Origin of the sequence: Vibrio tapetis subsp. quintayensis, from assembly GCF_030409945.1 — a bacterium.
Taxonomy (GTDB): Bacteria; Pseudomonadota; Gammaproteobacteria; order Enterobacterales; family Vibrionaceae; genus Vibrio; species Vibrio quintayensis.
Map to the genome: position 1 here is coordinate 115,343 of NZ_JAUFQV010000036.1, position 57,671 is coordinate 173,013.

The window sequence follows — 57,671 nt, forward strand, 5'->3', positions numbered from 1 at the left end:
ACGCCGCTTGGTGTTGAAGCGAATACACCGGAAGCGGCAAAATTAGCACTTGGTGCAACCATGTTCCACTGGGGTCTACACCCATGGGCAATCTACGGTGTTGTAGCGCTTTCTCTTGCATTCTTTACTTATAATAAAGGCATGCCACTGTCTATTCGTTCTATTTTTTACCCGATTTTGGGCGATAGAGCTTGGGGCTGGCCTGGTCATATTGTTGATATTCTTGCGGTACTGGCAACGCTATTTGGCTTAGCAACATCGCTTGGCCTAGGTGCGCAACAAGCAGCTAGTGGTATCAATCATGTATTTGGTATCGATGGCGGCATGGGGCTACAGGTAGCCGTTATCCTTGTGGTGACGTTATTGGCCGTTGTTTCGGTAATCCGTGGTATTGATGGTGGTGTGAAAATCATCAGTAACATTAATATTCTTATTGCGCTTGTTTTGCTTGTCTTCGTTGGCCTTGTTGGTTGGGCGGTATCTTTAGGTTCTATCCCTACAACGTTCATGGCTTACGTCGAGAACATCATTCCTTTGAGTAATCCTCATGGTCGTAATGATGAAGCATGGTTCCAAGGCTGGACGGTATTCTACTGGGCTTGGTGGATTTCATGGTCTCCGTTCGTAGGTATGTTTATCGCTCGTGTTTCTCGTGGCCGTACTGTGCGTGAGTTTCTAACAGCGGTACTTATTGTCCCTACGTTAGTGACGTTACTTTGGATGTCAGTATTTGGTGGTCTTGCGATTGACCAAGTGATCAATGAAGTGGGCGTGTTAGGTGCAAATGGCCTACGTGAAGTACCACTGGCGATGTTTGAAATGTTTGAAGCTCTGCCATTTGGTACGGTTCTTTCATTAATTGCTATCTTATTGGTTTTAGTCTTCTTCATTACCTCTTCGGATTCAGGTTCATTGGTTATCGACAGCATTACTGCTGGTGGTAAAGTGGATGCTCCTGTCGTTCAGCGTGTGTTCTGGGCAATGATGGAAGGTGCTATTGCTGCTGCACTATTATGGGTTGGTGGTACTGAGGCAATCCAAGCGCTACAAGCGGGCGCAATTTCTACCGCACTGCCGTTTACCTTTATCTTACTTGCCATGTGTGTAAGTTTGCTAATGGGTATGCGCACGGAGCGTGGCTACCGCTAAGTTTGATTAGCTGTAACTGAAAATAAAAAAAGAGGCGAACTTAGTTCGCCTCTTTTTTTATCTACTTGGAATTGGAATTTCGCACTTAGCTGCAATTAGCGAGTACCGCCTACAGCCATATCTCTTTAATGGGCGTGTCGGCTGAGTAATGATGCATTAACTGAGCCTGCAGTAGTTCAGCCGTCGCTAGGGCATCGGTTAACGCATGGTGCGGCGTATAAGCAGGTAATCCATAGCGAGTCCGACTTGAGCCTAAACGAATGGATTGTGGCTTGACGCCTTTTAATCGATTCATCAAACCGCCAGCCCATTTATCTTGAACTCTAGCTTCGATTTCCATGGTATCCATCACGGGAAATACAATCCCTTCACCAATACGCTCTTTTAGCGCACTGTCCATAAATTCTCGTTCGATCTTGCGGTAATGGACAACCACTATTTTTCCAGCTAGGGCGTCCAATACTTCGTCAAGAATACGCCTTAGATCCGGCGCATCGACGATATCGTTATGGGTGATGCCGTGAATAACCACCGACTCCTCCGCCAGTGGGGTGGTTGGGTTGACTATCCAGTGCCTAGCTTGATTACAGTAAATACGGTTGAGTGAAAACGGCACTAGACCTATGCTTACTATGTCGTCGTTTTGTGCGTCTAACCCTGTTGTTTCGAAATCAAGCGCGACAAAGGGAACTTGCGATAACGGCGTGTCTTCAGATACAACCCCCGTTTCATAAAAGCTCTTTAAGCGCTCATCTCGTACTGAGCTGGCCTTTTCAGCAAATACCTTTGTCCAATTATTCTTATCTTTACCAAATATCTTATTCAACATGTGCTTTCTGGGCCCTATTTGAAGCTATTAGCTTGATAGCGGAACTTAAGAAAGTTTTGAGCATTACTTAAAATCTGGAAAGCATCTTTTAGGTTTCTTCGCTCAAAGTCGGACAGGTTGTCTGGCTCTATGTTGTTATCAGGGTCAATCTTTAATTCAACATCAATCGCTTGGTGTCTGATCCTTACCGTGGAGATAAACTCCATAGCATCACGTAAATCTTGGGCTCTGCCTTGAGGCAATATACCGGCATCGATAATGTCATCTAATCGCTCAAATGAGTTTTGTGAGCGAGAGCCAACGGCAAGTGCATGCACGCGGATAAGATCAGCAAGAGGTGCGGTACCCCGACGTTTAAGGTTGATGGAGTTCTTATGCTGGCCATCTTTTTCCATTACGAAACTTTTGAAAAAGCCTAATGGGGGAGTTCGGTTCAAAGCATTACGAGCGAGGCAAGCTAAGAAACGGTTATTCTTGCGTGCACGGCGTACGATAAAACCATTGAGCTGCTCTGCCCATTTGACTCGACCATATACACCGTCTAAATCAAAGAAAATTGAGCTATTTAGTAGCGCTTTAGGGTTAGGGTTGTCAATCCAGTCGGCGAAGCATTCTTCCCATTCACGCTTGGTCATGCGCCACATAGGGTTTGTTGCCATGATGTCGCCTGTGCATAATACGTAGCCACACTGGTCGAGCCCTTTACAAACAAAGTCAGCCAATTGGGCAAAGTATTCGCCATGCAACTCTTCATCATAAGACTCGTCAAGAATGATGGCGTTGTCTTGGTCAGTCACGATAAGTTGTTCATCACGGGCCATCGAACCAAGTGCTAGGAAGCAATATGGCACTGGAGGCTCGCCAAATTTTTCTTCTGCCAGTTCTAGTATGCGTTGTTTGAAGCTACGGCCAATAACGGACATCGCACTTCCCACCATGTGGGAGTTGGCATCTTCGTTAACCATTCGAACAAAGCTGTCTTTGACTTGCTCTGACAGGGTTTTTAGTTCTTCAATATTTTGTTGTTGGAAAATACTGCTAACGAGCAATAGGGAGCTTTGAGATTCATAACGGACAATGTCAGAGACTTCAATAATGCCAATAGGCTGTTGATTTTTAAGGACAGGTAAGTGATGTACGTTATACCTAAGCATGGTCAGCATCGCTTCGTAAACGTAGGCGTTATGATCAAGAGATACTAGTTCGGTTGTCATTACGTCTGATACGGGATCTTCTGGGGATAAACCGGTTGCGAGAACACGAGTACATAAATCCCGATCAGTTATAATGCCGATCACTGAATTATCGTCTTCGTCTTCTTCTTCGCGATCAGGATCGACGATCAGCAGCGCAGAAACATTTTCTTCGGCCATTTTAATCGCGGCTTTGTGGATAGGCTCGCTTCGCTCTATGGTGATAGGTTCCCGTGTGAGAAGGGTGCGAACCTTAGACGTGGTTAAATCATTGGCGTCTGAGTTGTTAGACATGGCCGTGCGCAGACGAGCAGCATCCTCGACTTCGACAAAATCAGCGAAGTTCTCATACTCTTCGTAAAGCTTTTGGAAGGTGGCTTCGGGAACGCAATAAACTAAGGTGTCTTCGATTGCTTTAACAGGGAAACGAACTTTATTGTTTGTTAATAGCCCCATTTGACCAAAAAGGTCACCCTCATCGAGCCGGTTATACAGTTCACCTTTGCGTCGATAGACTTCAACTACGCCGCTTCTGACGATGAAGAGATCATGAATTTGATCGCCGAAATGAATGATCGGAGTACCTTCTCGATAATATGAAATTTCTATATTGTGAGAAATGTCGTTGAGAACGTCTTCTGGCAGTTCGTCAAAAGGAGGGTATTGAGCTAGAAAAGCTTTAATTTCCAGTATTTCAGCTTGCATTGGCGGGCTCGATTGAAATGTTTCAACCATCCTAACTAATACACCAAACAAATGAAACCATCAGACTGGGTTAGTCTGATGGTTTTATGGCATTTATCTATTATTACGGTGAGTTAGCTATTATCTGGGCTTAGCTTTTGCCTAGACTTAGCTTATCGCATGAACTGACCGATGAGGCGTTGCATTGACTCAAGGCGAACGACCAAGTCGCTGGTTCGTGTTACCGAAGTACTTGATGTCTCACTGGTGGTATTGGCTAAGGTTTGGATATTAGTGATGTTTCTATTCACTTCCTGCGTTACGTTAGCTTGTTCGTTAACTGCCGTTGCAATTTGATGGCTGTTATTGGTTACGTTAGCCAGCATGTCTGTGATGTTATTCAGTACGACACCTGTCTCTTGAGCACGTTGATTACACTCTACCGATAATTCCCCACCACGAGACATCATCGAGACGGCTTGTTTTGCTGTGCCTTGCAATTCAGCAATCATTCCATGAATTTCATGAGTCGAAGATTGAGTTTTAGAGGCTAGGTTTCTTACTTCGTCTGCGACGACAGCGAAGCCTCGTCCAGCTTCACCTGCTCGTGCGGCCTCTATGGCGGCGTTGAGCGCAAGCAAATTGGTTTGTTCAGATACAGCGCCAATAACATCAAGAATTTGCTCGATCTTTTGGCTGTCTTCAGCCAGTTTGTCGACGATGGTTCTTGAACGCTCTAACTCTGCAGTTAGGCCTGCCACTGCATCCATCGTATTCTCTATCATGACTTTGCCTTTTAGCGACTCGCTATTAGCTTCATCAGTCGATTGAGATGCAGCAAGCGCACTGTCGGACACTTCTTGTATTGAATGCGTAAGCTCGGTAATTGCAGTTGCAACCTGCTCGGTCTCATTGCACTGTTGATTCAGTTGTTGCTGAATGGTTTGTGTGTTGCCGAATTCATCTTCGGCTGAAATGAGCAGCTTTCCTGTTGTATCGGCGGTTCGTGCGGCAACAGCGCGAAGTTGGGCTTTACGCATCATCAACGCCATTTCAATACTAGAATAATCGTCGAATTTACCGGTGTACGGATATTCCATAAGTGCATTGTCGTAAGAATCTTTTGCTAGCTCTTGAATGGTGTTAATACGAGATTGCTGCAAGAAGCCCATGAGCATTGTAAAGCAAGAGATAACAGAAACCGTCGCAAACAATGCCGTTTGATCGCCAGAGAACATCCCGATAATACCAATGAGAGCGGCGAGCCCTGCAAATATCAACTGCCATTGATTATACCGGCGGCGTAAAGTTTGCTTGATGCCTGGCTTTTTACCTTCGCGAAGGTTTTTGTACAGAGATTCTGCACGCTCTATTTGTTCATCAGTAGGCTTAGTTCGTACGGATTGATGTTCCTCGATCTCGCCAGCAGCGTTAACAATAGGCGTTACAAATGCAGACACCCAATAATGATCCCCGCCAGCACAGTTGTTTTTTACCAAGCCCATCCAGCTTTGGCCGCTTTTCAGGTATTGCCACATTTGCTCAAACGCTGGTTTTGGCATGTCTTGATGTCGTACCACATTGTGGGGTGAGCCAATGAGTTCCTGCTCTGTATATTCTGCAACGTCACAGAAAGACTCGTTCGCTGAAGTAATGATGCTTTTAGGGTCAGTGGTTGAAATTAGATTGTGTTCTTTGGGGTAGGATTTATTAGCCATACAACTCTCTAATATTGCAATTAAATTTCACGTGGTACGTATTAATTGGAAAAGTAGCACAGTCAAATAATAAAAGTGTGATTTAGATCAAGTACAGCTGCCGTGTCATAATTGATGGAATTGTAATCAGCGGAAATGATAACTTATAGGAATGATTTCATTGGCTTGCACAAATTATGTGATGTGGGGCAAATTAGATAAAAGAAAAGCCAGCAAAATGCCGGCTTTATCAGTATATGTTGTCGAATATAAGACTACAGAACGGCAGCAATGCCCTTACATAGAGGGCCCATATTTGACTTGGTCATGCCTGCTACGCTGATGCGGCCTGAGCCGACAATGTAGATGGCAAACTCTTCTTTAAGGCGATTGACCTGCTCTTTGCTTAGACCAGAGAAAGAGAACATGCCATTTTGACGCTCGATAAAGCTAAAGTCGCTCGATACGCCCTCTGATTTCAGTGTCTCTACGAAAAGCACTCGCATTTCTTGAATGCGATCACGCATTTCTGCTACTTCTGCTTCCCACTCTGCGCGTAATGCTGCATCGTTCAAAATATAAGTCACCACAGCTGAACCATGTGCTGGTGGGTTTGAATAAATTGAACGGATGATGCTTTTAACTTGAGAGAATGCGGTTGTCGCGACTTGTTCATTTTTTGCCACAAGAGTGAATGCACCAACACGTTCATTGTACAGCCCGAAGTTTTTTGAGAACGAACTTGCTACCAATATTTCTTCGTTGTATTGAGCAAAAATACGTAAACCAGTTGCGTCTTCTTCAACACCTTTTGCAAAACCTTGGTATGCAAAGTCGAACAATGGAATTAGGCCTTTATCAGCACATAGCTTAGCCAATACTTCCCACTCGTCTTCTGTTGGGTCAATGCCTGTTGGGTTGTGACAGCAACCGTGAAGGAGAACAATGTCGCCCGCTGCAGCTTGGTTTAAGCTATCAACCATCGCGTTGAAATCTTTGTCTTTGCTATCAGCGTTGTAGTAGCCGTATTGAGCGGTCTCTAGGCCCGCAGCTGAGAAAACACCGTTGTGGTTTGCCCAAGTAGGATTACTGATCCAAATCTTGCTGCTGCTTAACTGACGCTTTATGAATTCACCAGCGACGCGAAGTGCACCGGTGCCACCTGGCGCTTGTGCTGTTTTAGCCAGTTTATTGTTAACGATGTTTGAATCTGCGCCGAATAGCAATTTTTGCACGGCTAGACCGTACTCAGCCGTTCCTTCGATGGTTAGGTATGATTTGGTTTTTTCCGATTCCAATAAAGCAGCTTCTGCTTTTTTTACGGTAGCAAGAACAGGTGTTTGACCTTCTTCGTTCTTGTAAATACCGACACCTAGGTTAATTTTTTCTGCGCGTGCGTCTTTCTTGAATTCTTCAGTAAGACCAAGAATAGGGTCGGCAGGAGCGGCATTGACTGTTTCAAACATAATCGGCTTCCATGTTGATTAAAATGGGGATAGTGAAAGATATAGCCTAGTTATACCTTCCCAGTAGAAGGGATTCAACCTGAAATAAGGGGAATTTATTGCCTTATATTCAATGGGAATGATTAAGGTCATAAAACAACCAGTCTAAATGCACCAATACGCCGAGAAAAGTGGGTATTAGCTAAGGTTTTGCATCTGTATCAATTCTAGATGCAAAACTATTCACTATTGCTATTGAGCAGAGAGGGGCTAAGCAGTTTGAGCGGAAAGTGCGTTGCTATCATTGGGTTCTTGGTTCGCTTTATCTGTATATTGCTTGGCGATAGACATGAATTCGTGCTCCATAGCGATAAAGGCATCGACAACCTCAGGATCGAAATGTGCTCCTTTTCCCTTGATGATGATTTCTTTAGCCTCATCGTGAGTAAAGGCTGGCTTGTATACACGTTTGGAAATCAAAGCATCATACACGTCAGCGACGGCCATTAAACGACCTGAAAGCGGAATATTTTGACCCGAAAGCCCATTTGGGTAACCGCTGCCGTCCCATTTTTCATGATGGGACAGAGAAATCTCTTTCGCTACTTGAAGAAATGAGCTGCTACCCAGATGCTGCTCGGCAATTGAAAGGGCTTTCGCACCAATTTCAGGGTGCTGTTTCATCACTTCAAATTCTTCAAAGGTCAATTTCCCTGGTTTGAGTAATACGGCATCTGGAATGCCAACTTTGCCGACATCGTGCAATGGTGCGGATTTATACAGTAGGTCAATATATGTTGGTGTTAACTGTTCTTGGTACTGCGGCGTTTGCGCTAAGTGGATAGCCAGAGATCGCACATATTCTTGGGTTCGGATGATATGAGCCCCCGTCTCGTTGTCACGAGATTCAGCGAGAGCAGCTAAACTGGTAATGGCGACATCACGTGTGGTTTTGATCTCATCTTGGCTGGACTGCAAAGTGTCAAGCATCGTATTAGTCAAGGTGGCCATTGCGCCCAATTCGTCATTACCGAATACAGGTAGGCGAGTGTCCATATTGCCTTTGGTGACCATGAGTAATGAACATTCTTGGCTTAACAGTACACGCTTCATTAGCTTAGTCCAAAGTAGCATGATGGTGATGGCATAGCCCCCTAAAATACCGGCAATGTAGATGAACTCTTTGATCACACTGATCTGGCCAGTTCCATCGAAGATTCTTTCTGGATTGTTCTTGAGCCAAAAAATATCTTTTAGTGCCACTAACGACAGCATCAAAGTAAGAGTGACGAGCAGCATTACCACCAATGCAATCATTTGCTTAACCATTGATTGGCGTTCACCTTGAAGCTGAAATTGTTGATGGTCCGAATGTGAAAAGGAGTCCATTTTTTTCATTTTCGCAACGAGTTGCAAAATGGTACCGGTAAAAAAACCGAACAAGGCCATGCCAAACAGCACTTTCAAATTACTGTCTAATGGAAAGTTGCTGATCAAATTGTAATAAAGGGCTAATGGAATACTGGCCACAAAAAAAGCGGCGGTATCGAGGCGAGCGATATGCAGATCTTTCATCCAAGTTGAGTGGACGAGCAAAAAATGACGAGTTAAAAATAAGAATGCGAAAGTAATCGAAACATGAGTGAACACTTCTGATGCCGTTAGAGTTTCTAACATAGGGCAAACCCTTCCTCCGTAGATACCAAACAGTGCGCCAGCGATGACATACAGTTTGATAGTTAACGAAGCGTCATAGTTGCTCTGGTTCATGGGACGTCCTTATTCTTATTATTACTATCCAAATAATAGTGTAGTGGAATTTCTGTACATTTTGATTGATACAAATTACGCCAGCCAAGCGTACCTATAAAGACCGTCAATTGAAATGTTAAATTTCATGGCGATTGAATATATTGAGGGAAGGGGGAAAGGGCGCTTACATCAAGGGATAACCCCTAGCGTTGGGCTAGGGGCTAATATCTATTTTTTGAGCTTCATTTGAGCTTCAATTGCACTCGACTCAATGTCCGGATTGTTGGAAAGTTTAGATTTTGCCCAGTCATTTACGTGTTTAAGAATAGCGGCTACGGCATGTTCTTTATTCGGTGCTTCTTCATCGGCGACTTCTAAGGCTTGTTTGGGGTGTGATCCTGTCGCGTCTTCAGCAATATGAAGCCAATCGGGGTGCCAGTAATAAGGTTGACCCGACGAAGTTGTCCAATTATGCACGCCGTTAGATTCGCCTTTGTATTCCAAATTTGCAGCATCAATTTTTTTCATTGTGACTCTCTCTGTTTTTTCTAATTTTTATACTAAGTCTTTAGTACTCTCGATAATTGGACTAGCGTTAACGTAAATTGGTTTCATTTATATTTAGGTGAGCTAACTCTAGTTATCGATATAAATGTAACAAAGAAGTAATTTATAAAAGTGAGAAGGGTCTCATTATTGGTTATTTTAACGTCATTGCTGTCACGTTTTTGCTTGGATTAACCGTGTCAGATGTAAAAAAAAGCCACCTCAGTGAGGTGGCTTTCATATGATGATCAGGTTAACGTTCTAATAATTAGAAGTTAGCGCTACGTGCTGCACGTGGGAAAGGAATTACGTCACGGATGTTAGCCATACCAGTTACGTAAGTGACCAGACGTTCAAAACCAAGACCGAAGCCAGCGTGAGGAACAGTACCATAGCGACGTAAGTCTAAGTACCAGCTCATGTGCTCAGGGTCGATGTTCATCTCTTCCATGCGTTTTTCAAGCAGGTCGATACGCTCTTCACGTTGAGCACCACCAATGATTTCACCAATGCCAGGGGCAAGAACGTCCATCGCTGCAACGGTTTTTCCATCTTCATTCATACGCATGTAGAATGCTTTGATGTCTTTCGGGTAGTTTTTCACGACAACCGGTGCTTTGAAGTGCTCTTCAGCAAGGTAACGCTCGTGCTCAGAAGACATGTCGATACCCCATTCAACAGGGAATTCGAACTCTTTACCTGAATCGATAAGGATCTGGATAGCGTCAGTGTAATCAACTTGAGCAAAATCAGAATCAACGAAATTCTCTAGGCGAGAAATCGCTTCTTTGTTAATGCGTTGAGCAAAGAACTCAAGATCGTCACGACGTTCTTCAAGAACCGCTTTAAAGACGTATTTAAGCATGTCTTCAGCGAGTTTCGCTGCGTCATCAAGATCAGCGAACGCAATTTCCGGTTCAACCATCCAGAACTCAGCCAAATGACGGCTTGTGTTTGAGTTTTCAGCACGGAAAGTAGGGCCGAACGTGTACACTTTACTCAATGCACAAGCATAGGCTTCAGCATTCAATTGGCCAGAAACAGTCAGGAACGTTTCTTTGCCAAAGAAGTCTTTGTCGTAATCAACTTCACCAGCGTCTGTCATTGGTGTGTTAACCATGTCTAGAGTTGAGACACGGAACATTTCACCTGCGCCTTCTGCATCAGATGCAGTAATAAGCGGAGCAGACATCCAGAAATAGCCTTGCTCATGGTAGAAACGGTGAATAGCTTGAGATAAGCAGTTACGAACACGGGCAACAGCACCGATTACGTTTGTGCGTGGGCGCAAGTGAGCGACTTCACGAAGATACTCAATTGAATGACGAGTTTTCGCCATTGGGTAGGTGTCTGGGTCTTCAACTAAACCAACGACTTTAACTTCTGTAGCAGCAAGTTCGTAATCTTGGCCTTTAGCTGGTGATTCAACGATCTTGCCAGTTACCTCAACAGAGCAACCAGTGGTCAGTTTAAGAACTTCTTCCTGGTAATTATTCAACTCATTTGGGACCACGGCCTGAATCGGGTCGAAACAAGAGCCGTCATAAATGGCAAGGAAAGAGATTCCAGCTTTGGAATCGCGACGTGAACGGATCCAACCGCGAACAGTTACTTCACTGTCTACCGCAAGTTTTCCGCTTAATACGTCTGTTACAGGCGCGTAAGTCATGTTTGATATATTCTCCATTGAGGTCAAAATACAGCCGAACTGGAATCCAAATGAATCTATTGACTCAAGATGATTAAAAGTTCGTCTGGAAATTTTTTCTTTGATTTCAAACTGACATATTACCTGTCAAATATTTCGCTTCAACCTTTATTATTGTCTGGCAGGGTAAATTGCTTAAGTAATAGCTCTAGTTGCTCGGATGTATGCTCAAGATACATACAAATCTCTCGGGTCTGTCCCGCTGAATGCGAGGTTTTCTCTGCATGGGTAGTAATTGCTGAGATTTTGTCACTGACATTGCCACTCACTTGCGTTTGTAAACCCACTTGATCTTGTACGCTGCTTGCGTGTGAATTTGCTTGCTGCATTTGCTCTGTTACTTGAGACAAAATACTGGACAATTCATCAACCGATTGTGCGCGAATGTGCGCTTGTTGGCATACACTGTCAACAGCGGTCATAGATTGGCTACTCCCGTTTTGCAGCTGTTCGATGATTGACTGAATGCTACCCGTTGCTTCTTGGGTTCGGCTGGCCAGTTGACGAACTTCATCGGCGACCACAGCAAAGCCGCGACCATTCTCTCCAGCGCGAGCTGCTTCGATTGCCGCGTTTAATGCCAGCAGGTTGGTTTGCTCAGCAACGCTTTTGATAACCGCTAAAATGGTGGTGACTTGGTCGGTTTGGTTATTGAGTTCACCAATTTGAGTTTTTACTGATTCAATATCAGAGACCAGCGACTGAATATCTTGGCTAGCCTGATGAGCGGTCGTTGCACTGTTTCTAGCGGTATCGGTTGTCTCTGTGATTAACCCTGAGGCATCTCGGGTTGCTTGCTCGATATTTTGTTGCTGTTGCTGAAGCTCTAACATGTTGTGCCTAACATCGGCGCTTTCATCCAATTGGTTGGTCGTGGCTTGTTCGGTTGCCTTGGCGACATCTGTTAATTCCGTTGCAGCCATAGCAAGAGAGTGCGATGTCTTTTGAACCTGCGTCATGCCGTTTGAAACACTTTCTAGCAAAGAATTAATATCGCTGGTTAACTGACCAACCTCGTCTCTACGAGTTGAGTTGAGCCTTAAAGTTAAGTTGCGGTTTTGACTGACTTCCCTCATAAAAATAGAAGTCTGCTTAAGTGGCTTAATGATAATTTTACGAATAACAAACAAAGCGGCAACAAAGCCAATACCCGCAATGATGGTCATTATCGCAATAGCAATAAACGTTCTTTGGCTTATCATCGAATTAACGCTATTCAGATTATATTCCAAACGAATAACACCAAGTACCTCGCCATCGGTTGCCATATGACATGCAATACAGTTTGTTCCACGGTAGTTCTCGCTGGCTTTCATGGGAAGCGCGACGACTAAACCTTTCCCCCATTCTGCTTTGAATGGTTCAATGATGGTTTCACCGTTTAGTGCTCGCTTGTCTATGTCATCTTGGGCGGATTGGCCCTCACTGCCTGTGCCGTATAGCTTATTGACGGTTTCTGAACGTATGACTCGAACTTCTTCTATGCCACCTTGAGCGAGTGCTTTTTGACGTAAGGTTTCTTTTTGCGACATGGTTCCTGTCAGCATCATCATATTCAAGCTGTCGAAGTAGTTACTGGCTTTGTCATGCAACTGCTCACTTAGTACGGAGTTAAGTAAGTTACGTTGTTGGTAGTACTGATATCCGGTAGATGAGGCTAAAACGAGCGTAAAAACCGCTACCAGAGTAATAAGAAGCTTTGATGTAATTGATAGGTTCATACGATACTAAATAAGAATGATTAGACATTGTTAATAATAAGTTATAAAACCTTGTTTTTTGTGTTTTTATTACGGATGTGTGATTGTGAACACGCACAAACTAAATGACCTGTGATGCGAACGCTATTTGCACCATCGAATTCTTCGTGTTGAGCTTTAAATGAATGAGGGCTGTTTTGTTGAGTAGGATTGTCTGTGACTTAATCGGCAACAAGGCTTGAGTATTGGATTGCTTTTCAGTAGCATCGCGGCTTCGAGGTATTTTTGCGTTTTTTAGAGACAGATTATGACGACTGAGTTATACAAAGAATTTATGTTTGAAGCGGCCCACCACTTACCACATGTACCTGAAGGTCATAAGTGTGGTCGTTTACATGGACACTCTTTTTTAGTGCGTCTTTTCGTAGAAGGTGAAGTCGACGAACACACTGGTTGGGTGATTGACTTTTCTGAAATTAAAGCAGCATTCAAACCTATCTACGATCGCTTAGATCACTATTACCTGAACGACATTCCAGGGTTAGAAAATCCAACCAGTGAAGTGCTGGCAAAGTGGATCTGGAATGAACTAAAGCCTGCATTACCGCTGCTTAGTAAAATTGAGATAAAAGAAACGTGTACTGCTGGATGTATCTACCGAGGTCAGTAGTCAAATAGCACTGATTAGCGCCGATTTATATTGATTGCTAACGTTGTGGTAAAAAATCCCGAGTCAACCATGGTTGCTCGGGATTTTTTGTATCGGTGTTATGGGGCAACAACGATATAGCGAAGAATTCGAATTTGATTAGAGTCATCATCAAAGAACATTTTCTTCGTATCTTCAAAACCTGAATCGGTAAAGCATTTGTATGCGGCGTCGTTTTTCTTATCTACCATCACGCATACTGACCCGACGTCGGGGTAACTTGAATACAGGTACTGTTGAAGCCGTTTTATGGCTGCTTTACCGTACCCATTCTTTTGATGGCGTTGATCTATGATGAAGTTCTTAAGGCCGATTTCGTGATTCTTAACGAAGGTGTATTTCTTTTCGAAACCAAAATCCAAGGCGAAAAAGCCCACGTATTTTGCATCATGAGTAATCGCATAGATAACGTCTTCGTTTGAGCGATTTTCGTATAAATGATCGAATGTCGTGACGTAGCCTTTTTGTTCTACGCTGACATTGAGTTCGATAAGGGATGAGAAGTACTTAATTTTTGCTTTTTTAATTGCGATCATATTTAACCATAAAAAAAGGCATGGAGAGCCATGCCTTAATTGTATACCGTACTTGTGAAATTGCGCGACTAAGATCGCATCAATCTAGCAATTTAATTAATTAACTCAAGTTAATTAGCAAACCACTTTGATGGCGAGACCACCCTGAGAGGTTTCACGGTACTTAGCGTTCATGTCTTTACCTGTTTCAAGCATCGTCTCAATGACTTTATCAAGAGATACACGTGGATCAGATGAACGGCGCATCGCCATACGAGTAGCATTAATCGCTTTCACTGCGGCGATGCCATTACGTTCGATACACGGCACTTGAACCTGACCGGCAACTGGATCGCAAGTAAGGCCTAAGTTATGTTCCATACCAATTTCTGCAGCCATACATACTTGCTCTGGGCTTCCACCCATTAGCTCAGCAAGACCAGCAGCAGCCATAGAACACGCAACGCCCACTTCGCCCTGACAACCGACTTCAGCACCAGAGATAGAAGCGTTACGCTTATAAAGACCACCAATTGCACCAGAAGCTGCAAAGTAGCGAATGTAGTCTTTTTCGGTCACAGTTTGAATAAACTTATCGTAGTAAGCCAAAACAGCAGGGATGATGCCACATGCGCCATTAGTAGGGGCTGTAACTACGCGGCCGCCTGCCGCATTTTCTTCGTTTACAGCGAAGGCATACATGTTGACCCAATCAACAACGGTCATTGGATCGTTGCTTGTTTTCTCTGAAGTGAGTAGTTGTTGGCGAAGTGCTGAAGCACGACGAGGTACACGTAGCGGGCCCGGTAGAATACCTTCAGTATTCATGCCACGATCCATGCATTCGCGCATTGTTTTCCAAATGTTAGCAAAGTAAGTACGAGACTCTTCTTCTGAATGAAGTGATTTTTGGTTTTCCATCACTAATGCGCTGATCGATAAACCACTTTGCTTACATTGATTGACTAGCTCTTCAGCCGTAGTAAATTCATAAGGTGCTTTAATCGGGTTTTCTTGCTCTTTGCCGAAGTTTTCTTCGTCAACGATGAAACCACCACCAATAGAATAGTAAGTTTTTGAGTAGGCAACTTCGTCATCAATCCAAGCATGGATGCTCATGCCGTTTTCATGTAATGATAGATTGGTTTTATGGAAGTTCATCCCACTATCTTTAGGGAATGAGACAGTATGACAGTGCATACCAACAGGTAGACGTTCCGTTTCTTCAACACGGGCAATAAAAGCCGCGATAGAGTCGATATCAACCTTCTCAGGGGTGTTGCCAGCAAGACCCATGATGATTGCAATATCTGTGTGGTGACCTTTCCCTGTCAGTGATAGTGATCCATATACGTCCACGGTGATTTTAGTGATGTCGCGCAATTTTCCCATTGAACGTAGGTCATCAATAAATTCTTTACCCGCTTTCATTGGTCCAACAGTATGAGAGCTCGATGGACCAACACCGATTTTATAGATATCAAAAACACTAATCATAGCGATTACCTCAAAAAGAGAGCCTCCCAAGGGGAGTAGGGAGGCTCATTTATTATCATTATATTTTTTACTTAATCTCGCAATATAAGGTGAGAGTCATCTTATAGAGAATTGATTGAGATTAAAGAGCGCCGTAGATTACAGAACTAATTGATGCAAGACCACAAATTGCTGTGAAAACTTGCACAAACGTTGATGTTTTGTATTTCGCCATTGCTGGTACTTTTTGCATTGCAAATACTGGCATTAGGAACAAGATAGCTGCAATCATTGGTGCACCCATTGTTTCAATCATGCCTAGAATCGACGGATTTACAATTGCGACAATCCATGTAGTGACAACGATGAATACTAGCGAACCTTTTTCTACCGTTTTAACTGGCTTAGACGTTTTAGTTTTAATCAGACCAACTAAACCTTCATGTGCACCTAGGAAGTGACCGAAGTAGCTTGATGTGATTGCTGCAAACGCGACAACAGGACCAAGAATCGAAATTAGTGGAGATTCATGAACGTTCGCAAGGTAAGAAAGAACACTGATGTTTTGTTCTTGAGCCATTGCTAGTTGAGCCGGAGATAAAGACAGAACAACAGAGAATACGAAGAACATTACAAATGTCATTAGCATCATTGCTGCGCCACCAGTGATCATGTCAGTTTTTTGAACTGCATCGTCACCATATTTAAGGCGTTGTTCTTTAGTAAACTGGCTGATTACTGGGCTGTGGTTGAAAGAAAACACAATGATAGGAATTGCTAACCAAATGATAGAAGGCATAGTGCTCCAATCAGGGCTAACAGACATCATTGACGTGTTCCACTCAGGGATTAGGTAGAAAGAAAGTGCAAGCAAAATGAACACTAATGGGTAAACCATTACTGACGTTGCTTTAAGCATCAGTTCTTTACCGAATACAACACCACCGGTCATCAGCATGATTAGCGCGCCAGATAGAATTGGGCGAGGAATCGATGCAAAACCCAGCTGATTCACCATAAAGGAGTCAACCGTGTTTGTAATACCAACACCGTAGATAAGTACGATAGGGTAGATAGCAAAGAAGTAAGCGAAAGTGATGATGTTTGCACCAGTTTTACCGAAATGCTCTTCTACAGTGTCTGTGATATCAGAATTTGGGTTTTTAGATGACAGTACGAAACGTGCTAAACTTTTATGCGCGAACCATGTCATTGGAGCTGCAATTAATGCAAGTATAACTAATGGCCAAAAGCCACCAGCACCCGCTTTAATTGGAAGGAAAAGTACACCAGCACCTACAGCGGTACCGAAAAGTGAAAGTGCCCAAGTGAAGTCTTTATAAGTCCACTTAGAGTTTGTTGCTTTGGCGTTATTCGCCGTAGTAACAGTTGATTGCATAGTAATATTCTCGTGTAATTTATGGGAACAGGAATTACAAGGCGTATTTTCCATCTTTTTGATAGTAATGTCAGTCTCTAGATCAATAAAAACGCACCCTTTCGAGAATTAGTTCTATAAAAGAGAAGACTGTCACGTATATTGCGTGCCACTGATGAGTTAAACTTTGTTTTGGCATTAGTTTTTCTAATGTTGTGATTTATGTGTTACAAGAATATTTCATATCGCAGGCATTATTAACAAAGGGTTTTCGTCTTCTTGTGATAGTGAGTGTATAAGAGGGAGGCGTTGATTTTAATGAATTCAATTTGTTAACTGTATTTGAGGTGAACGTTGCTAAATTGTGTCTGCATCGAGTGGATTATTTGAGCAGTTACTCCCCAGATTAAGTGTTGTTTATATGGCACGGCAAATACGTTATGCAATCCATTTTGTACTCTAAACTGTAGGGAGTGGAGGTTACTTCGATTAAACAAGTACTTTGCTGGGGCTTCAAAAACGCTTTGAACTTCATTTTCGTCAATTTGGGTTTGGTAATCAGGTGCCACAAACGCAATGATGGGCGTCACTTGAAAGCGGCTAAAGGTATCTAGTGCAGGTAAGCGACCAATTTCGGTCACATGTTTTGGGTCTAGGCCAATCTCTTCCTTAGCTTCTCTTAATGCGGTCTCGACGACACTCAGGTCTTCGTCTTCAACTTTGCCCCCAGGAAAACTGATTTGTCCAGGATGGTGACGCAGGTGTATCGCACGTTTGGTCAAGATCACTTGTAACCCATATGGGCGCTCGACTAAGCCAATGAGCACGGCAGCAGGCCGTAATGAACTTGCGTTTTTGGTTAACAGCCGTTGGTCGTTAAAATAGTGGCTTGGTGGGCTCACATAGAATTGGTTGAGAAATTCGTTTCTATCCATCGTGCTTCCGTGGTTTGAGATTTTTAATGATGTATAAGGTGCTTATATAACTATAGCGTATGTATGTATTGTTAGGAGACGTAAATTAAGTGCTAGAGAGAAATATCTAAGATGGGCTACGTACTAGTAATACAAAATACTGATGATTTGAGTTTCTGATATTAGCTTGGTGTATGTCTTGATGGCATTCTTAATTTTGGTCATCAATAAGAGTTAAAGGCGGCCCCATTTTATTTAGTCATTAACAATAAAAGAGGGCCACGAAATTAAGAAACGATGACGCCACTCAATTAGGTAACTTCTACCGGATTAGATGGCTGACTGGATTTAACGTCGATGTGTATTTGATTGTCGCCGCCGCTTTGGGCTTGATGCAAAGCTTCATCGGCTTGTTCAATGCATAATTTAATGGACGGCTGCTTTTTGACAACCGTGGCTCCGATACTGACACTAAAGTGGATGCTTTGGTTTTCTACAGGGATGCTCAGTTGTTTTACTGTTTTCATAAAATCGACTAGCGTTGATTTGACTTTTGCCAAGTCGGTACCCGAGATAAGACAGCCGAACTCTGCACCATAAAATCGAGCCAACGTTGCTGCCTTAAAGCGTTCTTTAAGCAAAGAAGATAACGAAATCAGAATTTGGTCACCGGCCGAAAAGGAGTGCTTATCGTTTATCTTTTTGAAGTTATCAATATGGATGACAACTAATAGATAAGTGAGCTTACTCATTTCAATAAAGTCGAGTTGCTTGTCGGTCATTTCGATGAAGTGATCACGATTGGACAAAGACGTTAGATAATCCACTACAGATGCCGTCTTGATGTTCTCGATATATTGCAGCCTTTCTACATTTTTGAAAACACGGCAGTAGAACTCTTCAGGGCAAAAAGGCTTGTGCAAGTAATCGTCAGCGCCACTTTTGATAAATCGAGCAGATTGATAGCTTTTTGATGACGCTGAATACCCAATGATAATGATTTCTCGTTCCGTGAATAAACGCCTTATGGCTTGGACCACTTCGATACCGTTCATTCCGGGCATGTCGTAATCGGTGATGACCAATTTGATATCCGAGTGGTCTTTGAGGGTTTGCAGTGCTTTTTTGCCATCAGGTTGACTATAAAGAGTGAAATTACGGCGTTCTAATAAAGAAGAAACATAACTGCGAACCGACAACGAATCATCTATGACCAATACGCCAATCTTATGGTTGGTCAGTTGGCTGTGAAGAATACGTTGTAGGTAAAAGTAAGCTTGAGAATTTTCTTTCGTGATGTAATCAATGATGGGAAGCTTAAGTAATTCCTGATGTATCTTATCACTGACTCTTCCTGTCATTACGATTGATGGAATGTCGTGTTTTAATACGTATGAAATCGCTTGTCCCTCGTAGGCATCGGGCAAACTGTAGTCAATGGTAGCGACAAAAAAATCTGTTTTTTTTGCCAGTATCTCTTTTACTTCGGCAAGTGATTTCGCAACAGTGACATTATATTTAAGAGACTGCCCAATTTGTTGAATAACAGCGGCGATGGAATTGTTGTCTTCTACGACCAACATTTCTTTCATAATTGTTTCCCTAGCCTAGTGACGTTGTTAAATACAATAACCGATGTAATTGTTTACATTCTGTGGTTTTTATCTAGTTTCTGTTTGATGGAATAGGCTGCACAATGCGCTTTTACTAGAAGAATTATAACGTTGTGTTAACTATAGATGTGATTCATAAAAAAGGGCAAATGTGAGCGGGTGAAATTGAAGGGCGGACAGGCGATATAGGCGCGTTTCACTTACGCGAGGTTTTGATTTAGGGGGACTTGCTCACTGTTCCAAGAAAGATAGCTAAGGGCGACGCCCTTAGCCGACTATATGTGATCTAAAGGCTATCTGATGCTGGGGTTTCGAGTGTAGGCAAAATGCGGCTCAGTTTATCTAGCGTTTCTTGATACTCATCGTCTAACTGGCTGTCTGCAACTAAGCCACCGCCGGCCCATGCGTACAATTGGTTGTCATGGGCGACCAAAGTACGAATAGTAATGCTGGTGTCCATTTTGTGACAACGACTGATGTAACCAATACTTCCACAGTACATATTACGTCTGTGAGGTTCGAGTTCTTCAATAATCTGCATCGCTCGTATTTTTGGTGCGCCCGTGATAGAGCCTCCTGGGAAACAAGCGCGTAGCAAGTCACAGGCTGAGTAGTGGTCGTCTAATGAAGCTTGAATCGTACTAACAAGGTGATGGACCGCCGGAAAACTCTCAATATCAAACAGCTTAGGAACCGTAACCGTACCCGGCTTGGCGACTCGACCTATGTCGTTTCTTAACAAGTCGACAATCATTAAGTTTTCAGCCTGATCTTTCTCTGCGTTAGCAAGATCGACTATCGCTTGCTTGTCTATTTGAGGGTCTTCACTTCTAGGGCGAGTGCCTTTGATTGGCTTGGTTTCAACATAACCTTGATCGAGTTTCAAAAATCGCTCTGGTGAGACACTCAAGATAGCGCATTCGTCGGTACGGATGAAAGCCGAAAAGGGCGAGCCATTAGCCGTCTCAAGCTTTTGGTAGGCTTGCCATTCCCCCCCGTCATAACTCGCTTTAAAGCGCTGAGCGAGGTTGATCTGATAACAGTCACCTGACCGTAAATACTCCTGCACTTGTTCAAAGCGCGGCGCATAGCCCTGCTTATCCATGTTAGATTGCCATGGACTGGTCAAATTAAAGTCTGTGTGTTGTATAGCGTTTTGCTCAGTTAGCCACTGCCAATGAATTTTCGCATCCACCCCGACAACAAATGCTTGTTGGGTTTGATGATCCGCGATAACCGCCCAAGAGTAGATCCCAACTGCCATATCGGCTGTGTTGATGTCGTGAATGGCAATGTTAGGCATCGACTCCACACGTCGACCTAAGTCATAGCCAAAATAGCCCAATGCGCCACCCATAAAGGGAATCCCCTCTGTCGGTTCGCAATAGGGGAGTGATTTAGCCAGTAAGCTATCTATTAAAGTAAATGGGTCCTCGGAAGTTGAGGTGATATTCCCGTCTTGCGTAATAAAGCTTTGTTCACCGTAAGTGGTAATGGTTGCAATGGGATTGGCCACCAAAATGTCGTAGCGGTTGTCTGGGTGATGCTCACAAACCGAGCGTAGCAACATCGCCCACGGCTGACTTTCTATGTTAGCAAAAAGTTGACTTGTGAGATCATGGCTGTAATTTATTGGAATGATAGAAATATTCTGATTGGCAGTGTTATTCATTTGTTTAATTTGTGACAAAGAGAGTAATGCGTTCGTAGCGCCCAATGGCCAGCAAGAGTATCATAAAACCATACACCAAGGGACGTGAACTGCACGAAGTGGCAATAATAATTGTGCCGTGAACTGACTCTTGTTATCTGACTGGAAGCAGAAATAATAATACCGAGGCATTGTATGACCGTAATTCGCAAGCAGGATGTTATCAGCAGTGTGGCTGATGCACTTCAATACATCTCTTACTACCATCCAATGGACTTTGTCCAAGCACTTGATAAAGCCTATCAACGTGAAGAAAGCCAAGCTGCAAAAGATGCGCTGGCACAAATCCTAATTAACTCGCGAATGGCCGCTGAAGGTAAGCGTCCTATTTGTCAGGATACAGGCATCGTGACCTGTTTTGTTAAGATTGGTATGAACGTCAAATGGGAAAGTGATTTAACGGTTCAGCAAATGGTGGATGAAGGCGTTCGTCAAGCTTACACCAATCCAGATAACCCGTTGCGTGCATCGGTGCTGGCTGATCCTGCAGGTAGCCGTAAAAACACCAAAGACAACACGCCAGCCGTGGTTCATATTGATATGGTTCCAGGTGATCACGTCGAGATTGCTATTGCTGCAAAAGGCGGCGGTTCAGAGAACAAAACCAAAATGGTCATGCTAAATCCATCGGACGACATCGCCGACTGGGTTGAAAAAACGCTGCCAGCTATGGGCGCGGGTTGGTGTCCACCGGGCATGTTGGGCATAGGCATTGGCGGTACGGCTGAAAAAGCAGCGGTGCTGGCTAAAGAATCCTTGATGGAGCACGTCGACATTCATGAATTGATCGAACGCGGCCCAGAGAATGCTGAAGAAGAGCTGCGTTTAGATATCTTTAATCGAGTAAACAAGCTGGGTATTGGCGCACAAGGTCTTGGCGGTTTAACCACGGTAGTCGATGTTAAAATTAACACAGCCCCAACTCATGCGGCTTCCAAACCGGTTTGTATGATCCCTAACTGTGCTGCTACTCGTCACGTGCATTTCACGTTGGATGGCAGTGGCCCGGCAGAATTAACGCCGCCTAAGCTAGAAGATTGGCCAGAAATCACTTGGGAAGCGGGTGAAAATACGCGCCGTGTGAATCTGAATGAAATTACTAAACAAGACGTACAAGATTGGAAAGTAGGCGAGACCGTTCTGCTGTCAGGTAAAATCTTAACAGGCCGTGACGCGGCGCATAAACGCATTCAAAGTCTATTGGAAAGTGGTGAAGGATTACCTGAGGGTGTCGACTTTAATGGTAAGTTTATTTATTACGTAGGCCCTGTCGATGCAGTTGGAGACGAAGTGGTAGGCCCTGCTGGCCCAACAACGTCTACTCGCATGGACAAGTTCACCGACATGATGCTAAGCGAAACAGGCCTTACTGGCATGATTGGTAAAGCAGAGCGTGGCCCTGCAACCGTTGAGTTGATTAAAGAGCACAAGGCTGTGTATTTAATGGCGGTTGGCGGAGCAGCATATCTGGTATCTAAAGCGATCAAGAAAGCCCGTGTTGTGGCTTTTGAAGAACTGGGTATGGAAGCCATCTACGAATTTGAAGTCGAGGACATGCCAGTAACGGTTGCGGTGGATTCTAGCGGAGCAAACGCTCACCAAATTGGCCCTGATACTTGGAAAGTGAAAATTGCGGAAGCGCAAAAATAGCTCATGCCACTAAATCGCTGACCTTGAAAAATAGCCAGTGTTAATTTAGTCAGTGTAAATAATGTAACGCAGCCTCTATCTAGGGCTGCGTTTTTTTGATTAAGTTTTTGTTCATCTAGTATTAATACGTTATTTTGCATACTCTGTATTCATGCTATGTAGCAAAAGATTGAGAGCTCGGAAATGAGAAGAATAAGCCAAGAAGTCAACGATTTAGTCAACCGAAGTATGGACAGGCACTTAAAGCTGGCGGTTACAGGGTTGTCTCGTGCGGGCAAAACAGCCTACATCACTTCTTTGGTTAATCAACTGCTCTATACATCGACTCACGATAACTTGCCCTTGTTTAGTGCAGCCAGTGAAAAGCGCTTAATTGGCGCGAAACGAGAGCCTCAAACGAATTTGTTGGTACCTCGCTTTGGTTATGATGCCGCAGTGGAGTCTTTGCATTCAACCCCACCACAATGGCCTGAGCCAACAAAAGATGTGAGTGAAATTCGGTTAGCTATTCGTTATAAGCCGCAATCGGGTGCGTTGAAGTTGCTCTCTAAGACGGCCACTCTCTATCTGGACATTGTTGACTATCCGGGTGAATGGCTGCTCGACTTACCGCTGTTAGAGTTAGATTTTGAGCAGTGGAGTGACTTGCAGTTTCAAGCTTTGAAAGGAACACGAGCCGAGCTGGCAAAACCGTGGCTTGCTGCACTGGCAGAATTTGATACCAATGCTGAAGCCGATGAAAGCCAGTTGGCAAAAGTTTCTTCGCTCTATACTCAGTTTTTATACGATTGTAAGTCAGCAGGTTTGCATTGGGTGCAACCGGGGCGATTTGTGTTGCCAGGCGAGTTAGAAGGCGCACCCGTATTGCAGTTTTTTCCCTATCAGATCGCCGATGATACCGACAAACATGCCAAGCATAGCCAATACGCCATGCTCAAAGCGAGGTATCAAGAGTACCAAACCAAAGTCGTGAAACGCTTTTACAAAGAGCATTTTTCTACATTTGATCGTCAAATTGTACTCGTGGATTGCTTACAACCGCTTAATGCTGGCCATGAATCCTTTAATGATATGCAGGGCGCAATCGAACAGTTGTTAAAGAGCTTTAAATATGGCCGGAGCAATGTGTTTAGCCGCTTGTTTTCAGCCAAAATTGATAAGGTATTATTTGCCGCCACCAAAGCGGATCACGTGACGCCAGATCAACATGCTAACTTAACCTCACTGCTTAAACAGATGGTTCACCCCGCATGGCAGCATACCGCGTACGAGAACATTGACATGACGTGTATGACGCTGGCGTCGATTAAGGCGACTCAGGCCGGGTTTGTGACGAACAAGAGCCGTTCTGCAGAAGAAAGTACCCAACCAGCAATACAGGGCGTGATGGAGAACGATCAACCGATTACGCTTTATCCTGGTGACGTTCCCGCCAAACTGCCGTCCGCAGAATATTGGCAAAATAATGAATTTGAATTTTACAGTTTTAAACCGTTAGAGCAGGAAACGAATACTCCGTGTGGCCATATTCGTATGGATAAAGCGCTGCAATTTTTGATTGGAGACAAATTAAAATGAGTGAAATAAAAACCAAGCAGGTCTTTGACTCGCCATTACAGCAAGACAGTGCTCAACAACCAGAACTGACGGCAGGTCAGCAATTTGAGCTACAGGCAAAGTTTGTACCCAGTGCGCCGGAAGTCGACAAAGAACCCGAAATAGCCCTTGAAAAAGTCATTAAACCGAGTGGAAAAAATAGAATGCTTGCGACGGTTCTATTGGCAACATTCTCAGGCCTAGTCGGCTGGCAGGCGGTTGACTCGGTGATCACCGCTGTTGCTTCTCAAAATTGGCTTAGTTTAGGTTGGTCTGGTTTTATTGCGGCGATTTCAGCAATGGGCGTTGGCGCCATCGGACGAGAATTATTGAAACTCCGCAAGCTTAGACACCGCTTTTCAGATCAAGACAAAGCTCAGGCTTTGTATGAGCTAGACGATTTGGGCAAAGCCAAACCATTTTGTCAGCAGTTAGCCAAACAAAGTGGTATTGCTGCTGAACACCCAGGTTTTGAACGCTGGGAGAATGCCGTTAATGCAACTCACAGCGACCAAGAAGTTATGGCAATGTACGATAACTTTGTCGTTGCTACGCAAGATGAGCAATGTCGAAAATTGATTGCTAAGTCAGCCAGTGAATCAGCGGTGCTGGTGGCATTAAGCCCGCTTGCCGTGGTAGATATGTTGCTGGTGGCATGGCGAAACTTTAAGTTGATTGAACAGCTTTCAACGGTGTATGGCGTTGAACTAGGCTATTGGTCTCGAATTAAACTCTTTAAGCTGGTGCTGATCAATATGGCTGCAGCAGGAGCAACGGAACTCGTCGCTGATGCGAGTATGGATCTGCTGTCTATGGATCTTGCAGGCAAAATATCGACAAGGGCTGCGCAAGGTTTAGGTGTGGGGATCTTAACAGCTCGATTAGGTATTAAAGCGGCTGCATTATTGCGCCCTGTCCCTTGGCAGAAAGGCAACAGCATTCGCTTAGGAGAAGTAAGAAAAAGCATTATTCAGAGTTTACGCAATAGCAAACAACTGGATTAGCTGAAAATAACATCAGTTAGTGACTGAACTTAGGCGTTATTGAGCAAGAATTCTTGACTGTGTCAGGCGCTTGTTTCAGACTGGTGTCAACTTTTCCTGACACCTTGACGGATAACACAGTGCGCCTTGAAGTTTTATGTGAAGACAGACTCGGACTAACGCGTGAATTACTCGATATTCTTGCCTCTAAACAAATAGATTTAAGAGGCATAGAAATCGACAGGCGCGGTATCATCTACCTCAATTGCCCTGAGATTGAATTTGATGCGTTTCGAGAATTAATGGCGCAAATTCGACTTATCAGTGGTGTTACTGATGTCAGAAAAATCCAATTTATGCCAAGTGAACGTCAAAGCACGGAGCTTATGGCATTACTTGCTAACCTGCCAGACCCAGTATTATCCGTAAGCTTAAAAGGTACTATAGATGTCGCCAACCATGCTGCTATGGATCTGTTTTCTTCTTTTGGAGAAAGCATCATAGATGAGCACGTTGGTCATTTAATCCCTCAAGTCACCTTTGCTAAGTGGTTAGATGAAAGTAAAGCGCGTTTTCGCGATAGCGTGGTCATTAATGGCTTAGATTACGCACTTGAAATCATGCCGGTATACATCACTGGCGAGTCTAACGACACTGTATTAGCAAGCGCAGTTGTTACGCTTAAGTCGAATCAAGCCCCGGTTGTGCTAGGGCAATTTTTGTCCGAGAAAAATAGCTTAGGGTTTGAGCACTTCGTCGGCACATCGAATAAACATAAAGCTTTGATCAGCCAAGCGAAAAAGCTGGCAATGATGAGCCAACCTTTGCTGATCGAAGGGGACACGGGTACAGGCAAAGAGATGCTTGCAAGAGCGTGCCACAGTAGAAGTGAAAGGGCGAGTGAACCGTTCCTAGTTTTAAGCTGTGCTTCCATGCCAGACGACGCAGCGGAAACAGAGCTGTTTGGCCATGCTCCGGGTGCATTCAATAACCAAAATGGTCATATTGGTATTTTTGAACAAGCGAACGGCGGTACGGTTTTCTTAGATGAGATTGGTGAAATGAGCCCTCATTTACAGATCAAACTACTGCGCTTTTTGCAAGATGGTACGTTCCGCCGAGTAGGCGAGGAAAAAGAGATGCATGTTGATGTGCGAGTGATCGCCGCAACAAAAGAAAAGTTGTCTCAGCTGACTGAAACCGGCGATTTTCGTGAAGATCTTTATTACCGTTTAAATGTACTGAACCTGCAAATACCATCAATTAAAGAACGTAACAGTGACGTTGCGCCGTTGCTTGACTTGTTTGTTGCAAAATACGCACAGCAGTTGGGTATCAGTAAACCGAGCGTTGATGAGAGTGTGGTTGAACAACTATCAATGTACCCATGGCCGGGAAACATTCGTCAATTAGACAACATGGTGTTACGTGCTATGACGCAGGTTACAGACGGCATGTTGGAATATGAACATTTCTCTTTACCAAGTGTAGAAGAAGCGACCGCGCAAGTTGGGCTGAATTTTGATGGGTCACTGGATGACATAATGAAGCAATACGAAACTCAAATATTGCAGCATTTGTACCAGTCATTCCCATCCAGCAGAAAGTTGGCGAAGCGCTTGAATGTTTCGCACACTTCAATAGCAAATAAATTACGAGACTACGGAATTAGAAAGGCTTAAATCGCGTCATGTATTATGTGAATCTTAAACAAAATGGATTATGTGTAAGATCGGCAACTCCAGAGGATGCCTCAATGATTACCAGCTATTTTGTGGCGAATCGAGCGCACTTAAAACCATGGGAGCCCGTAAGAGCCCCGGCTTTTTTTGAAGAATCTGGTTGGAAGCAACGGCTGATAAAACTGCACGAACTGCATCGCATGGCTTTGGCGTTTTATTTGCTGATCATTGATGAAAAAAGTGGAGAGATGCTGGGCACGATTTCATTTAGCAATATATCTCGGCATCCGTTTCATGCATGCAATGTGGGTTATTCTATGGACGCGAATAATCAAGGTCGTGGCGTGATGAAGCGAGCCCTTGGTATGGCGTGTCAGTGGGCATTTAAAGAGCAGAAGCTTCATCGAATTATGGCGGCCTATATACCAACCAACACCCGCAGTGAGCGAGTGTTGCTAGCCTTAGGCTTTACCCCTGAAGGGTTTGCCAAAGATTATTTATTGATTGACGGGCAGTGGCAAGATCACAATTTAACGTCTTTGATCAATCAAGATTGGACTGAATAAACGTTAAGAATGCGTTAGGCATTTTTGATGTCATTTTAAACTCGAGGAACACCATGTCATATTTGCCTCTGGACGAATACTCTAGAAAGTGGATTTTTACCCACCAATCCATGCCGATGTCTGAACAAGATCTGGCTCAACTTAAGCCAATGACTCAGCAACGAGCATCGCAATTGTGGCAAGAAAATATCAGCCCTCAAAGCCCCGATGCGGATAGACTGAGCAATCAAGATTGGCCATCTAAAACCAATAGCTGGTTACATGAAGTGGATTGGATGACTGAATGGGATTCGGACGAAGAAGCGCTACCCGCAGAAGTGCTGGAACATATCGATTGGCAAGACGACGTGACCGTTTATTTTTGCTATGAAAAATACAACGTAATTGAAACTAAATGGTCAGTATTCAAAAGAAACTGGAAGAATTTTTTGTTCTTTGATGACGGGCCATTTTTGATTGGTCGCCGTCGTTCTGAAGCCTTATGGTTTAACACTAAGGGCACGGTAAAAATTGGTAATCGCGATTAATGCAGATTACCCATAGAGACTAAAGTACTTAAAGTTGGCTTGATGCTGGCTTTAAGTAACATCAGACTGACACGAATTGTGGGTTAATAGAGCTTGCTTCACGAGTAAGACCGAATTGATCTGATTAACAAAACCGTGTTAGTTCTCGGTTTTGTTAATCAAAGACGAGCAACGCAGGTTTGGTCGCTATACTGACCGTTTGGTTAAATAATGAGTTAATATGGATCTTTTAGTTCAGGGACTGGTGCTATTAGTCGCACTAGAACACGTTTACATCTTGGTGCTGGAAATGTTTTGGTGGACCAAGCCAAGAACACTCAAAGTGTTTGGCATCACGAAGGAATTTGCGCAAAGCACGACGGCACTGGCTGCGAATCAAGGGTTGTATAATGGCTTTTTAGCTGCAGGCCTTTTTTGGGGGCTATTACACAGCAATCCTGAATTTGGTACTCAAATCCAAACTTTCTTTTTACTCTGCGTTATTGTCGCCGCTGTCTATGGTTCGATAACGGCTAAGCGTTCAATCCTATACGTACAAGGAGCTCCAGCGATGGCCGCTTTAGCTGCGTTGTGGCTATTCGGCTAGCGCCTTTTGTGAGAACACTGGTTGTACACCAAATGACAAAATAACACGGTTAGTGGGATGGTTAGCGTTAAGCCGATGCTGCCCACGAAAGCTAATGGTGGTCTCTATAGATTTATTTTTTATAGGATTTTTCAGGTAGCTGCTCATAGCCAATCAGTTCAATCTCATTAGCGTGCAACCATTGGGTTAAATGCGGGTCAGTTAAAATGTTGAGTTCTTTTTCTCTCATAGATACGTAGCTACTGAGAGATTGAAGAACTTCATCATTGGCATAACCGGGGTGGCACATATATTCAACGCAACCAGTAGACTGGCTTTTCTTCTGATTGAGTAAACTAACTTTGAATAGTTCGCAGTCTACGCCTTTATCAAAAAAACTATAGTCAAAGACGTCTGGTGTTTGGCTCGTTAGCCCCTGCTGATCATTAACGAAAAGATCAATGCGCCTACAGGGTAAGCCCGTTTCATTGGCCAACGCTATAAATGCTTCTCTGGTGGCCGGAAGAATGGACGAAAAGTGATGACAATCGAGATGGTTGATAGGCAGGTTTGCCTGTATTGCTGCTTGATATTGCGCTTTGATTTCGCGATAGACTTGGTCAGTGTCGACTCTGCTAAAATTTTCTAGAACCCGAATATGAAAGAACTGGCCGTTGGTATCTATTAGGTCTGGTAGCTTGCTGGCTGGAGAAAGAGGTTGCCCTGCGGTGAGGTTAAGGTGAAGACCAAGCTCTTTGACTTTCCCGGCCTTTACCAAGTTAATTGCGTCTTGAGTTCCGGGCTGATTCATCATAATGGTGGTGGAACGGACGATACCACGGTTCATGGTTTCTAAGATGGCTTGGTTAACTCGAGCAGTTAAACCGAAATCATCCGCATTGAGTATTAACTTCATATCACTACCATTATTGGACACTATTTGGAGGCATGAGCAACGTTGATAAGCACTGTTGTATGCCGATGAACGGTATGTTACAGCAATCGCTAACTAATATTATTCCAGCGTATCAAGAGTTTGATTGCGGTCACCACTTCTTAGTCTCGTCATTTTAATTACATGAAATTTCGTGCATTTTATCGATGCCAGTTGTAGTTAAAAGCGGAACCACCGTACAACGGCGTGACTTCACAAGTACTTCTTCTGCACGTGAATTTGTAGCGAGTTAGTGCTTTCTTCCAACAACTTTGATTTCAGTAAAGGTATCTATGCATTGGTGTTTTGTTGTCAATCCGATGGCGGGTGGTGGAAAGGCGAAAAGAAATTTGCCTCGGTTAAAAGCCCAACTGAACGAAAATAATATTGATCACATCATTGCCGAAACAATCAAACCAAAGCACGGAGTTGAACTGGTTAAGGACTTAGCCTTGTCTGGCGAGCGCCTGTTTGTTGCGGTAGGAGGAGACGGGAGTTTAAATGAAGTGTTACAAGGCATATTTGAATCTGAACTGCCAGTATCAGACTTTACATTAACGGTGCTGCCTTGGGGCTCAGGTAACGATTGGGCGCGATTTCATAAGATCCCCCGAGAGACAGATAAATGGATATTGTTTTTTAAACATCAGCGAAAAGTGAAACATGACATTGGAATTGCTTCATTCGGAGTTGAGTTTGAGTCAAAACATGCGTTTATTAACCTAGCTGGAACCGGATTAGATTGCATGGTTTTGCAGGAAATGGGGCAAGCGGCGGGGCTCTCGTTTCGCTATTATCTCACCATGTTGCGATGTTTGCGCAGCTATAAAGCGGTGAATTTTAGCGTTACTCATGATGGAAGCCTATTAGAAGCGCCAGCGTTAATTTTGGTCAATTGCCTTGGTAGGTATGGCGGAGCAGGCATGGATTTCGCGCCTGAAGCAGACGTCAATAATGGCAAATTTAACGGGTTATGCATCAAGGATATGCCATTTATTCAGCGTTTACTTGGGTTGAGATACTTATTAAATGGTTCAATAAATCAACATGATAGAGTTATAAACTATGTAAGTCGCGAAGTTGAAATTAGCGGTAACCGTGAATGGTACTTTGAGTGCGACGGTGAGTTGATTGCGGCTTTGCCAGTACGATTAACAACGCATCCACAAGCGCTTTACGTTTTAAGTAACCTTTCTTAGTTTTGTTTTCAATAGTCTCCCAAAACATACAGAGAATAACCACTGTTTATTAAAACAGTGGTTATTCTTGACAGCCCCTAGATTAGGGCTATTATTAATAAGTAAACCGTCAAGTTTGGAGGTGTACTATGTTGTGGGAAACACTAGAAAGAGTGAACCGTCTGCGCAAAGAGTCGTTATCTAATCCTGAATTTGTGCAAGCGGCTAAAGAACACGAGCAAGCTGTCGAAGCTGAATCCCTTAACCAACCAACCACGCTGAAACGTAAAACGAAAAAGCAGGGGCCAAAATCTTTGGCCGATATCTACCACCAGTCCGATTTCGGTTCTAACCCTGCGGGCTCTCAACACTGATCATATCGCGCATATTTCGTGCGTATTCTCTTAACTGTCTGGCGTTGTCAGCTGTTTTGGCATCGCCACAAGCTTCACCTTGGTAAAATATTGCAGGGCTAGAATAGATAGGAATTCGTTTAAACGAATACGCCATTACTGTGCCTGCATCACCACAAGTCGCCCCTCTGGCATACGAATTTATTTTGCTTTGATTCACCGGTTTTGTGCCCTCATGTAACCTGTCTGTGAGCGCGTCGTTGTAAGAGGTATCATCGTGCCATGCCCATGCTAAATGACCGAGTTCATGCTCTACGGTATATTCGTCGGCGTCATGATGGATGGTAAAAAACTGTGGGTCTAATTCTACGTCGGTCGCACCAATAAATCCGCTATCATAAAAGCCGTCCTTATAGGTTAGAACCAGCCCATAATAATGATTTGGTTTACTGCGAATATTTTCGATGTATTGCGGACCAAGCTTTCGTTCAATGTCGTTAATGAGTTGAATCATTTGATCCATGTTATGCGAGCTCATTTCTAAGTAGGTGATGTCACCAAGTTTGCGGCTCATTGGAATGCAGGAGTTAGATAAAATCCAGTTACTTCTTGTGATCGTTTGTTCCAATTTTTGCGCCATCTCTTCTTTAGTTCGATATTCTAATGTGCTGTTCGAAACTAAATAATTCACCACGGTTTCAAGCTTGGGTTCTACGGCGCATTCAGCAAGTTCAAGGTCTTTTGTCTCAATGGTAAACACGAGAGGGATGCATGTCGCTGCAAGACAAATAGCGACAATGATCGGAGTAGGGGTGATTTTCATATTGGGTACAATTCTATTGTGATTAATTTGGTAGTCATGATTAGGAAGCGGATTTAATCTGCCAATTACGTCTCTAAAAGAGCCTGACGAATACGTTCGGCGTGTTCTCGTAGTTGCCTTGCATTATCGGCTTTATCGGGATCGCCACAGACTTCACCTTGGTAGAAAATATCTGGGCTTGAATAGGCAAAAATGACGTTAGATTCATAGCTCATGATAGTGCCGCTATCACCACATCGATATGCTCGAGCATAGGGTTTTAAGTATTCATATTTGCTTGTGTAAGCTTGATTTAGCCAAATGCCTAGTGTGCCGCTCGTATCTCTATGTTGCGCCCCTGCTAGGTGACCAAGCTCGTGTTCTAGTGTGATAAGGTGCGCGTCCGCAGTTGCGATAAAGTAATGGCTATTTACACTTGGGTTAGTTTGTCCTACAAAACTAGGGTCACCATAATTGACCGGGCCGAGGAAGTTATCATCCTCAGCCATGATTAATCCATAATAGTGGTTGGGTTGGGAGCGAATCTGATTGATTTCGTCTTCACCTACGACATTGAGTAACGCCTTGTGAGATTGGCCAATATTACTGAAAGTGTTCTCGGTCAGATCGATGTATTTTACCTGTGCGAGCTTGCGGGTCATCGGTATGCAGGAGTTCGCTAAGATTTGATTTGCGACGTCAATGGACTCACTAATGTCATTCTCTATGACAGATTGACTGTAGGTATCCAACGTTGTGTTACTGACGTAAAAATGAATGTAGGTAGCAACTATTTTCGTCTTGTCAGCGGAGATTGAGCAGGGAGGTAGTGTTAGTCCACCTTGACCTTTTTGACCGAATCCGAACAGAGCCACAGTAAAGAGCAGGCTTAGCCCAATCGCTGAGGATTTCATTGAAAGTTTCATCGAATAATCTATAGATACTAAATTGATATGCTATCAGTTTAATTGATTTGCGACTTATTATTTGTGGTGTGAATGTGTGATGTTGTTCATATTTAGAGTATAAACAAGCCGAAGTCATCGCTTCGGCTTGTTTGCAAGTAATTGATTAATTAGTGATTGATAAGTTGTCGCTAATTTTTTATCAAACTGAGCCCATGCGGTAGAGCATCACCAAAGACCCGTTTTGATTCACTTTCTGATAGGTCTTTGACCTCTTCAACCAGTGATATCCAAGAGTCAGAAACTTTGCTTTGTTTCAATTTGTCGAGTACCTCTTGACGGTAATCGTCCGAAATATCAAACAAACGGTCGCCTGTTTTTCGGCAAATCATGACGGTTGCAAACGCAATCATTGGCTCTTTTAACCAATTTTGCTCAAGCAATTTTGGAAGCCATTGCTCGACCTGCTCACGTGGGATCACGCTATGTTGGCTGCCATATAGTGGCGTTCTTGATGCAAGACGACCTAGCGCCCACCAATGAGCTTGTTCAAACTGGTTTTGATTAATTGCTTTACTTAAGAACCAAGTAGAAAGTAACACTTTGTCTTCTACCTCTAAATGCTCAAGTGAAGCTGACAAGCGAACCATGGCTTCGTAACCTTTGTCTTGCGCATCTTTTGCAGACTTAGGATTTTTCATTGCACCAGGGTGCAGGTATTTGGCTATATCGGCAAGGATGTTCTCCTGCTGTTCTTGGTTTAACCCTCCTGCAATGCGGCGCCAAAATACCCACCAGTCGGTCCAACCCTGGTGGTTTTGAAACTGAACCCCTTGCTGATACAGAGCCCAGACTTGTTCCATTCGCCATGAATCGGTAGGGTCGCCAAAGCCTGGCCTCATTGCAAATCCAGCGAGGCGTAACCAGTTTTTCTCATGGTGCTCGGAACGACGACGACGCTTTCTGCCTTGGGAAAACGAATCAAATAGGTGGCGTAGGGTAGTGAAGTCCCATTCATCGCGTTTTCCTAGCCGTTTTTCCAGATCTTTCGCTAGAGTTTTAATCGCTTTGGTGTCGGCTGCGTTTTTGTTACCGCTGTACAAACTGGTAATGAGCGTTTTAGATTCCTCTAAGCGGGGATGCAGATCAACGCCGTCACTTTCTTCTGTTTGTTGATTTCTCACTTCAAACTCGAGAGCCCAGCGTTTACTGTCATCGCCTATACTCACACATTCCATTTTAAGGGTACCGACTTCCGTTAACTGACAAGCCAGTTGCACTTCAACACGTTCCTTTTGATTAGCTTGCAGTTGTTTATCTTCTGAGCCATCCAATGTTGAAATATACGGAGGTAGCGGTGCAAAAATATCAGGGTCTACTTTTACCATTACGCCATTTTGCGCCGGCGTCTGGTCGGTTAATTGATCATGAGTAGACGTGAGCAGGTTAAAGCGGACCGGTTCACCGAGCGTAAGAGAGAAGCGGCGGCCACTTAATCGTATTTCATGCCCTTCTTCAGTCCCTTTAGCAAGCAAACACAGTGCTTGACCCATTTTGTTTTTTTCTTGCAAGTGGAGGAAGTATGAACGTGCAACACCACCACCGATTTTTAATTGTGCTCCACGGCGAGCTTTGCCAAAGGCCACGGCCCCAAGAGCAACGGACCAGTCCGGATGAGGATTGTCTAGTACGGTAACGTCTGCACCTCGCCATTTGCCTAATAGCGAGGTCAGTCGGTCAGTCACTAGGTCACTGTTGAATACACCACCATTGAGTAGCAGGCCAACTGGAATTGCAGGGGCACTAACATCTTCATTATTAAGCGCCGCGTGACTCACTTGCTGGTGGGTAGTGAGGAATTCAGCAATGTGTTTACTTACTGCGGGATCAGCGACGTACGGTAGGCCAAACTCAACAACGGCACTGCGACGCTTATCAGGGGTTTGTTCAAAGTCAGAAAGTGGGAAAAAGCCATCAAGAGCAATACTATGTACTTCTTGTTTGGTTAGGCCGACACTTTTTGTACCACCAAGGAGCTTTGAACCACTGCCTAACATGGTGATTTTGACTTCATCAGGTGCGTTGCTTGAAAGCAGATTTTCTTTGGCTTTTCGAGTCTGTTGAATTAGCTTGGTTAAGCCTGCGGCATTGAGTTTTTTGTTTTGGCTAAAACGTTGCTCCGCAAGATGGGCAAGAGCCAAATCGAGATTGTCACCACCTAGCATTAAATGCTCACCAACACCGATGCGGTTCAAGCCTAGTTCGTCATTATCAAACTTTGCTTCAATGAGGCTTAAATCCGTTGTACCACCACCGACATCACACACCAAAATTAGCGGTAACTCTTTTAATTGCTCAGAGGCGGTTTCGTGATGACGTGCGTACCAGTCGTAACAGACGGCTTGTGGCTCTTCAAGTAGAACGATGTTCTTAAGGCCCGCCATCGCGGCTGCTTCTAATGTGAATTTACGAGCGGTTTCATCAAATGAAGCTGGAACAGTCACGACTACATCTTGGTCTTCCAGCTTGTTTCCAGGATTGCGGTAATCCCATGATTGACGAATGTGGTTCAGATAGCTGGCACTTGCGACGACAGGGGAAACTTTTTCGACGTCACTCGCAGCGGCCCAAGGCAAAATCTCAGACTGTCTGTCGACACCTTGGTGAGAAAGCCAACTTTTAGCACTGGAGACTTGTCGACCTTCGACTTTTGCACCCAATTCACGCGCCCATTCGCCGACAATGATGTTATCTATATCGCCTTTGACCCCTTGTTGTTCCCAAGGGAGTACTAGATCTGAAGCCGAAATTTGAGCGTTAGCAGGATGGTAGCGAAAAGAGGGCAGTAGCGGCTTTCGTACCACTTCACCGAGGCCAATCAGTTGGTCGATGTCGAATAGAGAAACGGGAGCGTGCTGTAGATCGTCTGAAATTTCACAAAAAGCGACCACAGTATTGGTAGTACCAAGATCGATGCCGACTAGAAAGCGAGGGGATGCCATAGGATAACCTCTAATAAAAACGGCACCCTAATTGGATGCCGTTAAGGAGTTTATGAGTGTGCTTGTTCGTGGGTTGTATCTGCGTCTGAGGCACTGTCTTCGCGTACGTCAAACTCAACGTGCCACTTTTGACCGTTGTCTGATGCTATGGCTTCTAGGTACAAAGTACCCAGCTCTGTCACGCGAGAAGCTAAAGTAACAGGAACCACTTCACCTTCACGACGGCCTTCAGAAACCGACAGTGTTACCTGAATTTCTGGTAACTCATCAAGCTCTTCAGGGTTCCAGTGGTCAAGGTGAGTACCGGCCGCATCTTCACGGCGTACTGTCGAGCCAAAGAACTGAAAATGCACCGGTTGGCCGATGATCAAACCGAACTCTTGGCTAGGCACTTGAACACTTGAGCCTTCTTCCATACCAAAAGGAGCCACACATAAGGCTTCCATTGGCGGCGCCATACCTGGAATAGCAGGCATCGCGCTCTCTATACCTACGTAGTAACTTGATGCAATGCCACCGCGAATACGAACACCTTGGCCACGACGTACTGCGCCGTAGTAAGAAGCGCCGCTCGCAACAGCGAGATCCAAATCTAAGCCTGATAAGCGTTTTGCAGACTCTGAATCTGCCTCGATTAACCAGCTGTCGATGGTTTCAGATAAACGGTTTGCCAATAGATCCGACTTAAGCACACCACCATTAAACAAAATGGCCGTTGGCTTAATGAAGTCTGCGGCTGGGACGCTCGCATCCATCCCTGGCATACCAGGCATGTTAGCAAACGGGTTGAAATCTTGTTCGGGTGCTTTTTCGCCACCGAGTGCGTTGGCTTGCTTAGATAGGAATGCCGCAATGTGGCGGGTAATTCCTGCATCTTGAGCGTAAGGTAAGCCCATTTGCGTTAAGGCGCCGCGAGTTTTTTGTACCGGATGGTCAGTCACTGCAACCTTCGGGAAGAAGCCATCAACCAACGTTTGTTGAACTTCTTGCTGGGTTAGTTCTGTTTTAAGCGTAGCGCCCAATAATTTAGAACCTCTGCTTGGCACGACGATAGGTACTGCCTGTAAATCACGATCATTTAGCAGTGCTTCTTTTGCATCACGACAAGCATGAGTCATGGCTTGAACTTGCCAAGGAGCCAATTCTTTACCGTCTTGAGCTAACTTCATTTTTAAACGATAGGCTAGGGCAAGATCCATATTATCGCCACCCAAAAGGATGTGCTCACCAACTGCGATACGATTCAGTGTTAGGTTGCCTTCGTCTTGGGTTACTTCGACCAAAGATAAATCCGTTGTACCACCACCAACATCAACAACCAGAACAATGTCGCCAACGTTTACTTCATCACGCCACGTGTCGTTGCTGTTGTCGATCCAGCTGTACAGTGCCGCTTGAGGTTCCTCAAGTAGCGTAAGGTGTGAAAATCCAACGTTACGAGCTGCTTCTGCGGTTAAATCGCGAGCCGCAGGGTCAAAAGAAGCAGGTACAGTGATGGTGACATCTTGAGCAGAAAGAGGGTGCTCTGGGTATTTGTGATCCCAAGCTTCTTTCAAATGCTGTAAGTAAAGCTCCGTGGCTTTTACTGGCGATACTTTTTCAACTTCTTCAGGGCTACCTTGAGGAAGGAATGCGTCACGGCGGTTTACACCGCCATGGCAAAGCCAAGATTTGGCACTGGCAATCAGGCGAATCGGCGTTTTGCTACCAAGGTTACGAGCGATAGCACCGACAAGTGCTTTGGGCTCACTTGACCAAGGCAACACGCGAGAAGCCGTGTTCATTTCATGTTCGTGCGGTTGGTATAGAAAAGAGCCCAACTGGCTACGATCTTCTACAGTTCCTGGCCCCGTTAGTTGAGGGATAGCCATCACTTCAACACGAGCGTCTTCATTTGTGGTATCAACAAAAGAGAGTACGCAGTGAGTGGTACCTAAATCGATACCAATGCTGTATTTCGCTTGGTTTTCTGAATTCATAGTATTTTGGGTTGTGTCTTGCATAGTTTATTCTTCTTTATAGATGCGTGTGATGCGCTATTACAGCTCAACTTCTGCCGGGGCAATCACAGATGCATCGTAATTCTCTGCCAGTTTTGGTAGCGTCATTGAGGTGGCTTTCCACCCTTTATGTACTAGCGTGCCATTAAATGGCGCATTGCCAGTGACATTGCCTGTTAGGCGAACTTCTTGCGGGTTAAAGCCTGCTTCAACCGTGATGCGTGTTTCTTCGTCTTCGTTGCGAACGTGCGTGAGTTCTACGTAGTCAGCCAGCACTTTTTTGCCGCCAGTGTGAATAACTCGCGCTGCTGCGCCCACTTCTTCGTCTGAGAAAGAGGTGAGGTCTTCTTGCAAGAAATCAATTAGGCGAGCTTCTTGTTGCATGATAGAAAGCAATTGCATTGCAGAGTCTGTAGTCGCAGTTGCTAGCTTAGACTCTACTTCAACGACTTTCTCGATAACCTTTTCAACTTCGACGATTTTTTCGACTTCGACGATTTTCTCGACATGTTTTTCTACTTCAACAATTTTCTCTACTGGTTTCTCAACCACTTTTTCGACGACTTTTGTTTTGCGTGATACGGCAATAAGCAACAGCATAAAGCTTGATGCTGCCAAACCCGTGTGTAGCATGTCGAATGTTGTTGGAATTAAATTGATGTCAAAGTTCATAAATGCGTTCTCTATCGGCAAGTGTGGCATGAGCCAATGGCATGCCTTGATATAGCGGAAATAGGGGCGAACTGTATCATATTCAAGGTGTCTAGCTCGAAGAATTATTGCGTCAACCTTGGCTATGCTTGTTTGTTAGCTGTTTTTTTAGCCAAAAAAGACACTGGAATTAATGATACTAGCGGCAAATTATCGAATTCCATTCGCAATGAGACGACTTTTAATCAATCAAGCGGCATAAGGCTGCGTTTCAGGATTTGCTGAGGTAGAATGGCGGCGAAATGAAATAACAGGCAGTTTAAAGGCTGGAAATGAATTATAACCGTGTAGTGTGCTTTGATTTAGAAATGTGTTGCTGGAATGTCGATGGCGTTGGCACCACAGGTGAGATCATTGAAGTTGGCTTAGCAGAGATTGACCTTAAAAAAGGAGAAATCGTTAAGCGGGCACAATACTACGTGAAGCCTGAACATGATGAAGTGTCGCTTTTTTGCGCAGAATTAACGGGCATTACTCCTCGTAAAGTAGAGAAGCAAGGTAGACCGTTAGAAGACGTGATGAAGTCCATGGTTAAGAATTTTGGTGGGGCTAATAAAATCTACGCAGCTTGGGGGCACGATGATTTCATTCTAGCAAAAGAATGCGAACAAAAAGGTCTAGAGATGCCGTTTAAAGAGTTCGTCAATTTAGCCACCTTGTTCCGTATGCAAAATCGACTTAAAGAGAAACGAATTGGTCATCGTGCTGCGCAAGAAAGCAAAAATATTGAGTGGGAAGGTCGGCAGCATTCAGGGTTTGTTGATGCCTATAACTTAGCAAAGCTAGCCTTGACTATGTTGTAACATAAGTTGCTAATGTAACGTGTTGTTTATAAAGCCGAGAATTCATATTCTCGGCTTTTTTATATCTGCTCAAACTGAGTAAAGAGAGCTCAGTTAACTTTATGCTTAGCTTTTCGTTTTTGATCATCTGATACCTATCGTGTTTATTGTGTGATACCTGCCAAAATTGTAAGTAAAATGTAACAACCCTAATTTATAAATTGAGATCTGAGTTTGTTTTTTAGCCCTGGCGAGCTCTTATTCTCTTAGTCGCGATAAAAATCGCGACATATATAAAAAGGTGGATACATGAAATACGGAATTTTGTCCCTCGTTGGCGCTACGTTGCTTTCACACAGTGCAATAGCGCAAGTCACAAATGGGGATTTTGAGCAGTGGAACGGTAACTCTCCGCAAGGTTGGTCGACAATTGATAGTGGGATCAGCGTTTCTCCCACATCGGATCAAGTTAAAAGTGGCGGGATTGCAGCCAAAATAGTTGTGAATACGGGCTCTCAAAGCAGCACCGACTTTTTACAATCACTAAGTGTAGAACAGGGTAAAAGCTACGACTTCTCAGCGTCAGTGTTTCATACTGAAGGTGGGATTAAAGCGCGCTTATACGTTGATGGATATCGCGATTACAGTGTACCTAGCAAAACAGGTCAATGGCAGGACGTTGCTTACCGTTATACGGCAACTGCCGACAAAAATATTGTCGTTGGCGTGCGGTTTTACGATGTAAGCGGGTTTGATGGTTCTGAGGCGGTGTATTTAGACAACTTTCAGCCAACAGAAACGGCAACAACTCCAACTCCGGGTGATACGTGTAATAAAACAAAAGCTACGCTAACGTTAGTCACCGATGAATACGCTTCGGAGACCAGTTGGTTGTTGAAAAACAGCAGCAATCAAGAACTGTATAACGGTTCAGAATACAGCAACAATACTACCTACACTAAAGTCATGTGCTTAGGCGATGGCGACTACACTTTTGAAATTAATGACTCTTACGGTGACGGTATATGTTGTGGCTCTGGTGATGGTTCATTTCAAGTCGAAGTGAATGGCAAGTCGCTGGTTTCTGGTGGTGAGTTTCAAAAAACTCAGTCTTTAGTATTTAAAATTGGCGACTCGGGAACAACACCTCCCGTTGATCCACCCGTATTAGGTGATTACTACAAATCCGCAGAGGGTAAAACAGGCTTTGCTCTGAAAAGTGCATTGTATAGCGTCATTCGTGATCACAATAGCCAAGGCTACGGCAATATTTGGAACCTTGTGAAGGTTGCTGATGTCGATAATTACTATGAAAAAGATGGCTCAATTTTAGATGTATATTCTGAAAAGCCAATAGGTTCAGACAGCGTGTCATTTGTTAAAGTTACTGATCAATGTGGTCAATATAGCAAAGAAGGCGACTGCTACAACCGTGAACATTCTTTTCCAAAAAGTTGGTTTGGTGGCAAAATTGAACCGATGAACTCTGATGGACACCATTTATTTGCTACAGATGGCTATGTTAATTCAAAACGCAGTAATTGGCCGTTTGGTGAGGTAGGTAGTGTAACTTACACTTCAAGCAATGGATCTAAATTGGGCTCTGCTCGATCAGGCCTTGGTTATTCTGGCACGGTATTCGAGCCAGTCGATGAGTTTAAAGGTGATTTTGCTCGAGCATATTTTTACATGGCAACCCGCTACGAGAATGCGATCGCAAATTGGGAAGGAAACAGTGACAGCGCTAATGCTGTGCTTAATGGAACGAATACAACGGTATTTGAACCTTGGTTACTTGCAATGCTTAAACAGTGGCACAAAGCTGATCCCGTCAGCCAAAAAGAAATTGATCGTAATCAGGCAGTATTTGATTTCCAAGGTAACCGCAACCCGTTTATTGACCATCCTGAGTTTGTAAGCTCAATTTGGGGGCAGTGATCGAGTAACATCAAAAGGCTCATTTAGTGAAACCTCAAGGCTCTTGTCTTGGGGTTTTTTCGTTATTTTCTCATTTGAAGTCATTCCCATTTATCATGGATTGTTATCGCCTTAGTTTGATAAGTCGCTTACTGTCTGTTGTTTATTCCTAACTAGTTTAGTGAACTAGTGATTCGTGCCGTAAAAAAGTTAATTGATGGGAATTAATGTGGTTTTTGTGAGCCGGTATGAGATTTTTGATATTCATTTCATGAATAAAATGTGGGTTTTGTTGACTTTTGTCTAATGCCTGAGGTTTCATAGTTGCCGTGTTCAAATTATGGTTTTAGTTTTTGTGGCGCCATGAGCATATCTGGCTGATGGACTTTGCCGACACTAAAATAGTTTTGATTTTTAAAAGCGCTCTCTCAGAGACACAAAAAGGAATTTGTATGACCAAGTTTAAACTTTTACCACTGGCTGCGATGATGGCGGCTTCGTTTGCCGTTGCAGAAGAAGTGAAGGTGTTTAAATTCTCTGAAAATGGTACACCAACAACGTTTGATACCGTTCAATCTGGTACTAAGTACAGCAATACTATCGTCACTGCGGTTTACGATACGCTTTATGAATATAAGTATTTGCAGAATCCGTTTGAATTAAAGCCTAGCTTAGCGGTTGGCATGCCACAAGTTTCTGAAGATGGCCTAACTTATACGATCAAGATCAAGCAGGGCGTTAAGTTTATTGATGATGCAGCGTTTGAAAATGGGCAAGGCCGTGAATTGGTTGCAAGCGATTTCGTCTATTCGGTTAAGCGTCACTTTGACCCGGCGAATCGTTCTCAAGGCTCATGGCTATGGACTGGAAAAATTGTTGGGTTAGATCAATGGAAGCAAGATGGCGCAGATTACAGCAAAGCAGTTGAAGGCTTAAAAGCAGTCGACGACTATACAATTCAAATAACACTGACTAAACCATACCCTCAACTGACCTATACGCTCGCTATGGGATATGCTGGCGTTGTTCCTGTCGAAGCCGTTGAAAAATATGGTCGCGAGTTTTCTGTTCACCCGGTTGGCAGTGGTCCTTATAAACTGATTTCTCATAACAGTACCAAAACAGTTCTTGAGAAGAACCCAAATTATCGACATGAAGTGTTCAACCTTGAAAAAGAAGGCTACGACCCTGTGATACATGGTGGTATGGGCATTGCGGAACTCGAAGGAAAAACCCTTCCAATCGTTGATCGAATTGAAGCCAACTGGATCAAACAAGCTTCAGCTCGTTGGAACTCATTCACTAAGGGGAATGAGATCGTAAATTCATCTTTGCAGAATGAACAACTTGATACCGTTTTACAATCAAAGCATCCCGTAAAACTAAAGCCTGAATATGCTGAAAAATATCACTTCCGCGCCTCAACGGAGCCAGGTTTTGTTTACAACGTGTTTAATTTTGATGATGAATATTTCGGTCATTCTGATGACCCTAAAACTAACGCTCAAAATAAAGCACTGCGTTGCTCCATTATTAAGTCGTTTAGTTGGCCCGAGCGTGTGTCGCGTTTCTACCTTGGCCTAGGTAACGCGTACCCTGGTTTTATTGTTCCAGGAACCGATGGATTTGATCCTAATATGGACAAGACATCTATCACGCAAGATTTAGCTGGCGCTAAGGCGTTACTTAAGGAACACGGTTGGAACGCCAAAAACTTGCCTGTGCTCTATTACCCGTCGGTATCTAGCGTACGTGCTAAGCAGTTCTTTGAGCAATTTAGAGGCAACCTGACCAAGATTGGTTACCCGAAGAAGAAGATAAAATTCAAATCTTACGCCGCATTTGGTGATTACAACCGTGACGTGAAGAACAGTAAAACACAGATGATTGGCATGGGCTGGGGGCTTGATTACCCAGATGCAGAGAACACATTGCAATTATACTACGGCCCGAACCGTTCTCCTGGCTCAAACAGTTCGAATTACGACAATCCGGAATACAACTCGTTATTTGAGAAAGCGTCTGTGATGCAGCCAAGCCCGGAACGTACGGCTATTTACCAAGAACTGAACCAAATTCTGGTTGATGATTGTGTCGGTATTAGTGGCTTTTCTCGTACGGGTATTCAAGTTTGGCATAAAGAAGCAATTATGTGGCCTCAGCGTGACATCATTGGTAACTACTTTAAATATGTAGATGTTAAGTAGTCGATAGGGCCAAATAAACATGGAAACGTTGAAATATTGTTTGCGCAAATTGGTATACAGTTTGCCTCTTTTGCTTGGTGTCACATTGATAAGTTTTGTTCTGATGGTCTATTTCGGGCCAGATAAAACTTATGACTTACTAGGAAGAAACCCAACGATTGAGGAGATCAATGAGATCCGTCATCAGTTAGGCTACGATAAGTCATTCTTTGTGCGCTATATGGAGTACTTGCATCAAGTCATTACCTTCGATTTCGGTTATTCCGATTCAAGTGGCGAAAAGGTAACGAGCATTCTTGGTAAAACAATCCCGGTGTCTTTGGCTTTGGTATTGCCTGGTTTTGTTTTAGGGCATTTTATCAGTATTGCTCTTGGGTTGTTTGCTGCTCAACATCGAGGCACGTTGTTAGATAAAATCGTGATGTCTAGCTCTGTTGTAGGCATGAGCATCTCGTACTTAATTGTCATCATCGCGCTGCAGTTGATCTTCTGTTCCAGTTACGGTCTAAATCTCTTCCCAGTGTATGGCTGGGAAGTGAATTCTCTATCGGACTACCTGTATTACATTACGGTCCCTACCATGTGTTCTGTATTTGTTTCTGTTGGTTATAGCACGAGATTTTATCGCGCCATTATCGTTGAGGAAACGACACGAGATCACATTCGAACAGCGAAAGCATTTGGTCATAACCCGACCATGATATTGCTTAAGCACGTATTGAAAAACGCCATGATTCCGATTATCACACGGATAGTATTCTCTATCCCATTTGTGGTGATTGGCGGGTCTTTGCTGCTGGAAAGCTACTTTGGTATTCCGGGCATCGGCCTAATCACATACGATGCCATCACAACCGGCGACCTACCCGTATTGAAGGCTGTGATTGTGTTAATTACTGTTTTGTTTATCGGCGTCGTCAGTGTTGTAGACGTGCTTTACAAAATGGTCGATCCGCGTATTTCATTAAAATAGGGACATTTTTATGACGGATATACTCAACGTTGAGCCAGTAGAAAAACCGCTCAAACGTGAATCTCTGTGGAGTAAAGCTTTTCAAAAATTCAAACGAGATCGCCTAGGTATGGTGAGCCTCTTTGTAGTTAGTGCGTATTTTGTTATTGCTATTTTGGTGTGGAGCGGCTTGATTGCCCAGCAATGGGATGAGTTATTAGCCAGTGGTCAAATGGGGCCAACCGCAGAGTACTGGTTTGGCACAACCATCAACGGGCAAGATATATTTCAGCGCGCCATCTATAGCACCAAAACAGCTTTTGAAGTTGGCTTGATTGTCGCTTTGTTTGCAACTGCAATTGGTGCGATAGCAGGTTCATTCATGGGTTACTATTCTGGTACGGTGCTAGATGAATTTGTCTTATGGATAATGAATAGTATTGACTGTGTACCGTATTTCTTATTGGTCGCAGCGATCGCGGTGGCCCTTGATGGAAATCCTTATTCAATGCATATCGCCATGATGTTTGCATTTTGGACGGGTACAGCAAGGGTGGTACGTGGTGAAGTTATTAAGCTTAAGAATATGGAATTTACCGAAGCGGCGCATTCGTTAGGGGTTCCGACCTACAAAATCATCTTTAAGCACTTAATGCCCAATACAACGCACATTTTGTTGGTTGAAATGACGTTGCTCTTTATCACAGCAATTAAGAGTGAAGTGATCTTAAGCTTTTTAGGCTTAGGTATTAAAGACAGCATTAGTTGGGGCTTAATGATTTCTGAAGCAAGCGGCGAAGTGACGGCGGGCCATTTCAGTAACTTCTTTGCCGCTTCTGGCATGCTGTTTGTGTTGGTTTTGGCATTCAACATGTTTTCAGATTCACTGCAAGATGCACTAGACCCAAGGAAGGTTTGATCATGTCTCAGTATGAACCCTTGTTAAAGGTCGAAAACTTAACGGTAGAATTTAAAACCGATAAAGGCGTGGTGAGGGCGATTAATGGCGCGAGCTTCGAAGTAATGCCCGGGGAAACTATTGGTATTGTGGGTGAATCAGGCTGCGGAAAGTCGGTCAGTTCGCTATCTATTATGGGGCTAGTTCCGTCTCCTCCTGGAAGAATAGTGGACGGCAGTATTCAATTTCAAGGTCGCGAATTAATTGGGCTCAGCGAGAAGGAATATCGGAAAATTCGTGGCAACGATATCTCGATGATTTTCCAAGAGCCAATGACTGCCCTGAATCCGGTGCTTAAGATCAGTACTCAAATGATCGACGTTATTCGTAACCATAACAAGGTATCTAAAGCGGAAGCAAAAGAACGTGCAATTGAAATGCTAAGAACGGTTGGCATTCCTGCTCCGGAGCAACGTGTTAACGAGTACCCACATCAGCTTTCTGGCGGCATGCGCCAGCGCGTTATGATTGCGATGGCTCTTTCGTGCAAGCCTTCACTGTTGCTAGCGGATGAGCCAACGACAGCGCTAGACGTGACCATTCAAGCGCAAGTAATGAAAGAGATGGTACGCCTGCAAAAAGAACTGAATATGGCGGTCGTACTTGTGACCCATGATTTGGGTGTGGTTGCTGAGTCTTGTAAGCGAGTAGTGGTGATGTATTGTGGTGAAGTGATCGAGCAAGGCCGAGTTGAGGATATTTTTGCCAAACCTAAACACCCTTATACGCAAGGGTTACTGAAGTCTATCCCTATTGTTCGCGATAAGAAAATACCGCGTCTTCCAACGATTGAAGGAGTAGTCCCCGATCTATTCCATTTACCAAATGGTTGTCGCTTCGCGGATCGGTGTGACAAAGTCTCTGCTCATTGCCATCAAAGTTCGCCTAAATTATTGGGAGAAAGTGGGCATCAAGTGGCGTGTTTTAACTATGAAGATCAACGCCAATTGGTAGGAGCGATGTCATGACCGATGTTCTATTAGAAGTTTCTGGGCTCAAAAAACACTTTACCGTGGGCAAGAGCTTCTTTAAGCGTAATCAAGGGGTATGCAAGGCGGTTGATGACGTTAGCTTTAAAATAGAAAAAGGCAAAACGTTGGGTTTGGTTGGCGAGTCTGGTTGCGGTAAATCGACTTTAGGTCGCTGTGTGCTTCGCCTATTAGAACCGACATCTGGCAGTGTGAAAATTAACGGCCAGAATGTGGTCGATTTAGATGCAAAGAGTTTAAAAGCGCTTCGCAAAGACATGCAGATAATCTTTCAAGATCCGTTTGCGTCTTTAAGCCCTAGAATGACCATTCATGACATATTGCGTGAGCCTTTAGATACGCACCAAATCGGTACGATTGAGGAGCGAGAAGCAAAAATCGCAGAAGTGATGGCTATTGTGGGTCTGCGACCTCAAGCACTTAATCGCTACCCTCATGAGTTTTCTGGTGGTCAAAGGCAGAGGGTAGGCATCGCCAGGGCTTTGGTACTAGAGCCTAAGTTTATTGTTGCAGATGAGCCCGTTTCTGCATTAGATGTGTCAGTTCAAGCACAAGTACTTAACTTGATTGCAGAGTTGCAAGAGAAGAAAGGTATTTCGTTTTTGTTCATTGCCCACGATTTGGCAGTGGTACAGCACATTTGCGACGAAGTAGGCGTGATGTACCTGGGACGCATGGTAGAAAAAGCGCCAGCGGAAGAGCTATATCGAAATCCTAAGCACCCGTACACGCAAGCGTTGTTGTCGGCGATTCCGGTGCCTGATCCAACCATTACTTCAGAGACGATTCCGTTAGAAGGCGATGTGCCGTCACCGCTTGCCCCACCAAGTGGCTGTACGTTTAGAACACGTTGTAAGAAGGCCACTTCTCGGTGCAGTAAAGAGGTGCCTCAAGTGCACAATCTGGGTGCCAATGGTAAGGAACACCTCGTGACTTGCCATTTGTTTGCTGATTAACGTTTTACAGTGTTAACTTGCCTGAAAAGTCACAGCCTCATTTATGGTAAATGAGGCTTTTTTCTAGTTTATCTAACTGCGTTTAATCGCTAGGGGACTTAGCCTGTCACCTGCAATTTGGCGCGAATAAATTCAGCGTGATCGACATAAAGTAATTCCGCGACTTTTCTAATCACCGCTTCTTCCATTGGATCAAGTTCGCCATCAGCGTAAGCGACTTGCCACATGGCTTTGATGATAGAAAAGCGTTCTTCCTGTTCTAAATGTCTTAACTGTGAAGTGAAATCGTATAATGATGCAGAATCTTCAGACAGGGCCATGGCAGATTCAAGCAAGCTGTTTGCTCTTGCTTCATCTACTTCTAACACTTTCATTAGCATTGATATCTTTGCGGCATGCTCTGCTTTACCTACATTATGATCGGCGTTCGCTACTTCACAAAACAGTGAAGCAATAGCAAGATCTGGATTTGATTTGTTGCTTGCAGCGAGATCTTGTCCCTCTACTAGTTGTTTGAATATTTTAGATAGTACACCAATCATATCGATTCTCTTGTTTGCTAACATCTACTTACATAAATAGTGTCCATTTGTGGTAAAAACAAGGCTTGCTCGTTTTTCTTCCATTCATTTTACATTAAGCAAGTTCGATATTGCTCGATATATCAGTAAGCTGCCGATAGAATACAGGCCTATTTCGCCGAGGTGATGAGTATGGAATCTACAACATTAATCGCTATGGGGCTTATTTTTCTTGGCTCATTTGTACAAAGCGCTATTGGTTTTGGTTTAGCCATTGTCGCTGCTCCACTTTTGTTTTTGATTTCACCGCTCTATGTTCCAGCACCTATTTGTTTGGTCGCGCTGTTTATATCCTTACTTAATGCGTACAAACACAAATCTAATGTGTCTTTGGGTGGGTTAAAAGCCGCGATCATAGGCCGAGTTCCGGGCTCTATTGCTGGTGGTGCGTTGCTTTTATACGTCTCGGTTTCCAGTTTGTCATTGTGGCTTGGTATTTTCGTATTGGTGGCGGTTGCGGTGAGTTTGTTGCCATTTCGAATTGAACCGACACCGATGCGAATGGGGATCGCGGGGTTCTTTTCTGGTTTCATGGGAACCAGTTCGAGTATTGGTGGGCCACCGATGGCACTACTGCTTCAACATCAAGATGCGAACGCATTGCGAGGTAACCTCTCCGCATTTTTTGTATTCAGTTCAATCATTTCCCTTATTGTGCAGATCCCTATCGGTTTTTTAACTTGGCAGCATGTTGAAATTACCTTGCCATTGATTCCGGCGGCTTGGTTAGGGTATTTCTTGGCGAGTAAGTGTGTTGACCGGTTCTCCAAACAATGGATCCGTTACGGGGCGTTGGTATTGTGCGCGGCGAGTGGAGTTGGTGCCATTTGGCAGGCGGTTTAAATTTGGCTAAAGGCTAAAGGCTAAAGGCTAAAGGCTAAAGGAGATCTAGAGACGGGCTTACTGATAGTCGCAATAATAAAAGGAAGCACTTGGCTTCCTGTTATTATTTGGATTGTAGATAAAGGCGTTCAAGACTGCCGAAAGTTCATTAAGGTTGATTTGCGTCTTCTTCTAGGATTTCTATGACGTCAGAGGAGGAGTTTTCATGGCTGATGAGCAACAAAGTCAGCAATGCATCGGCTTTGACACTGACATCATCGGACTCGTTGAGCAGCTGTACTATTTTGTCTTTTAGCATCACCACTTCATGTTCTACGAAGCCTCGAGCTTCGATCTCGCCTCCAACATCTTCTGGCTGACTGTCAAATTCGAGGAATAGAAAATCGCCATCTTGCTTAGTTGAAAGCAGACGTTCTGGCAGCCATTCTTCTCCAGTAACCACATCTAGATCGAGGTCGTTTGGAAGATTCTTAAGTAATTGTAATAATTCCGATACTTTCACAATGATTTTTTATATTATACGTCGCTATATACGTTATTGTAGCGGCAAAGTGGCGAGCATCTTAAAGTAAATTGCGCTTTTTAGCTATATATCTTGATATAAGAATCAATTAGTTCCATTTCATCTTCGAAATTTCAATTTGTCATTGTTAGACATGAGTATTGGCATCCATGCTTTTTAATAAACTGCTTCTAAATAAACCGACCGTAACCCTTTGCGCTGTTTCCGTTCTTTCTTCACCTCTTGCGCTTGCTCAATCTGAGCAGGAATGGGGCTTGAGTGCTGCTTATCGTTCGGCATCTCTTGTCCATGAATTTCCAGGGACCTCTGATACATCGGTGAGTACTTTTGTCCCGATGTTCTACTATCAGGGTGAACGCTTTTATATGGACGGGCTAGAGGGGGGGGCGCATCTATACCAGCAAGATGATTGGCAGGTAAACGCATTTACTCGCCTACGCTTTGTTGATCTGCCTGCGTCGAAGCAAAACGAATTCGGTGGCGATGTGTTTGATTTAGGTGTTCAGTATCGCCGTGACATGGACGAATTTTGGTATGCGGATGTCGAGGTGCTGAGCGATAGCTATGGTCGTTTCCATGGTAATGTTAGGGCTACCGGCGAATACGCGACCGAAAACTGGGATTTTAAACCAAGCGTTCAAATGCGTTACAAGACCAGCGACTTCAACTCGCAATATTATGCCGCCGAAAGCCTAACAGGCGAGCGTATCGGTGGTGGCGTTGACTTCAAGATGGGTTTTGAAGCTCGTTATCACGTAACTTCAAATCTGTACTTAATGGGTTCAGCTTACGCAACTCGTTTAGATGGCGCAGCTTATGGAGCAAGTGCCGTTAACGAACAATGGGCAAGTGAATATTTTGTTGGTTTTGGTTTTGCTAATGATAAAAGCGTACAGAGAAAATCTGAAATAGGCGCAAAGCCTTATATGCGAATTGCGCAAGGGTTTGCAACGCCATCAGATATGGGAGACATCTTTCAGGGCAAGGGTGAGCAAGATCCAAACAACAATAAAATGACCTCATTCTTCTATGGTCATCCGCTGACAGACGAATTATTTGGCTTACCATTGGATGTCTACTTAACTCCGGGTGTCGCATGGCATTGGCAAAGTGATACGCAGAAATCGAGCCCAGAATACGTTGTGGCTATTAAAGCGTACTACACATTTGATTGGCCTGTACGTTGGAAGTTCGGTGTGGCAGAAGGGGTTTCATATGTTCAACACCCAACACATATTGAAAGTAGTGAGCTTGAGAAAAAAGAGTACGCAAATGGTAGTCCACTGATGAACTATCTCGATATCTCTTTTGATATCAACGTGGGTGACATCGTAGGTAAGTCTGATTGGGAAAGTATGTGGATTGGTTATGCATTGCATCATCGTTCGTCCATCTTTGAAAAGGCTTCTCAGTTCGGGCGTATCAAAGGTGGCAGTAACTACAATACAATTTACTTACAGTATGATTTTTAGTTAACGCGATAACGAAGTGATGTAGTGTTAATTACACAGAAAGGGTCAGCATAGTGCTGACCCTTTGTTATTTTGAGTTACAGGTTACAGGTTACAGGTTACAGGTTACAGGTTACAGGGATAGGGCGCTGATTTGTTGCTTCGCGCTGTCTAGGCCTTGTTTTGCCATCTCATCACCCATGTTCAATGCTTCTGCATAAACAAACTCTAGGTCAGTAATGCCAACGAAGCCAAGCACCGTTGTTAGGTATGGTGTGATGATGTCTGTTGCTGCGTCTTTATGGATACCACCACGAGTGGTAACGATAACGGCTTTTTTGTTCTCAAGTAGTCCTTTTGGACCTTGTTCAGTATAAGCGAAAGTGACGCCTGCTCGGGCGATCATATCAACCCAGTTTTTAAGCTGCGTCGGTACGGTAAAGTTGTACATTGGCGCGGCAATGATTAAGGTATCTGATTGTTTGATTTCTTCTATTAGTTTGTTAGACAGAGCCAAAATTTCTTGTTGTTCAGTGCTTAATTCATCTCCGCCACGAAGTGCAGTTGCAACATTCATGTCTAGCATTGGTAGTGCATCTTGTACGAGATCGCGTTCAATTATCTGCTCGCTATCCTGAGTTTCAGTTAGTTGTTCGATTATTTGATTCGATTGAGAGTAGCCACCAAGGATGCTTGATTTAAGTACGAGTAAGCGAGACATATTGTATTCCTTATATTTTCATCAACAGGCAGTGTTGTTGAGATAGATGTTATGCGAATGCTGAAATCGAGATAAGGCGAAAAATGTGCTCATCATGTTCAAAAAAATCGAACAAGGCGGAAAGATTAAGGAATTGAATGGTGTGTGGTACAATCGCGCCAATTTTTAAAGTCTTAGTTAGATAGGTATTGCTTTGACCTCGTCACAGCCAAAAAAACAACAAAACAGCGCTGCAAGCCTTAAAGCAGCACTAAAAGAATGCATGTTCAAAGACCGTTTTCGTTTGCAAAAGCGAATTTTTGGTGCGAGTAAGATTAAAAAAGACGAATCTCGTAATGCGGTATTTGATGAAATTGCAATGGACATTGCCAAGTCTATGATGACGGCGCAGCAACGTATTACTGCAAGCGCTAAAATCGAATACCCAGAACTGCTTCCTGTTAGTCAAAAGCGTGACGACATTGCTAAAGCGATCGAAGAAAACCAAGTAGTTATTATCGCAGGTGAAACGGGTTCGGGTAAAACGACGCAACTGCCTAAAATATGCAGCGAAATAGGACGAGGCAAATATGGGCTTATTGGCCACACACAACCTCGTAGACTAGCAGCACGCTCAGTTGCAAACCGTATTGCTGAAGAGATGGAAACCAAGCTCGGTGAGTTTGTTGGTTATAAAGTTCGTTTTAACGACCAGATTTCTGATAACACCCAAATTAAATTGATGACAGACGGTATTTTGCTGGCTGAAATTCAACACGACCGTTTTCTCAATCAATACGACACCATCATTATTGATGAAGCTCACGAACGCAGCTTAAACATCGATTTCATTTTGGGTTACTTAAAAGAACTGCTTCCTCGTCGTCCTGACCTCAAAGTTATTATCACTTCGGCTACTATTGACCCGCAACGATTCTCAAAGCACTTTAGAGATGCGCCGATCATCGAAGTGTCAGGTCGAACTTACCCTGTTGAAACACGCTACCGTCCGTTGAATGCAGATGACGGAGAAAACGACAGAGACCAACTTGAAGGTATCTTTGAAGCGGTTGACGAGTTGTGCGATGAAGGGCTAGGGGACATCCTGATCTTCATGAACGGTGAGCGAGAAATTCGCGATACCGCCGATGCCTTAACCAAGCGCAAAATCCGTGATACTGAAGTTGTGCCTTTGTATGCGCGCTTATCTTCAGCGGAACAAAACAAAATATTTCAATCTCATTCTGGACGCCGAATTGTACTGGCAACGAACGTGGCTGAAACGTCACTGACAGTACCTGGTATTAAGTATGTTATTGACCCAGGTACGGCGAGAATTAGCCGTTATAGTTACAAAACTAAAGTCCAACGCCTGCCAATTGAAGCGATTTCTCAGGCAAGTGCCAATCAACGTAAAGGCCGTTGTGGCCGTGTTGACGAAGGTATTTGTATTAGATTGTATTCAGAGGACGATTTCTTATCTCGCCCTGAATTTACCGATCCTGAAATCTTAAGAACCAACTTAGCATCGGTTATTTTGCAAATGACCGCATTAGGTTTGGGCGATATTCAAGCCTTTCCATTTGTTGAAGCACCAGACAAACGCAACATTCAAGATGGTGTTCGCTTGTTGGAAGAATTGGGGGCGCTTGCCGTCAGTTCTAAGAAAGATGAAGACTCTAAAAAGCGACTGACTCCATTAGGTCGTCAGATTGCTCGTTTACCGATTGATCCTCGTTTGGCTCGTATGGTGATCGAAGCGTCTCGAATCGGTTGCCTTAAGGAAGTGATGGTTATCGTTTCTGCGTTGTCTATTCAAGATCCTCGTGAACGTCCAAGTGAAAAACAGCAAGCCGCTGACGAGCAACATCGCCGCTTTAATGACAAAGAATCGGATTTCATTACATTTGTAAATCTGTGGGATTACATTCAAGAACAGCAAAAAGAGCTGTCTGGTAACCAATTCCGCAAGCAGTGTAAGAAAGAGTACCTTAACTATTTGCGCGTACGTGAATGGCAAGATGTGTACTTTCAAGTTCATCAAGCCATGAGGGAGATGGACACTAAACTTAACTCTCAGGCCGGTAGCTACCAGAGCATTCATAGCGCCTTATTGGTTGGGTTGTTGTCTCATATTGGTGTTAAAGACCAAGAGAAAAATGAGTATCAGGGTGCGCGTAATGCTCGCTTCAATATTTTCCCTGCATCTGGGCTATTCAAGAAGCAACCTAAGTGGATCATGTCTGCTGAGTTGGTTGAAACGTCGAAGCTCTGGGGGCGCATTATTGCGAAAATACAACCAGAATGGATTGAGCCGTTAGCTAAGCACTTAATAAAGCGGAGCTATAGCGAACCGCATTGGTCTAAGAAGCAAGCCGCGGTAATGGCGCACGAAAAAGTGATGCTATATGGCATCCCAATTGTGCCTAAGCGCACCATTAATTATGGCAGTATCGATCCTGTCGTCAGCCGAGAAATTTTCATTCGTTCTGCGCTGGTTGAAGGTGAGTGGGAAACAAAGCACAAGTTCTTCAAGCAAAACCGTAAGCTTTTGCAAGAGGTTGAAGAGTTAGAACATAAATCTCGTCGCCGTGACATTTTGATCGACGACGATGAGTTGGCCGATTTCTATGACCAACGTGTAAGCACCGAAGCCGTTTCGGGTAAGCACTTTGATAGCTGGTGGAAAGCTAAATCTAAATCAGAACCTGAGTTACTGAACTTTGAAAAAGAGATGTTATTCAAAGGTGATGCCAGCCACATTACTGATTTGGATTACCCAAACTTCTGGCATCAAGATGGTTTAAAACTTAAGTTGAGCTATCAATTTGAACCCGGCGACGACAACGATGGTGTAACCGTACACTTACCATTACCTATTTTGAATCAGGTGGATCAAACCGGGTTTGATTGGCAGATCCCGGGCTTACGTCATGAGTTAGTAGTTAGCTTAATTAAGTCTTTGCCTAAGACGTTGCGCCGAAATTTTGTGCCTGCTCCAAATTATGCAGACGCATTTTTGGCTCGTGTAACGCCAATGGAAGCGCCATTGTTAGATGCGTTAGAGAAAGAGCTTCGCCGAATTACAGGTGTTGAAGTATTACGAGAAGACTGGAAGTTAGAGCAAATTCCAGATCACCTAAAAGTTACCTATCGTGCGGTTGACCATCGTAATCGTAAGCTAAAAGAACACAAAAATATTTACGAACTCAAAGAGAGCTTGAAAGATAAGGTTCAAGAAACGCTATCACAAGTAGCGGATGACGATATTGAACAACAAGGTCTGCACACATGGAGCTTTGGCGAATTGCCAAAAGTCTACCAGCAAAAACGTGGTGGTTTTGAAGTCAAAGCCTATCCCGCTTTGGTTGATAATAAAGACAGTGTTGAAATAAAGCTGTTTGAAACCGAGCAAGAACAACATTCTGCCATGCGACAAGGCCAGCGTCGTTTAGTGTTATTGAATGTGCCATCACCCATAAAGTATCTGCACTCTAACTTGCCAAATAAATCCAAACTTGGCTTGTACTTTAACCCTTACGGCAAGGTGCTTGATTTAATTGATGATTGTATCTCTTGTGGCATTGATAAGTTGCTTGAGCAAAATGGTGGCATGGCTTGGGATCCAGAACAGTTCGAACAAACTAAAGAAAAGATCAGAGCGGAGCTTGGCGACACTGTTGTCGATATAGCCCAACAAGTAGAAACTATTTTGACCACGGCATTTGCTATCAACAAAAAGCTGAAAGGCAAAGTAGACTTTACCATGGCGTTTGCGCTTTCTGATATCAAAGCTCAAATTGAAAGCTTGATCTTCAAAGGTTTTGCAACAGAATGTGGCTGGAAACGCTTGCCCGATATTCTTCGCTATATGAAAGCAATTGAGCGTAGAATGGAAAAACTACCGATCGACCCAAATAAAGATCGATTGCACATGATCCGAATTGAATCGGTAACGAACGACTATAAAGAGCTGTTGAATAAGATCCCGAAAGGCGTGCCAGTACCAGAACCGATTAAAGAAGTTCGTTGGATGCTGGAAGAACTTCGAGTGAGCTTTTTTGCCCAGCAGTTAGGCACCCCTTATCCCGTGTCTGACAAGCGAGTGAAGAACGTTATCTCTGATTTCTAACGTTTATTATTTAGGCATATACTTTGCATAGGTTAAGGGAATAACACAGCGTCAAAAAATAGCTGACAATGATTTAACGCCTCATTAGGGCGCTAAGTTTGGATAATCAAAGCCATATATGGCTTGTAATTCAATGGATTAATAAAGGTATAAGCATGAAAAAGATTCTTATCGCAGTGGCATTGGCTGGCATGTCTTCAACGGCAGCGGCCGATGCATTAATTTATGCTGGGGCAAACGTTGGCCAGGCAAGCATCGATTCGGACAAATCTACGGTGTTTGGTGCTCACGTAGGAACTGGTATCCTACCTTTCATTGGTATCGAAGCGGGTTATCAAAAACTGGGTGATGCTTCTGTCGGCTCTGTAAACATCGAAGCATCGACAATTTATGTGGCAGCGAAGCCAAGTATTGATGTCGGTCCAATACAAGTATATGCAAAAGCAGGCTTTCACTCGTGGAGCCAACAGATCAGTAGTGCTTCAAGTGATGACACTGGAACGGATCTCATGTACGGCTTTGGTGCAGAATACTACCTGATCGACAATCTTTCAGTCGGCGCTTCGTGGACACAATTTAAGATGGGCGGTAATACAGCGGATGTCAATTCTGACCAGCTCGCACTAACCGCGACGTTCCATTTCTTATAAGCTCCACGGTTTAGTCTTACAGTCTTAGGCACCGAAGTTCCGGTGCCTTTGTAGTTTTTATGTCAGAACTACGCTGAGTTGTAAATACGTATTGCAATAGGTTTGATTACTCTAGCAAAAAAGTTATAGAATCAGCCTCAAATTTTGAGTGAGTGCCAGTTAAGGCATTCAATGAGTTCAAAAAGTTTGTAGGGATTAAAGCTTTTTCCATTTTGGTCGATAAATGCAGTATGGATTGAAGAATACCCACGCTATTTAGCTTGATGGGTATGTGTGCATTTTGTTCGAGTTTGAAGTAGTAGGAAAGAAATGAAAAAGATTCTATTAGCATTAGCACTAACTGGCGTAGCAACAACAGCTTCTGCTGATTCATGGTTATACGCGGGTGCGAACGTTGGCCAATCTGATCTAGATGGTAAGAACGCGACAGCGGCTGGTTTTCATGTTGGTACAGGCATTCTTCCAATCATTGGTTTAGAAGCGGGTTACAACAACCACGGTAAAATCAATGACTTGGATATGAGCTCATACTACTTTGCTGTTAAGCCAAGTATCGACTTAGGTCCTTTGCATGTGTATGGTAAAGCGGGCGTACACAGCTATAAAGGTGAGCAGTCAGGAGCTAAAAACCAAGATGGTACTGACGCAATGTATGGCGTAGGTGTTGAATATTTTATGTTTGATATTCTGTCTGTAGGGGGTTCTTATCAGAACTTCAAAACAGATGCCGGTAATATTGGATCATTCAACCTAACAGCGACGGTTCACTTCCTATAAGAAGTTGTGACCTAAGCGCATCGTATACTAAGAGCGACTTATAACTTCGGTTAGAGTCGCTTTTTTGTACTCCCATGAAAGAGTTATCGATCGCAGCATTGATTACGTAGAGTCTCACTAATATCAAATCTCATCCATGCAGAACTGTTTTAGCGATTTGTTAGCATTTCCTGTAAACCCCCCGAATTGTGCAAGTTAGTAAATCCTTGTTCGCGTAGGTAATTGAATGCTTGGCCTGAACGGTTGCCGCTTCTGCAGTACAAAACAATAACGCTGTCTTTGTCGATAGATGAAAAGTGCTTATCAAGTTCATGCAATGGGAGATTAAGCGCGTTGTCTAAATGCCCTTCAACGAATTCTTGAGGCGTTCGTACATCGACGATCAGAGCACCTTGTTCTATCAGTTGCCAACCTTGCTCTGCTCGTTCCGACGCCATTGCAAAAGAGCCAAACAAAAGGATGAAGGCAAAAAGTGCAACTTGTAGATTTTTAAACATAGTTTTTCTCGATAGCAAACTGGTGAATGTTTAGCCTAGTATATAGAAAAAGGGCGCATATACGAGTTGATATGCGCCCTTGAAATGCTAATTTTGGAATAACGGTATTCGTTACAAGTAGCGATCTTCTAAGTGCTTTTTAAAGAAGCTAGGATTCAATACTTCACCTGTCGCTTGAATCATCAATTCATTGGTTGAAAGCGTACTCGCTTTATTCCAAATGTTTGTACCTAGCCAATCAAAGATTGGTGTCAAATCACCAGAGTTAATCACGTCTTCAACG

49 protein-coding genes (2 of these 49 running past the window's edge) are annotated in these 57,671 nt (G+C 43.8%); 24 read left to right on the forward strand and 25 right to left on the reverse strand.

The features are described 5' to 3' along the window. A protein-coding gene (locus tag QWZ04_RS19555) for a BCCT family transporter (RefSeq protein WP_290329919.1) crosses the window boundary here: on the forward strand, positions 1-1,149 show its 3' portion. 429 nt of this gene lie to the left of the window's left edge; 1,149 of the gene's 1,578 nt are visible here — the last part of the coding sequence; its start codon lies off the left edge, out of view; its stop codon occupies positions 1,147-1,149. A gap of 109 nt (positions 1,150-1,258) precedes the next feature. Here QWZ04_RS19555 and QWZ04_RS19560 read toward each other — a convergent pair whose 3' ends face one another. The 8 genes from QWZ04_RS19560 to QWZ04_RS19595 form a co-directional block, all read right to left on the reverse strand. Further along, a complete protein-coding gene (locus QWZ04_RS19560; protein WP_435433639.1) occupies positions 1,259-1,975 on the reverse strand; it encodes a 3'-5' exonuclease in 717 nt (238 codons plus the stop codon). Positions 1,976-1,992: 17 nt separating this feature from the next. Next, a complete protein-coding gene (locus tag QWZ04_RS19565) occupies positions 1,993-3,876 on the reverse strand; it encodes a DUF294 nucleotidyltransferase-like domain-containing protein (RefSeq protein WP_290330010.1) in 1,884 nt (627 codons plus the stop codon). Between the two features lie 152 nt (positions 3,877-4,028). Beyond that, a complete protein-coding gene (locus tag QWZ04_RS19570) occupies positions 4,029-5,573 on the reverse strand; it encodes a methyl-accepting chemotaxis protein (RefSeq protein ID WP_290329921.1) in 1,545 nt (514 codons plus the stop codon). A gap of 254 nt (positions 5,574-5,827) precedes the next feature. Beyond that, positions 5,828-7,018 (reverse strand): amino acid aminotransferase, encoded by a 1,191-nt coding sequence (locus QWZ04_RS19575; protein WP_290329922.1) that lies wholly within the window; start codon positions 7,016-7,018, stop codon positions 5,828-5,830. A gap of 249 nt (positions 7,019-7,267) precedes the next feature. Beyond that, on the reverse strand, positions 7,268-8,767 hold the full coding sequence (locus QWZ04_RS19580; protein WP_290329923.1) for an HD domain-containing phosphohydrolase: 1,500 nt from the start codon (positions 8,765-8,767) through the stop codon (positions 7,268-7,270). 210 nt (positions 8,768-8,977) lie between these two features. Continuing rightward, a complete protein-coding gene (locus tag QWZ04_RS19585) occupies positions 8,978-9,277 on the reverse strand; it encodes a hypothetical protein (protein WP_290329924.1) in 300 nt (99 codons plus the stop codon). Between the two features lie 286 nt (positions 9,278-9,563). Next, on the reverse strand, positions 9,564-10,964 hold the full coding sequence (asnS, locus tag QWZ04_RS19590; protein ID WP_290329925.1) for an asparagine--tRNA ligase: 1,401 nt from the start codon (positions 10,962-10,964) through the stop codon (positions 9,564-9,566). A 140-nt stretch (positions 10,965-11,104) separates the two neighbouring features. Then, on the reverse strand, positions 11,105-12,724 hold the full coding sequence (locus tag QWZ04_RS19595; RefSeq protein ID WP_290329926.1) for a methyl-accepting chemotaxis protein: 1,620 nt from the start codon (positions 12,722-12,724) through the stop codon (positions 11,105-11,107). A gap of 286 nt (positions 12,725-13,010) precedes the next feature. On the opposite strand from QWZ04_RS19595, the gene queD reads away from it, so the two are divergent. Then, the gene (queD, locus tag QWZ04_RS19600) at positions 13,011-13,373 is read left to right on the forward strand and encodes a 6-carboxytetrahydropterin synthase QueD (RefSeq protein WP_290329927.1); all 363 of its coding nucleotides are present in this window, start codon (positions 13,011-13,013) and stop codon (positions 13,371-13,373) included. A gap of 98 nt (positions 13,374-13,471) precedes the next feature. Here the strand turns inward: queD and QWZ04_RS19605 are convergent, their stop codons facing one another. The 6 genes from QWZ04_RS19605 to pabB all read right to left on the reverse strand — a co-directional run bounded on the left by QWZ04_RS19605 (position 13,472) and on the right by pabB (position 20,980). Beyond that, entirely contained in the window at positions 13,472-13,948 is a 477-nt protein-coding gene (locus QWZ04_RS19605) for a GNAT family N-acetyltransferase (protein ID WP_290329928.1), read from the reverse strand. A 114-nt stretch (positions 13,949-14,062) separates the two neighbouring features. Then, complete coding sequence (locus QWZ04_RS19610; protein ID WP_290329929.1) at positions 14,063-15,424, reverse strand: L-serine ammonia-lyase; 1,362 nt, start codon at positions 15,422-15,424, stop codon at positions 14,063-14,065. A 121-nt stretch (positions 15,425-15,545) separates the two neighbouring features. Then, entirely contained in the window at positions 15,546-16,802 is a 1,257-nt protein-coding gene (locus QWZ04_RS19615; RefSeq protein WP_290329930.1) for an aromatic amino acid transport family protein, read from the reverse strand. A 311-nt stretch (positions 16,803-17,113) separates the two neighbouring features. Next, a complete protein-coding gene (locus QWZ04_RS19620) occupies positions 17,114-17,716 on the reverse strand; it encodes a CoA pyrophosphatase (RefSeq protein WP_290329931.1) in 603 nt (200 codons plus the stop codon). Between the two features lie 290 nt (positions 17,717-18,006). Beyond that, the gene (locus QWZ04_RS19625) at positions 18,007-19,287 is read right to left on the reverse strand and encodes a GGDEF domain-containing response regulator (RefSeq protein ID WP_290329932.1); all 1,281 of its coding nucleotides are present in this window, start codon (positions 19,285-19,287) and stop codon (positions 18,007-18,009) included. 307 nt (positions 19,288-19,594) lie between these two features. Then, on the reverse strand, positions 19,595-20,980 hold the full coding sequence (gene pabB / locus QWZ04_RS19630; protein ID WP_290329933.1) for an aminodeoxychorismate synthase component 1: 1,386 nt from the start codon (positions 20,978-20,980) through the stop codon (positions 19,595-19,597). 174 nt (positions 20,981-21,154) lie between these two features. Here pabB and QWZ04_RS19635 point away from each other — a divergent pair, with 174 nt between their 5' ends. The 7 genes from QWZ04_RS19635 to QWZ04_RS19665 all read left to right on the forward strand — a co-directional run bounded on the left by QWZ04_RS19635 (position 21,155) and on the right by QWZ04_RS19665 (position 28,609). Beyond that, the gene (locus tag QWZ04_RS19635) at positions 21,155-22,669 is read left to right on the forward strand and encodes a fumarate hydratase (protein WP_290329934.1); all 1,515 of its coding nucleotides are present in this window, start codon (positions 21,155-21,157) and stop codon (positions 22,667-22,669) included. 183 nt (positions 22,670-22,852) lie between these two features. Beyond that, entirely contained in the window at positions 22,853-24,247 is a 1,395-nt protein-coding gene (locus QWZ04_RS19640) for a YcjX family GTP-binding protein (RefSeq protein WP_290329935.1), read from the forward strand. Continuing rightward, complete coding sequence (locus QWZ04_RS19645; RefSeq protein WP_290329936.1) at positions 24,244-25,269, forward strand: YcjF family protein; 1,026 nt, start codon at positions 24,244-24,246, stop codon at positions 25,267-25,269. The genes QWZ04_RS19640 and QWZ04_RS19645 overlap by 4 nt, the downstream gene beginning before the upstream one ends. A gap of 119 nt (positions 25,270-25,388) precedes the next feature. Beyond that, entirely contained in the window at positions 25,389-26,930 is a 1,542-nt protein-coding gene (gene tyrR, locus QWZ04_RS19650) for a transcriptional regulator TyrR (protein ID WP_290329937.1), read from the forward strand. Between the two features lie 8 nt (positions 26,931-26,938). After that, positions 26,939-27,496 (forward strand): ribosomal protein S5-alanine N-acetyltransferase, encoded by a 558-nt coding sequence (gene rimJ, locus QWZ04_RS19655; protein ID WP_290329938.1) that lies wholly within the window; start codon positions 26,939-26,941, stop codon positions 27,494-27,496. A gap of 53 nt (positions 27,497-27,549) precedes the next feature. After that, positions 27,550-28,023 carry a DUF2947 domain-containing protein gene (locus QWZ04_RS19660; protein WP_290329939.1) on the forward strand — a complete coding sequence of 158 codons (474 nt, stop codon included), beginning with the start codon at positions 27,550-27,552 and terminating at the stop codon, positions 28,021-28,023. A gap of 220 nt (positions 28,024-28,243) precedes the next feature. Beyond that, positions 28,244-28,609: a DUF1304 domain-containing protein gene (locus tag QWZ04_RS19665; protein WP_290329940.1), complete on the forward strand. Its 366-nt coding sequence runs from the start codon at positions 28,244-28,246 to the stop codon at positions 28,607-28,609. Positions 28,610-28,721: 112 nt separating this feature from the next. On the opposite strand, the gene QWZ04_RS19670 is transcribed toward QWZ04_RS19665, so the two are convergent. Next, on the reverse strand, positions 28,722-29,504 hold the full coding sequence (locus tag QWZ04_RS19670; protein WP_290329941.1) for a carbohydrate deacetylase: 783 nt from the start codon (positions 29,502-29,504) through the stop codon (positions 28,722-28,724). A 32-nt stretch (positions 29,505-29,536) separates the two neighbouring features. On the opposite strand from QWZ04_RS19670, the gene QWZ04_RS19675 reads away from it, so the two are divergent. The 3 genes from QWZ04_RS19675 (at position 29,537) to QWZ04_RS19685 (ending at position 31,074) form a co-directional block, all read left to right on the forward strand. Next, positions 29,537-29,662, forward strand: coding sequence for a hypothetical protein (locus tag QWZ04_RS19675; protein ID WP_290329942.1), 126 nt, complete (start codon positions 29,537-29,539; stop codon positions 29,660-29,662). A gap of 153 nt (positions 29,663-29,815) precedes the next feature. Further along, complete coding sequence (locus QWZ04_RS19680) at positions 29,816-30,721, forward strand: diacylglycerol/lipid kinase family protein (protein WP_290329943.1); 906 nt, start codon at positions 29,816-29,818, stop codon at positions 30,719-30,721. Positions 30,722-30,849: 128 nt separating this feature from the next. Further along, positions 30,850-31,074, forward strand: coding sequence for a hypothetical protein (locus QWZ04_RS19685; RefSeq protein WP_290329944.1), 225 nt, complete (start codon positions 30,850-30,852; stop codon positions 31,072-31,074). On the opposite strand, the gene QWZ04_RS19690 is transcribed toward QWZ04_RS19685, so the two are convergent. The 5 genes from QWZ04_RS19690 to QWZ04_RS19710 all read right to left on the reverse strand — a co-directional run bounded on the left by QWZ04_RS19690 (position 31,049) and on the right by QWZ04_RS19710 (position 38,434). Next, a complete protein-coding gene (locus QWZ04_RS19690) occupies positions 31,049-31,876 on the reverse strand; it encodes a hypothetical protein (RefSeq protein WP_290329945.1) in 828 nt (275 codons plus the stop codon). The two genes, QWZ04_RS19685 and QWZ04_RS19690, sit on opposite strands and share 26 nt — an antisense overlap. 65 nt (positions 31,877-31,941) lie before the next feature. Further along, entirely contained in the window at positions 31,942-32,781 is an 840-nt protein-coding gene (locus QWZ04_RS19695) for a zinc metalloprotease (RefSeq protein ID WP_290329946.1), read from the reverse strand. Between the two features lie 170 nt (positions 32,782-32,951). Beyond that, positions 32,952-35,762, reverse strand: a complete 2,811-nt coding sequence (locus QWZ04_RS19700) for an Hsp70 family protein (RefSeq protein WP_290329947.1) — start codon at positions 35,760-35,762, stop codon at positions 32,952-32,954. Between the two features lie 50 nt (positions 35,763-35,812). Beyond that, positions 35,813-37,765, reverse strand: coding sequence for an Hsp70 family protein (locus tag QWZ04_RS19705; RefSeq protein ID WP_290329948.1), 1,953 nt, complete (start codon positions 37,763-37,765; stop codon positions 35,813-35,815). 36 nt (positions 37,766-37,801) lie between these two features. After that, positions 37,802-38,434, reverse strand: a complete 633-nt coding sequence (locus QWZ04_RS19710) for a DUF2760 domain-containing protein (protein WP_290329949.1) — start codon at positions 38,432-38,434, stop codon at positions 37,802-37,804. A gap of 311 nt (positions 38,435-38,745) precedes the next feature. Between QWZ04_RS19710 and QWZ04_RS19715 the strand changes: the two genes are divergently transcribed. The 7 genes from QWZ04_RS19715 (at position 38,746) to QWZ04_RS19745 (ending at position 47,234) form a co-directional block, all read left to right on the forward strand. After that, the gene (locus tag QWZ04_RS19715; protein WP_290329950.1) at positions 38,746-39,276 is read left to right on the forward strand and encodes a 3'-5' exonuclease; all 531 of its coding nucleotides are present in this window, start codon (positions 38,746-38,748) and stop codon (positions 39,274-39,276) included. Positions 39,277-39,564: 288 nt separating this feature from the next. After that, positions 39,565-41,193 (forward strand): HNH endonuclease signature motif containing protein, encoded by a 1,629-nt coding sequence (locus QWZ04_RS19720; protein ID WP_290329951.1) that lies wholly within the window; start codon positions 39,565-39,567, stop codon positions 41,191-41,193. A 431-nt stretch (positions 41,194-41,624) separates the two neighbouring features. Continuing rightward, positions 41,625-43,379: an ABC transporter substrate-binding protein gene (locus tag QWZ04_RS19725; RefSeq protein ID WP_290329952.1), complete on the forward strand. Its 1,755-nt coding sequence runs from the start codon at positions 41,625-41,627 to the stop codon at positions 43,377-43,379. 19 nt (positions 43,380-43,398) lie between these two features. Further along, a complete protein-coding gene (locus QWZ04_RS19730; RefSeq protein WP_290329953.1) occupies positions 43,399-44,352 on the forward strand; it encodes an ABC transporter permease in 954 nt (317 codons plus the stop codon). A 10-nt stretch (positions 44,353-44,362) separates the two neighbouring features. Beyond that, positions 44,363-45,250 carry an ABC transporter permease gene (locus tag QWZ04_RS19735; RefSeq protein WP_290329954.1) on the forward strand — a complete coding sequence of 296 codons (888 nt, stop codon included), beginning with the start codon at positions 44,363-44,365 and terminating at the stop codon, positions 45,248-45,250. 2 nt (positions 45,251-45,252) lie between these two features. Next, positions 45,253-46,257, forward strand: coding sequence for an ABC transporter ATP-binding protein (locus tag QWZ04_RS19740; RefSeq protein WP_290329955.1), 1,005 nt, complete (start codon positions 45,253-45,255; stop codon positions 46,255-46,257). Further along, positions 46,254-47,234, forward strand: coding sequence for an ABC transporter ATP-binding protein (locus QWZ04_RS19745; RefSeq protein ID WP_290329956.1), 981 nt, complete (start codon positions 46,254-46,256; stop codon positions 47,232-47,234). Before QWZ04_RS19740 ends, QWZ04_RS19745 begins: the two co-directional genes overlap by 4 nt. A 98-nt stretch (positions 47,235-47,332) precedes the next feature. Here the strand turns inward: QWZ04_RS19745 and QWZ04_RS19750 are convergent, their stop codons facing one another. After that, the gene (locus QWZ04_RS19750) at positions 47,333-47,776 is read right to left on the reverse strand and encodes a tellurite resistance TerB family protein (protein ID WP_290329957.1); all 444 of its coding nucleotides are present in this window, start codon (positions 47,774-47,776) and stop codon (positions 47,333-47,335) included. 171 nt (positions 47,777-47,947) lie between these two features. On the opposite strand from QWZ04_RS19750, the gene QWZ04_RS19755 reads away from it, so the two are divergent. Beyond that, positions 47,948-48,658, forward strand: a complete 711-nt coding sequence (locus QWZ04_RS19755) for a sulfite exporter TauE/SafE family protein (RefSeq protein ID WP_435433636.1) — start codon at positions 47,948-47,950, stop codon at positions 48,656-48,658. A gap of 148 nt (positions 48,659-48,806) precedes the next feature. Here QWZ04_RS19755 and QWZ04_RS19760 read toward each other — a convergent pair whose 3' ends face one another. Beyond that, entirely contained in the window at positions 48,807-49,160 is a 354-nt protein-coding gene (locus QWZ04_RS19760; protein WP_290329959.1) for a VC1380 family protein, read from the reverse strand. Between the two features lie 170 nt (positions 49,161-49,330). Here QWZ04_RS19760 and QWZ04_RS19765 point away from each other — a divergent pair, with 170 nt between their 5' ends. After that, positions 49,331-50,653, forward strand: coding sequence for a MipA/OmpV family protein (locus QWZ04_RS19765; protein WP_290329960.1), 1,323 nt, complete (start codon positions 49,331-49,333; stop codon positions 50,651-50,653). Positions 50,654-50,765: 112 nt separating this feature from the next. On the opposite strand, the gene QWZ04_RS19770 is transcribed toward QWZ04_RS19765, so the two are convergent. Next, a complete protein-coding gene (locus QWZ04_RS19770) occupies positions 50,766-51,353 on the reverse strand; it encodes an FMN-dependent NADH-azoreductase (protein WP_290329961.1) in 588 nt (195 codons plus the stop codon). Between the two features lie 193 nt (positions 51,354-51,546). Here QWZ04_RS19770 and hrpA point away from each other — a divergent pair, with 193 nt between their 5' ends. The 3 genes from hrpA to QWZ04_RS19785 all read left to right on the forward strand — a co-directional run bounded on the left by hrpA (position 51,547) and on the right by QWZ04_RS19785 (position 56,891). Continuing rightward, positions 51,547-55,464: an ATP-dependent RNA helicase HrpA gene (gene hrpA, locus QWZ04_RS19775; RefSeq protein WP_290329962.1), complete on the forward strand. Its 3,918-nt coding sequence runs from the start codon at positions 51,547-51,549 to the stop codon at positions 55,462-55,464. 155 nt (positions 55,465-55,619) lie between these two features. Beyond that, a complete protein-coding gene (locus QWZ04_RS19780) occupies positions 55,620-56,114 on the forward strand; it encodes a porin family protein (protein ID WP_290329963.1) in 495 nt (164 codons plus the stop codon). Positions 56,115-56,423: 309 nt separating this feature from the next. Beyond that, a complete protein-coding gene (locus QWZ04_RS19785; protein ID WP_290329964.1) occupies positions 56,424-56,891 on the forward strand; it encodes an outer membrane beta-barrel protein in 468 nt (155 codons plus the stop codon). Positions 56,892-57,040: 149 nt separating this feature from the next. Here the strand turns inward: QWZ04_RS19785 and QWZ04_RS19790 are convergent, their stop codons facing one another. Next, positions 57,041-57,388, reverse strand: coding sequence for a rhodanese-like domain-containing protein (locus QWZ04_RS19790; protein ID WP_435433637.1), 348 nt, complete (start codon positions 57,386-57,388; stop codon positions 57,041-57,043). Positions 57,389-57,499: 111 nt separating this feature from the next. Next, on the reverse strand, positions 57,500-57,671 hold the 3' portion of the coding sequence (locus QWZ04_RS19795) for a carboxypeptidase M32 (protein ID WP_290329965.1). It continues 1,310 nt past the right edge of the window; the window shows 172 of its 1,482 coding nt (coding positions 1,311-1,482); its start codon lies beyond the right edge, outside the window; the stop codon is at positions 57,500-57,502.

Bases quoted from the DNA above. Each gene is read 5' to 3' on its own strand.
- QWZ04_RS19565 (WP_290330010.1), bottom strand. From the start codon at position 3,876: ATGCAAGCTGAAATACTGGAAATTAAAGCTTTTCTAGCTCAATACCCT.
- QWZ04_RS19570 (WP_290329921.1), bottom strand. From the start codon at position 5,573: ATGGCTAATAAATCCTACCCCAAAGAACACAATCTAATTTCAACCACT.
- QWZ04_RS19575 (WP_290329922.1), bottom strand. From the start codon at position 7,018: ATGTTTGAAACAGTCAATGCCGCTCCTGCCGACCCTATTCTTGGTCTT.
- QWZ04_RS19580 (WP_290329923.1), bottom strand. From the start codon at position 8,767: ATGAACCAGAGCAACTATGACGCTTCGTTAACTATCAAACTGTATGTC.
- QWZ04_RS19585 (WP_290329924.1), bottom strand. From the start codon at position 9,277: ATGAAAAAAATTGATGCTGCAAATTTGGAATACAAAGGCGAATCTAAC.
- asnS (WP_290329925.1), bottom strand. From the start codon at position 10,964: ATGACTTACGCGCCTGTAACAGACGTATTAAGCGGAAAACTTGCGGTA.
- QWZ04_RS19595 (WP_290329926.1), bottom strand. From the start codon at position 12,724: ATGAACCTATCAATTACATCAAAGCTTCTTATTACTCTGGTAGCGGTT.
- queD (WP_290329927.1), top strand. From the start codon at position 13,011: ATGACGACTGAGTTATACAAAGAATTTATGTTTGAAGCGGCCCACCAC.
- QWZ04_RS19605 (WP_290329928.1), bottom strand. From the start codon at position 13,948: ATGATCGCAATTAAAAAAGCAAAAATTAAGTACTTCTCATCCCTTATC.
- QWZ04_RS19610 (WP_290329929.1), bottom strand. From the start codon at position 15,424: ATGATTAGTGTTTTTGATATCTATAAAATCGGTGTTGGTCCATCGAGC.
- QWZ04_RS19615 (WP_290329930.1), bottom strand. From the start codon at position 16,802: ATGCAATCAACTGTTACTACGGCGAATAACGCCAAAGCAACAAACTCT.
- QWZ04_RS19620 (WP_290329931.1), bottom strand. From the start codon at position 17,716: ATGGATAGAAACGAATTTCTCAACCAATTCTATGTGAGCCCACCAAGC.
- QWZ04_RS19625 (WP_290329932.1), bottom strand. From the start codon at position 19,287: ATGAAAGAAATGTTGGTCGTAGAAGACAACAATTCCATCGCCGCTGTT.
- pabB (WP_290329933.1), bottom strand. From the start codon at position 20,980: ATGAATAACACTGCCAATCAGAATATTTCTATCATTCCAATAAATTAC.
- QWZ04_RS19635 (WP_290329934.1), top strand. From the start codon at position 21,155: ATGACCGTAATTCGCAAGCAGGATGTTATCAGCAGTGTGGCTGATGCA.
- QWZ04_RS19640 (WP_290329935.1), top strand. From the start codon at position 22,853: ATGAGAAGAATAAGCCAAGAAGTCAACGATTTAGTCAACCGAAGTATG.
- QWZ04_RS19645 (WP_290329936.1), top strand. From the start codon at position 24,244: ATGAGTGAAATAAAAACCAAGCAGGTCTTTGACTCGCCATTACAGCAA.
- rimJ (WP_290329938.1), top strand. From the start codon at position 26,939: ATGTATTATGTGAATCTTAAACAAAATGGATTATGTGTAAGATCGGCA.
- QWZ04_RS19660 (WP_290329939.1), top strand. From the start codon at position 27,550: ATGTCATATTTGCCTCTGGACGAATACTCTAGAAAGTGGATTTTTACC.
- QWZ04_RS19665 (WP_290329940.1), top strand. From the start codon at position 28,244: ATGGATCTTTTAGTTCAGGGACTGGTGCTATTAGTCGCACTAGAACAC.
- QWZ04_RS19670 (WP_290329941.1), bottom strand. From the start codon at position 29,504: ATGAAGTTAATACTCAATGCGGATGATTTCGGTTTAACTGCTCGAGTT.
- QWZ04_RS19675 (WP_290329942.1), top strand. From the start codon at position 29,537: ATGAGCAACGTTGATAAGCACTGTTGTATGCCGATGAACGGTATGTTA.
- QWZ04_RS19680 (WP_290329943.1), top strand. From the start codon at position 29,816: ATGCATTGGTGTTTTGTTGTCAATCCGATGGCGGGTGGTGGAAAGGCG.
- QWZ04_RS19685 (WP_290329944.1), top strand. From the start codon at position 30,850: ATGTTGTGGGAAACACTAGAAAGAGTGAACCGTCTGCGCAAAGAGTCG.
- QWZ04_RS19690 (WP_290329945.1), bottom strand. From the start codon at position 31,876: ATGAAAATCACCCCTACTCCGATCATTGTCGCTATTTGTCTTGCAGCG.
- QWZ04_RS19695 (WP_290329946.1), bottom strand. From the start codon at position 32,781: ATGAAACTTTCAATGAAATCCTCAGCGATTGGGCTAAGCCTGCTCTTT.
- QWZ04_RS19700 (WP_290329947.1), bottom strand. From the start codon at position 35,762: ATGGCATCCCCTCGCTTTCTAGTCGGCATCGATCTTGGTACTACCAAT.
- QWZ04_RS19705 (WP_290329948.1), bottom strand. From the start codon at position 37,765: ATGCAAGACACAACCCAAAATACTATGAATTCAGAAAACCAAGCGAAA.
- QWZ04_RS19710 (WP_290329949.1), bottom strand. From the start codon at position 38,434: ATGAACTTTGACATCAATTTAATTCCAACAACATTCGACATGCTACAC.
- QWZ04_RS19715 (WP_290329950.1), top strand. From the start codon at position 38,746: ATGAATTATAACCGTGTAGTGTGCTTTGATTTAGAAATGTGTTGCTGG.
- QWZ04_RS19720 (WP_290329951.1), top strand. From the start codon at position 39,565: ATGAAATACGGAATTTTGTCCCTCGTTGGCGCTACGTTGCTTTCACAC.
- QWZ04_RS19725 (WP_290329952.1), top strand. From the start codon at position 41,625: ATGACCAAGTTTAAACTTTTACCACTGGCTGCGATGATGGCGGCTTCG.
- QWZ04_RS19730 (WP_290329953.1), top strand. From the start codon at position 43,399: ATGGAAACGTTGAAATATTGTTTGCGCAAATTGGTATACAGTTTGCCT.
- QWZ04_RS19735 (WP_290329954.1), top strand. From the start codon at position 44,363: ATGACGGATATACTCAACGTTGAGCCAGTAGAAAAACCGCTCAAACGT.
- QWZ04_RS19740 (WP_290329955.1), top strand. From the start codon at position 45,253: ATGTCTCAGTATGAACCCTTGTTAAAGGTCGAAAACTTAACGGTAGAA.
- QWZ04_RS19745 (WP_290329956.1), top strand. From the start codon at position 46,254: ATGACCGATGTTCTATTAGAAGTTTCTGGGCTCAAAAAACACTTTACC.
- QWZ04_RS19750 (WP_290329957.1), bottom strand. From the start codon at position 47,776: ATGATTGGTGTACTATCTAAAATATTCAAACAACTAGTAGAGGGACAA.
- QWZ04_RS19755 (WP_435433636.1), top strand. From the start codon at position 47,948: ATGGAATCTACAACATTAATCGCTATGGGGCTTATTTTTCTTGGCTCA.
- QWZ04_RS19765 (WP_290329960.1), top strand. From the start codon at position 49,331: ATGCTTTTTAATAAACTGCTTCTAAATAAACCGACCGTAACCCTTTGC.
- QWZ04_RS19770 (WP_290329961.1), bottom strand. From the start codon at position 51,353: ATGTCTCGCTTACTCGTACTTAAATCAAGCATCCTTGGTGGCTACTCT.
- QWZ04_RS19780 (WP_290329963.1), top strand. From the start codon at position 55,620: ATGAAAAAGATTCTTATCGCAGTGGCATTGGCTGGCATGTCTTCAACG.
- QWZ04_RS19785 (WP_290329964.1), top strand. From the start codon at position 56,424: ATGAAAAAGATTCTATTAGCATTAGCACTAACTGGCGTAGCAACAACA.
- QWZ04_RS19790 (WP_435433637.1), bottom strand. From the start codon at position 57,388: ATGTTTAAAAATCTACAAGTTGCACTTTTTGCCTTCATCCTTTTGTTT.